Source organism: Streptomyces sp. S07_1.15 (assembly GCF_020739505.1).
Taxonomy (GTDB): domain Bacteria; phylum Actinomycetota; class Actinomycetes; order Streptomycetales; family Streptomycetaceae; genus Streptomyces; species Streptomyces xinghaiensis.
On record NZ_JAJBZK010000001.1, the window covers coordinates 3042094 to 3099050 of the forward strand.

Here is a 56957-nt window from a genome sequence, read left to right on the forward strand (position 1 = left end):
GCCTGGCCGGCCAGGTCCAGGAAGTACTGCGGCGCGATGCCGAGCACCAGCGTGACGACGACGCCCACCGCGATGGCCGTCGAGGTCAGCGCGCTGGGCACGGCGACCGTCGGGCCGCCCGCCTGCGGCTCGTTGAAGAACATCAGCACGATGACGCGGATGTAGAAGAAGGCCGCGATGGCCGAGGAGACCACACCGACCACGACCAGCGCGCCCGCGCCGCCCTCCGCCGCCGCCTTGAACACCGCGAACTTGCCCGCGAACCCGGAGGTCAGCGGGATGCCCGCGAAGGCCAGCAGGAAGATCCCGAAGACCGCCGCGACCAGCGGCGACCGCCGCCCCAGCCCGACCCACTTCGACAGGTGCGTGGCCTCGCCGCCCGCGTCGCGGACCAGCGTCACCACGGCGAAGGCGCCGACCGTGACGAAGGAGTAGGCCAGCAGGTAGAAGAGCACCGAGGAGATGCCGGACGGCGTGGTGGCCACGACGCCCGCCAGGATGAACCCGGCGTGGGCGATCGAGGAGTACGCCAGCAGCCGCTTCACATCGGTCTGGGTGACCGCGACGATCGCGCCGACCATCATCGTGACGATGACGACGCCCCACATCACCGGCCGCCAGTCCCAGCGCAGGCCGGGCAGCACCACGTACAGGATCCGCAGCAGCGCGCCGAAGGCCGCGACCTTGGTGGCCGCCGCCATGAAGCCGGTGACCGGGGTCGGGGCGCCCTGGTAGACGTCCGGGGTCCACATGTGGAACGGGACCGCGCCGACCTTGAAGAGCAGGCCCATCAGCACCAGCGCGGCACCGATCAGCAGCAGCGCGTCATTGCCCATGGTGGCGGCCACGGAGGGCTCCACCTGCTGGAGGTCGCCGGAGATCACCTGCGCGATGCCGCCGTACGTGACGGTGCCCGCGTAGCCGTACAGCAGCGCGATGCCGAAGAGCAGGAACGCCGAGGAGAAGGCGCCGAGCAGGAAGTACTTGACCGCCGCCTCCTGCGACAGCAGCCGCTGCCGGCGGGCCAGCGCGCACAGCACGTACAGCGGCAGCGAGAGGACTTCCAGGGCCACGAAGAGCGTCAGCAGGTCGTTGGCCGCCGGGAACACCAGCATGCCGGTGACCGCCAGCAGCAGCATCGGGAACACCTCGGTGGTGGTGAACCCGGCCTTCACCGCGGCCTGTTCGGCCGCCCCGCCGGGGGTGGCGGCGGCCTGCGCGGCGAAGGAGTCCACCCGCTTGCCGTGCGCCGCCGGGTCCAGCCTCCGCTCGGCGAAGATGAGGACGGAGACGAGGGCCACCAGCAGCACCGTGCCCTGGAGGAAGAGCGCCGGGCCGTCGACGGCCAGCGCGCCCATCGCCGCCACCTGCGCCTTGTCCGTGCCGTGCCCGCCGGCCGCCAGGCCGATCACGGAGGCGAGGGCGGCGGCCAGGCCGACCGCGGTCAGCCCGACCTGGGCGTAGTAGCGGGCCCGGCGCGGCAGGAACGCCTCGAACAGGATCCCGATGACCGCCGCGCCCAGCACGATCAGCACCGGGGCGATCTGGGCGTACTCGATGTCCGGCGCCTCGATCTTCAACGGCGCCTCGGCCGAGATCGTCCACAGGCTGTGGACGGATGCCATGGGGCTCACTTCGCGGCCTCCACATCAGGTGACGGGATGTCGACGTCGGGCTTCGGATCCGTTTTCCGCACGTCCGACATGGTGTGCTCGACAGCCGGGTTGACGATGTCCGTCAGCGGCTTGGGGAAGACGCCGAGGAAGATCAGCAGAGCGATCAGCGGCGTCACGACCACCAGCTCCCGCAGCCGCAGATCGGGCATCTTCAGCACGCCCTCCTTCACCGGCCCGGTCATGGTGCGCTGGTAGAGCACCAGGACGTAGATCGCGGCGAGGACGATGCCGATGGTGGCGATGATCCCGATCACCGGATACCGGCTGAAGGTGCCGACCAGGACCAGGAACTCGCTGACGAACGGGGCGAGCCCGGGCAGCGACAGCGTCGCCAGACCACCGATCAGGAAGGTGCCGGCCAGCACCGGGGCCACCTTCTGCACCCCGCCGAAGTCGGCGATGAGCCGCGAGCCGCGGCGCGAGATCAGGAAGCCGGCGACGAGCATCAGCACCGCCGTCGAGATCCCGTGGAAGACCATGTAGAGCGTCGCCCCGCTCTGGCCCTGGCTCGTCATCGCGAAGATGCCCAGGATGATGAAGCCGAAGTGGGACACCGAGGCGTAGGCGATCAGCCGCTTCATGTCCCGCTGGCCGACCGCCAGCAGCGCGCCGTAGACGATGCTGACCAGGGCCAGCACCAGCACCACCGGCGTCGCCCACGCACTGGCCTCCGGGAAGAGCCCGAGGCAGAAGCGGAGCATCGCGAAGGTGCCGACCTTGTCCATCACCGCGGTGATCAGCACGGCGACGGGGGCCGTCGACTCGCCCATGGCGTTGGGCAGCCAGGTGTGCAGCGGCCACAGCGGCGCCTTCACCGCGAAGGCGAAGAAGAAGCCCAGGAAGAGCAGCCGCTCGGTGGTGGTCGCCATGGTCAGCTCACCGGAGGCGCGGGCCTCGGTGATCTGCTGGAGCGAGAAGGTGCCCTCGCCGAGCTGGTCGGCGGTGACGGCGTAGAGCCCGACGACCGCGGCGAGCATGATCAGGCCGCCCGCCAGGTTGTAGAGCAGGAACTTGACGGCCGCGTAGGTGCGCTGCTTGGCCGCCTCCTCGTCGCTCTGGGCGTGCGCCCGGTCCCCGAAGCCCCCGATGAGGAAGTACATCGGGATGAGCATGGCCTCGAAGAAGATGTAGAAGAGGAAGACGTCGGTCGCGGCGAAGGAGATGATCACCATCGCCTCGACCATCAGGATCAGCGCGAAGAAGCCCTGCACCGGGCGCCAGCGCCGGCCGGCCCCGTCGCCGCTCTCCTCGGCCGCCGGGTCGGCGTCGCGCCAGGCCGCCAGGATGATGAACGGCATCAGCAGCGCGGTGAGCCCGATCAGGGCGGCGCCGATGCCGTCCACGCCCAGCTCGTAGCGGACGCCGAAGTCGGCGATCCAGGCCCGGGACTCGGCGAGCTGGTAGCGCTCGCCGCCCGGGTCGAAGCGGGCCAGCACGATCCCCGCCAGCACCAGGGTGCCGAGCGAGAAGAGCAGCGCCGTCCACTTGGCCGCGGTGCGCTTCGCGGCGGGCACGGCCGCGGTCGCGATCGCTCCCAGCGCCGGCAGCACGGCCGCGGCCGTCAGCAGCGGGAAGCCGTCGTTGACAACAGAAGACATGATCAGACCGCCCTCATCAGCAGGGTCGCGGCGATCAGGACCGCCGTACCGCCGAACATCGAGACCGCGTAGGAGCGGACGAAGCCGTTCTGCATCCGCCGCATCCGGCCGGAGAGTCCGCCGACCGCCGCCGCGGTGCCGTTGACGACCCCGTCCACGCCCTTGTTGTCGACGTAGACCAGACCGCGGGTCAGATACTCGCCGGGCTTCACCAGCGCGACGTGGTTGAAGTCGTCCTGGAGCAGATCGCGGCGGGCGGCCCGGGTGAGCAGCGAGCCGCGCGGCGCGGTGACGGGCACGGGCTTGCGGCCGTACTGCAGCCAGGCCACCAGCACACCGAGCAGCAGGACGACGACGGTCGCGCCGGTCACGGCCGCCGCGCTCAGCGGGGAGTGGCCGTGGTCGTGTCCGGTGACCGGCTCCAGCCAGTGCAGGAAGGAGCTGTTCCAGCTGAACAGCCCGCCCGCGAAGACCGATCCGAAGGCCAGCACGATCATGGGGATCGTCATGGACCTGGGCGACTCGTGCGGATGCGGCATCGTGTGGTCGCCGGCGGTCTCGGCGGCGGGCTCCACGTCCGGCGCGTCCGGGGAGGGCGTCGGGGCCCAGCGCTTCTCGCCGAAGAAGGTGAGCAGCATGACGCGGGTCATGTAGTACGCGGTGATCGCGGCGCCCAGCAGGGCGACGCCGCCGAGGATCCAGCCCTCGGTGCCGCCCTTGGCGAAGGCGGCTTCGATGATCTTGTCCTTGGACCAGAAGCCGGACAGGCCCGGGAAGCCGATGATCGCCAGATAGCCGAGGCCGAAGGTGACGAAGGTGACCGGCATGTACTTCCTGAGGCCCCCGTACTTCCGCATGTCCACCTCGTCGTTCATGCCGTGCATGACCGAACCGGCGCCGAGGAAGAGCCCGGCCTTGAAGAAGCCGTGGGTGACCAGGTGCATGATCGCGAAGACGTAGCCGATCGGGCCCAGTCCGGCGGCCAGCACCATGTAGCCGATCTGCGACATCGTCGAGCCGGCCAGCGCCTTCTTGATGTCGTCCTTCGCGCTACCGACGATCGCACCGAAGAGCAGCGTGACCGCGCCGACGATGGCGACGACGAGCTGGGCGTCCGGCGAGCCGTTGAAGATGGCGCCGGAGCGGACGATCAGGTAGACGCCGGCGGTGACCATGGTGGCGGCGTGGATGAGGGCCGAGACCGGGGTCGGGCCCTCCATCGCGTCGCCCAGCCAGGACTGCAGCGGCACCTGGGCCGACTTGCCGCAGGCGGCCAGCAGCAGCATCAGGCCGATGGCCGTCAGCATCCCCTCGGAGGTCTCGCCCGCCGAGGCCAGCACCGGCTCGAAGGCGAAGGTGCCGAAGGTCGTGAACATCAGCATGATCGCGATGGACAGGCCGACGTCGCCGACGCGGTTGACGATGAACGCCTTTTTCGCGGCGGTGGCCGCGCTCGGCTTGTGCTGCCAGAAGCCGATCAGCAGGTAGGACGCCAGGCCGACGCCCTCCCAGCCCGCGTACAGCAGCAGGTAGTTGTCGGCCAGGACCAGCAGCAGCATCGCCGCGAGGAACAGGTTGAGATAGCCGAAGAATCGGCGGCGCCGCTCGTCGTGCTCCATGTAGCCGATCGAGTAGATGTGGATCAGCGAACCCACACCGGTGATCAGCAGTACGAAGGTCATCGACAGCTGGTCCAGCTGGAAGGCGACATCCGCCTGGAAGCCCTCCACGGGCACCCAGCTGAACAGGCGCTGGTGCAGGGCGCGGTCCTCGCCGTCCCGGCCCAGCATGTCGGCGAAGAGCACCGCGCCGACGACGAACGAGGCCACCGCGAGCGCCGTGCCGATCCAGTGCCCGGCGCGGTCCAGCCGCCGGCCGCCGCACAGCAGCACGGCCGCGCCGAGCAGCGGCGCCGCGACGAGCAATCCGATGAGGTTCTCCACTTCTTCGACCCCTTACAGCTTCATCAGAGAGGCGTCATCGACCGAGGCCGAGTGGCGGGTACGGAAGAGCATCACGATGATCGCCAGACCGATCACGACCTCCGCGGCGGCGACGACCATCGTGAAGAAGGCGATGATCTGCCCGTCGAGGTTGCCGTGCATCCGGGAGAAGGCGACCAGCGTCAGGTTGCAGGCGTTGAGCATCAGCTCGACGCACATGAACACGACGATCGCGTTGCGCCGGAGCAGCACCCCGGCGGCGCCGATGGTGAACAACAGCGCGGCGAGATAGACGTAGTTCACCGGGTTCACTTGCCGGCCTCCTCAGAAGTGGCGTCCCGGCGCTCCAGGCGCACCTCGGAGCGCTGCTCCAGAGCGGCCAGATCGGCCAGCGCCCGGCCGGACACGTCGCGGATCTGGCCGCGGGCACGCAGCGTCGGGTTGACGGTGAGCTCCGAGGGCGTGCCGTCCGGCAGCAGCCCGGGGATGTCCACGGCGTTGTGCCGGGCGTAGACACCGGGCGCGGGCAGCGGCGGGACCTGCTTGCCCTCGCGGACCCGGCGCTCGGCCAGTTCGCGCTGGCTGGGCAGGCGCTCGGTGCGCTCGCGGTGCGTCAGGATCATCGCGCCGACGGCGGCGGTGATCAGCAGCGCGCCGGTGAGCTCGAAGGCGAAGACGTATTTGGTGAAGATGGTCTCCGCCAGCCCCTGGACGTTCCCGCCGGAGTTGGCCGTGCCGAGTCCGGCGAAGGTCTTCAGCGAGGCGTTGCCGATGCCGGCGATCAGCAGGACGCCGAAGCCGAGGCCGGTGAGGGCGGCCAGCCAGCGCTGGCCCTTCAGGGCCTCCTTCAGCGAGTCCGCCGCGGTGACACCGACGAGCATCACCACGAACAGGAACAGCATCATGATCGCGCCGGTGTAGACGACGATCTGGACGACGCCCAGGAAGTAGGCCCCGTTGGCCAGGTAGAACACCGCGAGGATGATCATGGTCCCGGCGAGGCAGAGCGCGGAGTGGATCGCCCGGCGCAGCAGGACCGTGCCGAGCGCCCCGAGGACGGCCACGGTGCCCAGGACCCAGAACTGGACGGCCTCCCCGGTGGAGGTGGAGTAGGCGGCGATCGCGTTCATCGTTCGACCACCTTCTCCGAGGCGGGCTCCCCCGGGCCGAAGTCGGACGCCGCGTCCTGCGGCATCTCGCCCTTGGAGACGGCCGGCTGCTGGACGGTCCCGGGGGCGGCCTCGGTGACGAGGCCCCGGTAGTAGTCCTGCTCGGTCATGCCCGGGAAGATGGCGTGCGGCGAGTCGACCATGCCCTCCTTCAGCCCCGCGAGCAGCTCCTCCTTGGTGTAGATGAGCGATTCGCGGGTCCGGTCGGCGAGCTCGTAGTCGTTGGTCATCGTCAGCGCCCGGGTGGGGCACGCCTCGACGCAGAGACCGCAGAGGATGCAGCGCAGATAGTTGATCTGGTAGACGCGGCCGTAGCGCTCGCCCGGCGAGTAGCGCTCCTCGTCGGTGTTGTCGGCGCCCTCGACGTAGATCGCGTCGGCGGGGCAGGCCCAGGCGCAGAGTTCGCAGCCGACGCACTTCTCCAGCCCGTCCGGGTGCCGGTTGAGCTGATGCCGGCCGTGGAACCGGGGCGCCGTCGGCTTCTTCTGCTCCGGGTACTGCTCGGTCAGCCGCTTCTTGAACATGGCCTTGAAGGTCACGCCGAAGCCGGCCACGGGGTTATCGGGCATTGTCGGCCTCCTCTCCGTTGGTCGTCGCGTCGTCGGAACCGGCGGCGACGGTCACGGGCGGCTGCTCGTGACGGGGGCGCCGGCGCGGAACCGGGGGCAGGGTCTGCCCCGGCATCGGCGGTACGGGGTAGCCGCCGGCCATCGGGTCGAACTCGCCTCCGGTGCCCTTGCCGTCCGCGCCGGGACCGTCCGGCTCGTCCTGCCGGCCGCGGAAGAGATCCGCGACGAAGGACAGCAGCAGCACGACGAGCACGGCGCCGATCACATAGAACGCGATCTCCTGGAAGTCGTAGTTCTCGTTCCGCAGGGCCCGGACGGTGGCGACCATCATCAGCCAGACCGCCGCGACCGGGATGAGGACCTTCCAGCCGAGCTTCATCAGCTGGTCGTAGCGGACCCGGGGGAGGGTGCCGCGCAGCCAGATGAAACCGAACAGCAGGAGGTTGACCTTGATGACGAACCAGAGCATCGGCCACCAGCCGTGGTTCGCGCCCTCCCAGAAGGTGCTGACCGGCCAGGGAGCGCGCCAGCCGCCGAGGAAGAGGGTGACCGCCACCGCCGAGACGGTGACCATGTTGATGTACTCGGCGAGCATGAACATCGCGAACTTGATCGACGAGTACTCGGTGTTGAAGCCGCCGACGAGGTCGCCCTCGGACTCCGGCATGTCGAACGGCGCCCGGTTGACCTCACCGACCATCGACACCATGTAGATGAGGAAGGACACCGGCAGCAGGATCGCGAACCAGCGGTCCCCCTGCGCGTCGACGATGGCCGAGGTGGACATCGAGCCGGAGTAGAGGAAGACGGCCGCGAAGGAGAGGCCCATCGCGATCTCGTAGGAGATCACCTGGGCGACCGAGCGCATACCGCCGAGCAGCGGGTACGTCGAGCCGGAGGACCAGCCGGCGAGCACGATGCCGTAGATGCCGACGGAGGCCACCGCCAGGATGTACAGCACGGCGATCGGCAGGTCGGTCAGCTGCAGCGCGGTGCGCTCGCCGAAGACCGACACCTCGTTGCCGGGCGGGCCGAAGGGGATCACCGCGATCGCCATGAAGGCGGGGACCGCCGCGACGATCGGCGCCAGGACGTAGACGAGCTTGTCGGCCCGCTTGACGATGACGTCTTCCTTCAGCATCAGCTTGGCGCCGTCGGCGAGCGACTGCAGCAGACCCCAGGGGCCGTGCCGGTTGGGGCCGATGCGGCGCTGCATCCAGGCGACGACCTTGCGCTCCCACACGATGGAGAACAGCACGGTCAGCAGCACGAACGCGAAGCAGAAAACCGCCTTGAGCGCGACGAGCCACCAGGGATCGCCGCCGAACACCGACAGGTCCTCGGCCGCGAGGTGCAGGGCCCCGCCCGGCTCGGCGGCCGCGTCCCACAGCGTGACGGAACTCATGAGCGCACCTCCTCGGCTTCGGTGCCCGCCGCGGCGGTGGCCGCGGAGAGCCGGACGACCTCACCGGGGCGGGCCCCGGTGTCGGCCAGGACGCCGCCGCCGGTGGAGTTCAGCGGCAGCCAGACGACGCGGTCGGGCATCTCCGTGATACGCAGCGGCAGTTCGGTCGAGCCGCCCGGTCCGGAGACCCGGAGCGGCTCCCCCTCGGCGATCCCGGCCTCGGCGGCCGTGGCCGCGGAGAGCCGGGCGACCGCTTCGTGCCGGGTGCCGGCCAGCGCCTCGTCACCGACCTGGAGGACGCCCTGGTCGAGCAGGAGCCGGTGACCGGCGAGGACCGCCTCGCCCGCGGACGGGCGGGTCGCGGACCGCGTGGTGCCGCCCGCCGGGCCGCCGTAGTCGGAGTCACCGGGTCCGGCCGGTACGGCACCGGCCCAGCCGCCGAGCCGGTCCATCTCCCGGCGCACGGCGAGCAGATCGGGCAGGGCGAGCCGGGCGGCGGACCGCTCGGCGGAGCGCTCGCCGTCACCGGCGCCGAGGTCCGCGAGGGTGTCCGCGAGCATGTGCAGCACGCGGCTGTCGGGGACGACGTGGCGGCGGGTCATCTGGTCGGGCTTGATGGACGCCTCGAACATGCGCGCCCGGCCCTCCCAGTTGAGGAAGGTGCCGGCCTTCTCCGCGACGGCGGCGACCGGCAGGACCACATCGGCCCGTTCGGTGACCTCCGACGGCCGCAGCTCCAGGCTGACCAGGAAGCCCACCGCGTCAAGGGCCCGCCGGGCCGCCGCCGGGTCCGGGAGGTCCGCGACCTCCACGCCGCCGACGAGCAGCGCGGCCAGTCCGCCGGTGGTCGCGGCCTCGATGATCTCGCCGGTGTCCCGGCCGAGGCGGTGCGGCAGTCCGGCGGCGGGGACGCCCCAGGCGGCCGCGGTCTCCTCACGGGCGCGCGGGTCGGTGGCCGGGCGGCCGCCGGGCAGCAGCCCGGGCAGGGCACCGGCTTCGACCGCGCCCCGCTCCCCGGCCCGGCGCGGAATCCACACCAGCCGGGCGCCGGTGGCCGTCGCGGCCCGTACGGCGGCGGAGAGCGCGCCCGGGGAGGCGGCCAGCCGTTCGCCGACGACGATGACGGCGCCCTCGGCGCGCAGCGCGTCGGCGGCGGCCTCGCCGTCCGCCTCCAGGCCGATCCGCCCGGCGAGGGCGTCCAGCCACTCCGCCTCGGTACCCGGCGCGGCCGGCAGCAGTATGCCGCCGGCCTTGGTCAGGCCCGGGGTGGCGTAGGGCGCCAGGGAGAAGGTCTTCTGACCGTGCTTGCGCATGGCCTTGCGGAGCCGCAGGAAGACCCCGGGGGCCTCCTCCTCGGACTCGAAGCCGGCCAGCAGGACGGCGGGCGCCTTCTCCAGCGCGGTGTAGGTGACACCGGTGCCGTCGAGGTCCGTGCCGCGTCCCGCGATCCGGGAGGCCAGGAAGTCGGCCTCCTCGGCGCTGTGGACGCGGGCGCGGAAGTCGATGTCGTTGGTGTCGAGGGCGATCCGTGCGAACTTGGCGTACGCGTAGGCGTCCTCGGCCGTGAGCCGGCCGCCGGTCAGCACACCGGTGCGGCCGCGGGCGGCGGCGAGCCCGCGGGCCGCCGCCTCCAGGGCCTCCGGCCAGCTCGCCGGCTCCAGTTCACCGCTCTCGGCGCTGCGCACCAGCGGAGTGGTGAGCCGCTCCGGCCGCTGGGCGTAGCGGAAGGCGAAGCGGCCCTTGTCGCACAGCCACTCCTCGTTGACCTCCGGGTCGTGGCCCGCGAGGCGCCGCATGACCTTGCCGCGCCGGTGGTCGGTGCGGGTCGCGCAGCCGCCCGCGCAGTGCTCGCAGACGCTGGGCGAGGAGATCAGGTCGAACGGGCGGGAGCGGAAGCGGTACGCGGCCGAGGTGAGTGCGCCGACCGGGCAGATCTGGATGGTGTTGCCGGAGAAGTAGGACTGGAACGGGACGTCCTCGCCGGTGCCGATCTGCTGGAGCGCGCCGCGCTCCAGCAGTTCGATCATCGGGTCGCCGGCGATCTCCTTGGAGAAGCGGGTGCAGCGGGCGCAGAGGACGCAGCGCTCGCGGTCCAGCAGCACCTGGGTGGAGATCGGGACGGGCTTGTCGTACGTCCGCTTCTGCCCGTCGAAGCGGGTGTCGGCCTGGCCGGTGCTCATCGCCTGGTTCTGCAGCGGGCACTCGCCGCCCTTGTCGCAGACGGGGCAGTCCAGCGGGTGGTTGATGAGGAGGAACTCCATCATCCCGCGCTGGCTCTTCTCGGCGACGGGTGAGGTGAGCTGAGTCTTCACCACCATCCCGTCCGTACAGGTGATCGTGCAGGAGGCCATGGGCTTGCGCTGGCCCTCGACCTCGACCAGGCACTGGCGGCAGGCACCGACCGGATCGAGAAGGGGGTGGTCGCAGAACCGCGGGATCTCGATGCCCAGTTCCTCGGCGGCGCGGATGACGAGCGTGCCCTTGGGGACGCTGGTCGTGATGCCGTCGATGGTGAGCGTGACGAGGTCCTCCGGCGGCACGGCCGCCTCACCGCTCCCGGAGGATCCGGTGGAGCCGCTGTTGGACGCTGCGGCGGTGACGGTCATGCGTTCACCTCCAGGTGAGAGGTCGAGGGGCCGTCGGCCCAGAGGGTGGAGCGGGCGGGGTCGAAGGGGCAGCCCCGGCCGGTGATGTGCTGCTCGTACTCCTCGCGGAAGTACTGGAGCGAGGAGAAGATCGGGCTGGCGGCGCCGTCCCCGAGCGCGCAGAACGCCTTGCCGTTGATGTTGTCGGCGATGTCGTTCAGCTTGTCGAGGTCGGAGATCCTGCCCTTGCCGGCCTCGATGTCCCGCATGAGCTGGACGAGCCAGTAGGTGCCCTCGCGGCAGGGGGTGCACTTGCCGCAGGACTCGTGGGCGTAGAACTCGGTCCAGCGGGTGACGGCGCGGACCACGCAGGTGGTCTCGTCGAAGCACTGGAGCGCCTTGGTGCCGAGCATGGAGCCGGCGGCGCCGACGCCCTCGTAGTCGAGGGGGACGTCAAGGTGCTCGTCGGTGAGGAGCGGGGTGGAGGAGCCGCCGGGGGTCCAGAACTTCAGCCGGTGGCCGGGGCGCATCCCGCCGCTCATGTCGAGGAGCTGGCGCAGGGTGATGCCCAGCGGGGCCTCGTACTGGCCGGGGCGGGCCACGTGCCCGGAGAGCGAGTAGAGCGTGAAGCCCGGGGACTTCTCGCTGCCCATCGAGCGGAACCACTCCTTGCCGCGGGCGAAGATGGCGGGCACGGAGGCGATGGACTCGACGTTGTTCACCACGGTGGGGCAGGCGTAGAGGCCGGCGACCGCGGGGAACGGGGGCCGCAGCCGGGGCTGGCCGCGGCGGCCCTCCAGGGAGTCCAGCAGCGCCGTCTCCTCACCGCAGATGTACGCGCCGGCGCCGGCGTGCACGGTGATGTCGAGGTTCTTGCCGCTGCCGAGGGCGTCCGGGCCGAGGATGCCCGCCGCGTACGCCTCGCGCACCGCCTCGTGGAGCCGGCGCAGGACGGGGACCGTCTCGCCGCGCAGATAGATGAAGGCATGGCTGGAGCGGATCGCGTGGCAGGCGATCACGATGCCCTCGATGAGGGAGTGCGGGTTGGCGAAGAGGAGCGGGATGTCCTTGCAGGTGCCGGGCTCCGACTCGTCGGCGTTGACGACGAGGTAGTGGGGCTTGCCGTCGCCCTGCGGGATGAACTGCCACTTCATCCCGGTGGGGAAGCCGGCGCCGCCGCGGCCGCGGAGGCCGGCCTCCTTGACGTAGGCGATGACGTCGTCGGGGTCCATGGCGAGGGCCTTGCGCAGCCCTTCGTAGCCCTCGTGGCGGCGGTAGGTCTCCAGCGTCCAGGACTCGGGGTCGTCCCAGAACGCGGAGAGCACCGGGGAGAGGAGCTTCTCGTGGCCCATCCCGTCTCCGTTCCCGTTCCCGTTCTCGTCGGTGCGGGCGGACCCGGTCATCGTTCCCCCTCCTCGGACACCGGTCCGGCCGGGTTGGCCGGGTCGGACGCGGCGGTCTTCTGCGGGGCGTCGTGGGAGCTGGGGTGGGTGTCCCGCTCCTCACCGGTGGGTGCCGCGCCGCGGGACGGCCCGGGGCGGCCGGGTTCCGGTTCGCCCTTGGCCAGCCGGAGTCCGGCCAGCGAGGCCGGGCCGGCGCCGCCGCTCTCCGCGACCGCGCCGGGCCGCTCGTCGGGGAAGCCGGCCAGGATGCGGGCGGTCGCCTTGAAGTCGCAGAGCTTGGCGCCGCGGGTGGGCGCGACCTCGCGGCCGGCCCGCAGGTCGTCGACGAGGGCCTTGGCGCTGTCCGGGGTCTGGTTGTCGAAGAACTCCCAGTTGACCATCACGACGGGCGCGTAGTCGCAGGCGGCGTTGCACTCGATGTGCTCCAGGGTGACCTTGCCGTCCTCGGTGGTCTCCTGGTTGCCGACGGCCAGGTGCTCCTTGAGCTCGTCGAAGATCTGGTCGCCGCCCATGACCGCGCAGAGCGTGTTGGTGCAGACGCCGACCTGGTAGTCGCCGGAGGACTTGCGGCGGTACATGGTGTAGAAGGTCGAGACGGCGGTGACCTCGGCCGTGGTCAGCCCGAGCATCTCGGCACAGAACTTGATGCCGGTGCGGGTGACGTACCCCTCCTCGGACTGCACGAGGTGCAGCAGCGGCAGCAGCGCGGAACGGCTGTCCGGGTAGCGGGAGATCACCTCCGCGGCGTCCGTCTCCAGCCGGGTGCGGACCTCGGCGGGGTAGTCGGGGGCGGGCATCTCGGGGATGCCGAGCGCCACCTCGCGGTTGGCTGGTGTGGTCACCGGTCCACGCCTCCCATCACGGGGTCGAGGGATGCGACGGCGACGATGACGTCGGCGACCTGGCCGCCCTCGCACATCGCCGCCACGGCCTGCAGGTTGGTGAAGGACGGGTCCCGGAAGTGGACCCGGTACGGGCGGGTGCCGCCGTCGCTGACGACGTGGACGCCCAGCTCGCCCTTCGGGGACTCCACCGCCGTGTACGCCTCGCCCGGGGGCACCCGGAAGCCCTCGGTGACCAGCTTGAAGTGGTGGATGAGGGCCTCCATGGAGGTGCCCATGATCTTCTTGATGTGGTCCAGGGAGTTGCCGAGCCCGTCCGGGCCGAGCGCGAGCTGCGCGGGCCAGGCGATCTTCTTGTCGGCGACCATCACCGGGCCCGGCTCCAGCCGGTCCAGGCACTGCTCGATGATCCGCAGGCTCTGCCGCATCTCCTCCAGCCGGATCAGGAACCGGCCGTAGGAGTCGGAGGTGTCGGCGGTCGCCACCTCGAAGTCGTAGGTCTCGTAGCCGCAGTACGGGTCGGCCTTGCGCAGGTCGTGCGGGAGGCCGGTGGAGCGGAGGACGGGGCCGGTGACGCCGAGCGACATGCAGCCGGTCAGGTCGAGGTGGCCGATGCCCTGGAGGCGCGCCTTGAAGATCGGGTTGCCGGTGGCCAGGGCGTCGTACTCCGGGAGGTTCTTCCGCATCTGCTTGATGAACTCGCGGACGGCGTCGACGGTGCCGGCCGGCAGGTCCTGGGCGAGGCCGCCGGGGCGGATGTACGCGTGGTTCATCCGCAGGCCGGTGATCAGCTCGAAGAGGTCCAGGACCAGTTCGCGGTCGCGGAAGCCGTAGATCATGATCGTGGTGGCGCCCAGCTCCATGCCGCCGGTGGCGAGGGCCACCAGGTGGGAGGAGATCCGGTTGAGCTCCATCATCATGACCCGGATGACGCTGGCCCGGTCGGGGATGTCCGCCTCGATGCCGAGCAGCTTCTCCACGCCCAGGCAGTACGCCGTCTCGTTGAAGAAGGGCGTGAGGTAGTCCATGCGGGTGACGAAGGTGGTGCCCTGCGTCCAGGTCCGGTATTCGAGGTTCTTCTCGATGCCGGTGTGCAGGTAGCCGATGCCGCAGCGGGCCTCGGTGACCGTCTCGCCGTCGATCTCCAGGATGAGCCGGAGCACGCCGTGCGTGGACGGGTGCTGCGGGCCCATGTTGACGATGATGCGCTCGTCGTCCGCCTGGGCCGCGGCCTGGGCGAGCTCGTCCCAGTCACCGCCGGTGACGGTGTAGACCTTGCCTTCGGTGGTCTCGCGTTCCTGCGCGTGCGAGGTCGTCATCGGGTCCCTCCCCGCGTGGTCGTGGCCGGCGTGCCGTGCCCCGTGGGGGCCGCGGCCGGCGGCTGCTGGTGCTTCTCGGGGGCCGGTCGCCCCCCGGGGATACGCGGCATCAGTGGTACGACCTCCGCTGGTCGGGGGCCGGGATCTGGGCGCCCTTGTACTCGACGGGGATGCCGCCGAGCGCGTAGTCCTTGCGCTGCGGGTGGCCCTGCCAGTCGTCCGGCATCATGATCCGCGTCAGCGCCGGGTGGCCGTCGAAGATCATTCCGAAGAAGTCGTAGGCCTCGCGCTCGTGCCAGTCGTTGGTCGGGTAGACCTCGACGATCGAGGGGATGTGCGGGTCGGCGTCCGGGGCGCTCACCTCCAGCCTGATCACCCGGTTGTGGGTGATGGAGCGCAGGTGGTAGACGGCGTGCAGCTCGCGGCCCTTGTCGTCCGGGTAGTGCACACCGCTGACGCCCGTGCAGATCTCGAAGCGGAGCGCCGGGTCGTCGCGGAGGGTGCGGGCCACCCGCGGCAGGTGCTCGCGGGCGATGTGGAAGGTCAGTTCGTCCCGGTCGGTGACGGTCTTCTCGATGGCGTTCTCCGGGACCAGACCCTGCTCGTCCAGCGCGCCCTCGAGTTCGTCCGCCACCTCGTCGAACCAGCCGCCGTACGGGCGGACGGCCGGGCCGGGCAGCCGTACGGTGCGGACCAGCCCGCCGTAGCCGGAGGTGTCGCCGGGGCCGTCGGCGCCGAACATGCCGCGGCGGACGCCGATGGCCTCACCGCGGTCACCGCGGTTGCCGGGCAGGTTCTGGGTGTTGAGGTCCTGGTCGGGGTTGACCCCGCTGGCCCCCGCCTCGCGGCCCGTGGGGGCGCTCTCGTTCTTCTCGCTCACCTCAGCAGGCCCTTCATCTCGATCGTCGGCAGCGCCTTGAGCGCCGCTTCCTCCGCCTCGCGGGCCGCCTGCTCGCGGTTGACGCCGAGCTTGGAACCCTGGACCTTCTCGTGGAGCTTGAGAATGGCGTCCAGCAGCATCTCGGGGCGGGGCGGGCAGCCGGGCAGATAGATGTCGACGGGGACGATGTGGTCGACGCCCTGCACGATCGCGTAGTTGTTGAACATGCCGCCGCTGGAGGCGCAGACACCCATGGAGATGACCCACTTGGGGTTGGGCATCTGGTCGTAGACCTGGCGCAGCACCGGGGCCATCTTCTGGCTCACCCGGCCGGCCACGATCATCAGGTCCGCCTGGCGCGGCGAGCCGCGGAAGACCTCCATGCCGAAGCGGGCGAGGTCGTAGCGGCCGGCGCCGGTGGTCATCATCTCGATGGCGCAGCAGGCGAGTCCGAACGTGGCCGGGAACATCGACGACTTGCGGACCCAGCCCGCGGCCTGCTCGACGGTCGTCAGCAGAAAGCCGCTCGGAAGTTTCTCTTCGATACCCATGGCTTCTCCTCCCGTCCCCTAGTCCCAGTCCAGTCCGCCGCGGCGCCAGACGTAGGCGTAGGCGACGAAGACGGTGAGCACGAAGAGGAGCATCTCGACGAGTCCGAAAATCCCGAGCATGTCGAAGGAGACGGCCCAGGGGTAAAGGAAGACGATCTCGATATCGAAAATGATGAAGAGCATCGCCGTCAGGTAGTACTTGATCGGGAACCGGCCGCCGCCGGCCGGCTGCGGCGTGGGCTCGATCCCGCATTCGTACGCCTCGAGCTTGGCCCGGTTGTAGCGCTTCGGGCCGACGATCGACGCCATGACCACGGAGAAGATCGCGAAGCCTGCACCGAGGGCGCCGAGCACGAGGATGGGTGCATAGGCGTTCACGCTGCTCGCTCCTTCCAGTCGACGGTGACTGCTGCTCCCCCGCCCTGGGCGGAGGGGCGCCCGCACCGTGCCCGCCTCACCAAGATCGTGATTATGTGAGGCAGTTCACAAGCCCAGGCCGAAGGCATCTTATGCCCGGGGGTCTGTGAGCTGCGACACGGGGGTCACCTAGGCCTTTGTGATCTCCACCACCCGGGTGTCCGACGGGAAAGCGGAACCCGGAAACGGCCGGCACCCTGCGCATTTCCGCGGCCACAGACCGCAAGGACCCCTTTGGTCGCCGCAGGTCAGAGCGGTGCTTGCATTATCAAGAACTGCCGTCCCGAAACAAATTGGTGCTGGACGGCCGGCAAGTGATAGTCACGGTCCGGCCACGGCCGCCGACGGCCGCCGGCAACCCCGGCCGCCCATCACGGCGCCAAGATCGTTGGCACGTGCACGGATTCACGTACGGGAACGGCGCCCCCCTCACGGATCACCCCGGACCGGACGCCGGGGCCCCCGGGAGGGCCCCCGTCCTCCCCGGTGACGGCCTCCGGCGGCACGCGGAGCCGTCCGGGGCGCCGGGGGCCGGAATGCGGACCGGAATACGTGACCTTTCCCACGCCGCTCCCGGTGAACGGACGCGGCAATTGGCCCGTACGCCGAGGGGTGGTAGACCCCGGCACAAAACGGACGAATCACGGAAACGTCTTGCTCATACCGGGTTTGTGAATCCGCTATCACAGGGCGGTAACAGCGGCCGACGATCGAATTCCGCTCATTGCCGTCGCGTACGCGTCAACTGTGTCCCATCCCACTCCTGTTGATCGCGGCGAAGGTCTTTGATAGCCAGGACCCCATGGCCCATACCGCTCACATACCCAGCCACCGGAAACCCCGGCGCAACGTCTCCACCAGAACGCTGCGTTCCGGAGTTACCGGTGGCGTCCTCAGCACCATCGCCGTGACGGCAGCGGCCTCCTCCGCCAACGCCGCGCCGGCCGCCCAGACGGCCGAGATGCCCACCATCAGCGCCGCGTTCGCCGAGGACGCCGCGATGTCCACCGCCGCCACCCAGCAGGCGGCCCTGAACCTGGAGATCGCGAGCGAGCGGGACGCCCTCGCCGCCACCGAGAAGAAGGCAGCGAAGCAGGCCCGCGCCGAGGCCGAACGGAAGGCCGAGGCCGAGCGCAAGGCCAAGGCCAGGGCCGCCGCGGAGCGCGCCGAGGCCGCCCGCGAAGCCGCCGCGGAGCGCTCCGACCGCTCCGAGGAGCGCACGACGCTCTCCACCGCCACCGCCTCCGCCGCGTCCACCGCCTCGTCGGCGGGCTCCTCCGCCACGGGCAGCGCCGCGACCGTGGTGAACTTCGTCAAGGCCCAGGTCGGCAAGGCGTACGTCAGCGGCGCCGTCGGCCCCTCCGCGTACGACTGCTCGGGCCTCACCACCGCCGCGTTCCGCACCGTGGGCGTCTCCCTGCCGCGGGTCTCCCAGGACCAGTCGACGGCGGGCACTCCGGTGTCGCTGAACGCCCTCCAGCCGGGCGACATCCTCTACTGGGGCGGCGCCGGCAGCGCGTACCACGTGGCCGTCTACATCGGTGACGGCAAGTACGTCGGCGCGCAGAACTCCAGCACGGGCGTCGTCGAGCGCACCCTCGACTGGGACCCGCCGACGGGCGCCGTCCGCGTCCTCTGACACGGCGTCACCTCCCCGGCAACCTCAGCCGCAACCGCCACACGCGCCCGCCGGGGCACGCAACGCACACGCCAAGGGCCGTCACCCCCGAGCGGGATGACGGCCCTTGGCGTGTCCGGCGGTGCCCGTCAGGCCCGCGGGGCCACCTTGCTCAGGCCGTTGATGACGCGGTCCATCGCGTCGCCGCCCGTCGGGTCGGTGAGGTTGGCCAGCATCTTGAGGGTGAAGCGCATCAGCAGCGGGTGCGTCAGGCCGCGTTCCGTCGCGATCTTCATGACCTTCGGGTTGCCGATCAGCTTCACGAAGGCCCGGCCCAGGGTGTAGTAGCCGCCGTAGGTGTCCTTGAGCACCTTCGGGTAGCGCTGGAGGGCCAGTTCGCGCTGGGCCGGGGTCTGCCGGGCGTGCGCCTGGACGATCACCTCGGCCGCGATCTGCCCGGACTCCATCGCGTACGCGATGCCCTCGCCGTTGAACGGGTTGACCAGCCCGCCCGCGTCACCGACCAGCAGCAGCCCGCGGTGGTAGTGCGGCTGCCGGTTGAAGGCCATCGGCAGCGCGGCGCCGCGGATCGGTGTGGTCATGTTCTCCGGCACATAGCCCCAGTCCTCGGGCATCGAGGCGCACCAGGCCTTGAGCACCTCGCGCCAGTCCAGCTCCTTGAAGGCCGAGCTGCTGTTGAGGATGCCGAGGCCGACGTTGGAGGTGCCGTCGCCCATGCCGAAGATCCAGCCGTAGCCGGGCAGCAGCCGGTCCTGCGGGCCGCGCCGGTCCCACAGCTCCAGCCAGGACTCCAGGTAGTCGTCGTCGTGGCGCGGGGAGGTGAAGTACGTCCGGACGGCCACGCCCATCGGGCGGTCCTCGCGCCGGTGCAGGCCCATCGCCACCGACAGCCGGGTGGAGTTGCCGTCGGCGGCCACCACGACCGGGGCGTGGAAGGTGACGGGCGTCTTCTCCTCGCCGAGCTTCGCCTCGACGCCGGTGATGCGGCCGGTGCGGGGATCCAGGATCGGGGCGCCGACGTTGCAGCGCTCGTGGAGCCGCGCCCCGGCCTTCTGGGCGGTGCGGGCGAGCTGCTCGTCGAAGTCGTCGCGCTTGCGGACCAGTCCGTAGTCCGGGAAGGAGGCGAGCTCCGGCCAGTCCAGCTCCAGCCGGACACCGCCGCCGATGATCCGCAGGCCCTTGTTGCGCAGCCAGCCGGCTTCCTCGGAGATGTCGATGCCCATGGCGACGAGCTGCTTGGTGGCGCGCGGCGTCAGGCCGTCGCCGCAGACCTTCTCGCGGGGGAAGGCCGTCTTCTCCAGCAGCAGGACGTCGAGCCCGGACTTCGCCAGGTGGTACGCGGTCGTGGAGCCGGCGGGGCCGGCCCCGACGACGATGACATCGGCGCTGCGCTCGTTGAGGTCGGTGTCGGTCACGTCGGCACTCCCGGCGAGAGGCGGAGCGCAGGCCCTCGTCGGGGCGGCCTGCGGGGGAACGGCTCAAGTCTATGCAGGGGGACGGACGGCGCTTGGGCGGGTCGGGTACCGGCCGCTTCCCGGCCCGCCGCAGCCCGGGAAGCCGGGCCGGGCGCCGGGGAAACGGTGACCGACCGGATAGCGTCCGGACGGGCGCGGGGGCGTCCCGGGCACGGAGGTGCCCCCGGGCACGGAGGTGACCCGGACACGGAGGTGCCCCGGGCGCGGGGGCGTCCCGGGCACGGAGGCGACCCGGACACGGAGGTGCCCCGGGCGCGGAGGCGTCCCGGGCACGGAGGTGCCCCGGGCACGGGGGCGACCCGGACACGGGGGTGACCCGGACACGGAGGCAACCCGGACACGCGGCGGCCCCGGTCCGCACGGAACCGGGGCCGGACGCACGGCGGTCGGGCCGCCCGGGATCCGTCAAGCCGGGACCGGGGCCCCGCTCGGGTCGGCGATGCGGCGCAGGGTGGCCGTCCGCTCCGCCGTGTCCGTGGAGGACATCAGGGCGGCCAGGACCGCCATGCGCGACTGTCCGGCGCGCAGGGAGCCGGTGGGCACCGCGCCGGCCTCGATCAGGTCCACGGCCCCGCCGCCCGTGTAGATGGGGGTGACGGGGCCCGCCGGGACGCGGGTGGTGAGGGCGACCAGCACCCCCCGCCCGACGGCTCGCGCCACCGCTTCCGTGAACGCCGGGGTGGCGTTGCCCGCGCCGGTGGCGACGAGCACGATGCCGCGGGCGCCGGCCTCCACGGCGGCGTCGAAGAGCAGCGGGTCGGCGTCGGCGTGGTGCATGACCATGTCGACGCGCGGCAGGGGCGCCTCGACCGGCGGCAGCGGCAGCGCCTCGGTGCGCTCGGGGCGGCGCCGTACGGTGACCCGGCCCCAGCCGACCTTGCCGACCGCGTCGCAGGAGGGGTCGTGGAAGGCGTCGGGGGCGGTGGTGTGGGTCTTGATCGTGCCGCGGGCGGCGTGGATCCGTCCCGCGAAGACGGCCAGGGTGCCCAGGTCCTCGACGGAGGAGGCGGTCAGCAGGGCGTCGTAGAGGTTGCCGGCGGCGTCGCCCTCGGCGTCCTCCAGCGGGCGCTGGGCGCCGGTGAAGACGACGGGGCGTCGGTCGGCGTGGTGCAGGTCGAGGAGGAAGGCGGACTCCTCCAGGGTGTCGGTGCCGTGGGTGACGACGACACCGTCGACGCCCGGGTCCTCCAGCACCTCGTGGACCGCGCGCAGCAGCGTGATCTGGTGCGCGGTGGTGAGCCGGGGGCTGTTGACCGTGAAGAGATCGACGACTTCGGTGGTCACGTCCTCGGGGAGATCGGCGGCGGCGAGCACGTCCTGCCCGGCCGCGTCCGCCGCGTATCCCTTGCCCTGCCAGCGGCTGGCTATCGTCCCGCCCGTGGTGACCACGACGACACGTCGCATACTGCCCCCTCGCCCGTCCGGAATGCCGGAGAAGAACACTGAAGAGCACCCGGGCCGGCGGCCCGGCGCCCCGGGACCCGGAGTCCCGTGGGCGGCCCGGGGCCCGCGCCCGGAGAAGACCCATACGGACGAGTAACCTCGTCCTACCAGCAAGAATAGCCAGTTTTGCCCAGAATAAGTTGCCAAGTCCTGTGGTCTACGCGCCTTGATTTGGCAGACAATGACGCCATGGACGCCATCGACCGCAGCATCTTGCGCGAACTCCAGAAGGACGGCCGGCTCACCAACCAGGAACTGGCCCAGCGGGTGGGCCTCTCCCCCTCCCCCTGCCTGCGCCGGGTCCGCCAGCTCGAACAGGACGGCGCGATCCGCGGCTACCGCGCCCTGCTCGACCCGGCGGCGGTGGGCCGGGGCTTCGAGGTCCTCGTCTCCGTCGAGGTCCGCCGCGACCGCGCGACGGTGGAGGCCTTCGAGGACGCCCTCCAGGACCTCCCCGACGTGGTCGAGGCCTACCGCCTCTTCGGCAGCCCGGGCTGCCTGCTGCGGATCGCGGTCGCGGACATCGAGACGTACGAGCGGCTCTGGATCGAGAAGATCACGGCCCTGCCGGGGGTGACGGAGGTCAACTCCCAGATCGTGATGAAACGCATCAAGGAGCCGCAGGGGCTGCCGATCGGGGGCGGCACCCCCTGACTTACGGACGGTCGAACGTGTCGATCACCATGCGGTGGCCGACCTCGCCAGGAGGGCTGGCGTAGATCTCCACGATGAAGTCCGGAAGTGCGCCCGGGGCAGGTTCGCCACCACTTTCCACCATTCCGGGCTCCGCCTGCCAATCCACCAGATGCACTACAACTGCGTACCGGCCCGGATCCAGGCGGATATCCACTCTCTCGTTTTGGCCAAAACTGCCGACAGCCTCAAGTCCCCCTAGCGCCAAATGCCCGTCGGAACCCGCCAGATCCCGAAAAGCCCGGAGCTGGTTTCGACAGCTTCACTGAAGTGCAGGTCGAACAAGTTCATGGTTCACCCACCACAACGGAACCGTGTTCGAGACACCGTGCACCACCTCATCGCCCGGCCGCAGTTCCTGACGTCGGTATGGGCGGTGCCCGCCGCCCGCTCCGGCGCACTGGCACCGGCGGGCACAATGCGGCATTCGACGTGTGGGGCTTGCGGCACGGAGGTCATCGGCACGGATGACGAGCTGCGTCGATCTGATTGCGGAGATCCCTTAGCTCCTCATCACTTGCGACAAAGGGCGCTGTACAGGTCCTCAACACCTCGAGTTTCTGCTCGCCACTCCACGCACCCCATTCGCTCAAAGAAGAGGCATAACGGACGACGATACGCTTCTCGTCAATCCTCGAGGACCATTTCTGCCAGTCTTCCCATCGGGCGGCTGGCCCAAGAGCCCCGATTTGTCGACTTTCCTGAATGATCGATTCAATAATGCGCCGATGCGCCTCTGCGAGCATGGGGCTGCCGAAATACGGTTCGGGGGGCTCGTCTTCCCCGAACTTCAGACGCACCAACGCTGAAGCCAAGGTCGTCAGTTCCTCAAGGGCAAACTCCACCTGCATAGGCCTTCCTCCGATCCGTCGTGGGCTCCGGACGGGTGCCGGCCCAATTCAGGCCCGGATGCCCCGGTGCAGGGCCACGATGCCGCCGGTCAGGTTGCGCCAGGCCACCTTCGACCAGCCCGCCTTCTGCAGCCGGGCCGCCAGCGCCGGCTGGTCGGGCCAGGCGCGGATCGACTCGGCCAGGTAGACGTACGCGTCGGGGTTGCTGCAGACCGTGGTGGCGATCGGCGGCAGGGCGCGCATCAGGTACTCGGTGTAGACGGTGCGCAGCGGGGCCAGGACGGGGTGGCTGAACTCGCAGATCACCACGCGGCCGCCGGGCTTCGTGACCCGCAGCAGCTCGGCGAGAGCGGTGTCGGTGTCCTGGACGTTCCGCAGGCCGAAGGAGATCGTCACGGCGTCGAAGACCCCGTCGGCGAAGGGCAGCCTCGTCGCGTCACCGGCGGTGAACGGCAGATGCGGCTGCCGCTTGCGCCCCTCGCGGAGCATGCCGAGCGAGAAGTCGCAGGGGACGACGTACGCGCCGGCGGCGGCGAAGGGCTGGGAGGAGGTGCCGGTGCCGGCGGCCAGGTCGAGCACCCGCTCACCCGGGCGGGCGTCCACGGCCCGCACCACGGCCTTGCGCCACAGCCGGGTCTGGCCCAGCGACAGCACGTCGTTCGTCAGGTCGTACTTGGGCGCCACGTCGTCGAACATGGCGGCGACTTCGTGCGGCTGCTTGTCCAGGGAGGCTCGGGTCACCGTTCCATTGTGGCCGGTGCCGGCGGGGACCGGTGCGGCGGGGGCGCACCGGTCCCCGCCACGCCCGTCACAGCTCCACGAGGCTGTGGAGGTCGATCGTCACGGGGAACGGAAGATCTGTGTCGAGCTTCCCGCTGTGGGAAGGGTGAGCCGGGGCGGGGACGTACATGCCCAGGTCGTGGTGGAGCCACAGCTCGTGCACCACCGGGAGGCCGTCGTCACCCCGCTCCACCCGCCAGTAATACGGCACCTTGGCCTCCGCGAACATCGCCGGCTTGCGCACCCGGTCCTCCTGGCGCGAACCCGGAGAGACGATCTCCACGACCAGGGCCACCTTCCCGACGGGCACGCACTCGGCCGTGAAGAAGTCCAGATCCCGCTTGTCGTAGACGGTGATGTCGGGCTTGGTGACGTTGCGCTCGTCGATGAGGACGCAACGCTCCACGTTGACGGCGAAGGGCTCCCGCCGTGCGCTCTTGAGCCGGTCGTACATCCCGTCCCGGACCCCGTCGTGCCACAGGGCCGTCATCCCACGAACCACGATGTTCCCGTCCACCAGTTGCCAGTCGAAGGGCAGCTCCAGGTCCTTCACCTGGTCGAAGGTCCAGCCTTCTTCCGGCGGGCGCATCCAGGTGTCCGGAGTGGCCTTCTGCTGCCGTTCGGCGACCATCGCTACTCCCATGGGACGCATCATGACGGGCGTGCGGATCACGGTTTACAGGTACGACCGTACCCTCACCCGAAGTGATGGCGAGGTGTTCCGCGCTGTTGACGGGCACCCGCCCGGAAAGGACTCGCGGTTCAGGCCCGGCGGTGGACCAGGCGCCCCGCGATGACCGTGGCCAGGCAGCGGGCGGGCTCCCCGCGGGGGGTGTCCGGGGTGCCGGGCTCCCCGCCGGGGGTGTCCGGGGCGGCGGACCGCGGGGCGGAGGTGCCCGGGGCCGCGAAGACCGCGAAGTCCGCGCGGGCACCCGGGGTGAGCGGCGGGGGCGCGGCGGGGCCGCCCGGCGGCAGGACGCGGAGCCCGGAGCGGGAGACGACGGTGCGGACCCGTGGGCGGGTGAAGGGGCCGGTCAGGCCGGTCGTACCGGTGGCCAGCAGTTTCTGGAGGGCGCGCCGGGCGCTCTGGCCCCAGCGGGTGTCGGTCATCTCCAGGGCGGCCACGGCCTCGCCCGTGAGCGGGGCGCTGCCCAGTTCGTCCACCTCGTACGGGTCGTCGGGGTGGTAGACCGACTCCAGCAGGGTCCGGGCGCCGGGCTCGTGGCGGCCCGGGGTGAGTTCGCCGTCCCACTCCCGGACCCGGGCCCGGCCGCCGTACTCGGCGAGCAGCTCCTCGTACGGGCCGATGGCCGCGATCCGGTCGCCGTCCACGACCAGCGCGTGCCCGGGGAGCGGCTCGCCCTCCGGCGTGCGCCGCACCACCCGTGCGCGGTGGATCGTCAGCACCGGCCCGTCCTTCCCGATCGGAGTGTTCCGGCCGCCCCGCCGGGCTCAGCCCGCGTCGACGAGCTTGAGTTCCGGGTGGGCCGTGCCGCCCTCGATGGCCGTGGAGGAGAAGTGGGAGACGACGTGGTCGTCGACCGGGTCGTTCGCCGGATCGTCGTGCACCACCAGGTGCTCGTACGTCGTCGCGCGCTGCGCCGGGACGCGGCCCGCGGCGCGGATCAGGTGGAGCAGCTCCAGCCGGTTGGAGCGGTGCTTGGCCCCCGCCGAGGACACGACGTTCTCCTCCAGCATCACCGAGCCGAGGTCGTCCGCACCGTAGTGCAGCGAGAGCTGGCCGACCTCCTTGCCGGTGGTGAGCCAGGAGCCCTGGATGTGGGCGATGTTGTCGAAGAAGAGACGGGCGATGGCGATCATCCGCAGGTACTCGAAGAGCGTGGCCTGCGTCTGCCCCTTCAGGTGGTTGTTCTCCGGCTGGTAGGTGTACGGGATGAAGGCGCGGAAGCCGCCGGTGCGGTCCTGGACGTCCCGGATCATCCGGAGGTGCTCGATCCGCTCGGCGTTGGTCTCGCCGGTGCCCATCAGCATGGTGGAGGTCGACTCGACGCCCAGCTTGTGCGCGGTCTCCATGATCTCCAGCCAGCGCTCGCCGGACTCCTTGAGCGGCGCGATGGCCTTGCGCGGCCGCGCCGGCAGCAGCTCGGCGCCCGCGCCCGCGAAGGAGTCGAGACCGGCGGCGTGGATGCGGCGGATCGCCTCCTCCGGCGTGACACCCGAGATGCGGGCCATGTGCTCGACCTCGGAGGCGCCGAGGGAGTGGATGACCAGCTGCGGGAACGCCTTCTTGATCGCGGAGAAGTGCTCCTCGTAGTACTCCACGCCGTAGTCCGGGTGGTGGCCGCCCTGGAACATGATCTGGGTGCCGCCCAGTTCGACGGTCTCGGCGCAGCGGCGCAGGATGTCGTCGAGATCGCGGGTCCAGCCCTTGGCGGTGTCCTTGGGCGCGGCGTAGAAGGCGCAGAACTTGCACGCCGTCACACAGACGTTGGTGTAGTTGATGTTGCGCTCGATGATGTACGTCGCGATGTGCTCGGTACCGGTGTAGCGGCGGCGGCGTACGGCGTCGGCCGCGGCGCCCAGGGCGTGCAGCGGCGCGTGGCGGTAGAGGTCGAGCGCTTCTTCCGGGGTGATCCGGCCGCCCTCGGCGGCACGGGCGAGTACGGCTGCGCGGTTCGTACCCGCAAGCTCGGAGTTCTCGGGCACCGGGGCGTCCCTTCCGGAAGATTCTGTGGACCGATCCAGCGTACGTCAGCGGTCCGGTGCATCCGGAGGGGCCGTCCGGGAGCGCGGGGCCGGTCGTCCCGTTGCGGCGCGGCGGGGGTGTGCGCGGACCGGCGGCCCGGTCGGTTCGGTCCGGTCAGTCGGGTTCAGTCCGCGCGGCGCAGGTCGGCGGTGGGCCTGCCGCCCTTGTCGTCGTCCGAGGCGTAGCGCAGCCGGTCCGCCGACACGGCGGTGAGGGTGACTGTCGCCGGCTCGCCCGTGCACAGAACGCCGGAGGAGCCCCTGAAGGTGTCCGTGGTCTCCTTGAGCACCAGCTTCTTCTCACCGGCGGAGACCAGCTCGCCCTTGGCGTAGCAGGCCGTGCCGAGCGCGGAGTACGTCATCCGGGCCACGGTGGCGCCCTTCTTCCCGGCCTTCAGGACGAGGGTCAGCTCGCCGTTCGGGAAGCCGCCGCTCTGGACGATCCCGCCCTGCCAGGTCCCGGTGAACTTCTCCGGCACCGTCGGCGCCGAAGGCTCCGCCTGCGCCGGGGGACTCTCCCCGGTGTCGCCGCTCGGGGCCGCGGCGTCGCCACCGCCACCGCGGTTCCCGCCGGGGAGCAGGTCAAGAAAGGCGGCCGTGGAGGTGCCGATGGCCAGCGCCGCGGCCACCGAGACCATGACGACGCAGCTCACCCGGCGACGGCCCCCGGCGCCCGGGGACGTGGTGCCCTCGGCACCGGACGGGCCCGGGGCGGACGATGCCGGGGCGGACGGGCCGCGAGAGGCGGCACCGTCCGTGGCGCGGGGCGGGCCCGTGGCGGTCACCGAGGCGGAGAAGGAGATCCCGCCGCGCCCCGGCCGGCCGGGTTGTCCCGGCTGCCCCGCCGGACCCGGGTCCGCGGCCCGGCCGCCGGTACGGGCGGCGCCGGGGCCCGCTCCGGCCTCCGGCCCCGCTCCGGCGGGCTCTCCCGCCCCGGTCCCCGGCGGGCCCGGCTCCACCGGTACGACCGTCACCAGCCCCGAGCCGCCTGCGTCCCCCGGCCACCCCCGGCCCTCCGCGCCCGGCGTGGCCTCCGGTCCGGCGCCCGGCCCCGCGCCGTCCGTCTCCAGGCCCAGCAGTTCCACGGCCCGCCGCCCGACGCCCTCCACCAGCGGCCCGGGGAGCCAGCCGCTCGGCACCGGGGCCCGGACGGCGTCGTCCCCCCGCAGCGGGCCCAGCCGGCGCGCGAGCTCCGCCGGGTCCGGCCTGCCCACCGGGTCCTTGCCGAGGCAGCAGGCGACCAGCTCCCGCACCTCGCCCTCCAGTCCTTCCAGTTCGGGCTCGTCGTGCACCACCTTGTAGAGCAGTGAGGCGGAGCTGTCGCCCGGGAAGGGGTCCGAGCCCCGTGCCGCGTAGGCGAGGACGGCTCCGAGGGAGAAGACGTCCGAGGCGCCGGTGACCTCGCGCCCCAGGATCTGTTCGGGCGACATGTAGCCGGGTGAGCCGATGAAGACGCCGCTGGCGGTGAGCGAGGCCGTCGCGTCGGTGGCCCGTGCGATGCCGAAGTCGATCAGGCGCGGGCCGTCCATGGTCAGCAGGACGTTCGACGGTTTCACATCGCGGTGGACCAGGCCCAGGCCGTGCACGGCCGTCAGCGCCTCGGCGAGACCGGCGCCCAGGACCCGCACGGTGTGCTCGGGCAGCGGGCCCACCGCGGCCACGGCCTCACTCAGCGCCGGACCGGCGACATAGCCGGTGGCCACCCACGGCACGGCTGCCTCCGGGTCGGCGTCCAGCACCGGCGCCGTCCAGGACCCGCCGACGCGCCGCGCCGACTCCACCTCCCGCCGGAAGCGTTCGCGGAACTGCCGGTCCGCGGCGAAGTGCGGATGCACCACCTTCACCGCGACCGTGCGGCCCCCGGCGCTGCGCCCCAGATAGACCCGGCCCATGCCGCCCGCGCCCAGCCGGCCCAGCAGCCGGTACGGACCGATGGCGCGCGGGTCCTGCGTGTCCAGCGGCTGCATGGCGTCCCCCTCGGCTCACCCGGCGCCGCCTCCCCGCGCGGTGCCGCGGCCAGCTTAGGACCCGGGGGTGGCCGGCGCGGCGGCTCGGTGAAGGGGTGCCGCCGCCGTCCCCTCACCTCCCGGGGCCGGGCCGGGCCCGGCTCCGGCCGCCCGGTCGCCCTCGGCGGCCTCGTCCCGGTCCCCGGCCCCCGTCCTTGGTCCGCGTCCTTAGTCCGCGTCCTCGTTCTCGTTCTCGTTCTCGTTCTCGTCATCGTCGCCGAGCAGCCGCACCCGGACGTCCGCCGGGTATCCGCTCGTCGGACCGGTGCGGCGGGCGAACTCGGCGATGCCGGCGAGCTGGCGCGGGCCGAGGCTGAAGTCGAGTGTGGTGAAGTACCGTTCCAGCACCTCCGGGCCGAAGGCCTCCCAGCGCGCGGCCTGTTCGGCGACCTTGCCGACCTCCTCCAGCGACAGGTCGCGGGAGGCGAGGAACGCCTCGTGCACCCGGCGCACCACTTCCGGCTCCCTGGCCAGGTAGTCGCGCCGCACCGCCCAGACGGCGAAGACGAAGGGCAGCCCCGTCCACTCCTTCCACAGCCGGCCGAGGTCGTGGACCTGCAGTCCGTACCGGGGGGCGTCGTGGAGGTACGCGCGGAGCGCCGGGTCGCCGATCAGCACCCCGGCCTGCGCCTCGCGCATCATCAGGCCCAGGTCGGGCGGGCAGCTGTAGTAGTCGGGCCGGATGCCGAAGCGCTCGGCCAGCAGCAGCTGGGCGAGGCGGACGGAGGTGCGGGAGGTGGAGCCGAGCGCGACCCGTTCCCCGTCGAGCTGCTCCAGCGGGACCTGGGACACGATGTGGCAGGACATCACCGGGCCGTCGCAGCCGACGGCGATGTCGGGGAGCGCGACCAGCTCGTCGGCGTGGCGCAGGAACTCCACGAGCGTGACCGGGCCCATGTCGAGGTCGCCCCGGATCAGCTGCTCGCTGAGCTTCTCGGGGGTGTCCTTGCGCAGGTCGAGGTCGAGCAGGGTGCCCGTGCGGGCGAGGCCCCAGTAGAGGGGCACGCAGTTCAGGAACTGGATGTGGCCGACCCGGGGACGGTCGCGGCTGTGGTCACGGCCGTGGTCGCGGCTGTGGTCTCCGCCGGTGGCGGCGTCCCCGGCTGTCCGGTCGGCGCGGTCCGCTGCCCGGTCCGCTCGCTCTGTGCGGTCTGCCCGGTCTGCTCGGCCGGATGCGTCTGCTCGGTCGGAATGGTCCACTCCATGAGGCTAACTCCGTCTCCCGGCAGGCCCGGGAGCGGGGCCGTACGGGGGGAGGCGGGCGGGCGCGGCGGTGCGTGCGGGTGTGCGCGGCGGACCGGCACTCCGCTCGCGCGCGTCCCGTGGGGAAGCCGGCCGGTAACGGACGAGGGGCGGGCGCGTGTCGGCCGGTTGGCCGGTACGGGCGGAGGCCCGGTGCAGGTCACAGCTGTCGCGGCGGCTCCCGGATACACCCCACGAACGAGTGATCTTCGCCTCTTTCCTGCCGCAGAGAGCCCGTGCTAGGCTCGCCGCAAGTTGCAGTTTGGTTTCCCTTGCAGTACAGAGCCTGCGGATCATGTGACTCCGCGGGCTTTTGTTTTCAGACTTCTTGCAGGTTCTGGAGCAGGGCAACCCTTTGGCCCAAGGAGGGCTTTATGGCTACCGGAACCGTCAAGTGGTTCAACGCCGAAAAGGGCTTCGGTTTCATCGCCCAGGACGGCGGCGGCCCCGATGTCTTCGTCCACTACTCCGCGATCAACGCGTCTGGCTTCCGCTCCCTGGAGGAGAACCAGACCGTGAACTTCGACGTCACCCAGGGCCCGAAGGGCCCGCAGGCGGAGAACGTCACCCCGGTCTGATCCCGCAGGGATCTCCGGGTCGGCCCATCGCGGCTGACGCGCAGTACCCAAGGAGCCCCGCTCCCCCGCTTCGGCGGGGGGCGGGGCTCCTGCCCGTCCGGGGCGGGGCCCGGGGCGGCGTCGGGGCCGGAACGGCCCGGACACCGGGTGCCGGCTCCCGAGCGGGCCGGCACCCGGTCCTCCCGCCCGGGGGCGGGCTCAGGAGCGCCGGTACAGCTCCTCGATGTCCTCCGTGAAGTCCCGCAGGATCACCTGGCGCTTCAGCTTCATGGACGGGGTCAGATGGCCCCTGTCCTCGGTGAAGTCCACCGGCAGCACCCGGAAGCGGCGGATCGACTCGGCCCGGGAGACCGAGGCGTTCGCGTCGTCGACGGCCCGCTGGATGTCGGCGAGGAGTTCCTCGTCCCGCACCAGCTCGGCGAGCGGCACGTCCTGCTTCTTCCGCATCCGCCGCCAGTGCAGCAGCCCGTCGGGCTCCAGGGTGATCAGGGCCGAGACGTACGGGCGGTCGTCACCGATGACGAGGCACTGGCCGACCAGCGGGTGGGCCCGCAGCCGGTCCTCCAGCGGTGCCGGGGCGACGTTCTTCCCGGCCGCGGTGACGATGATCTCCTTCTTCCGGCCGGTGATGCTGAGATAGCCGTCCTCGTCGAGGGCTCCCAGGTCGCCCGTGGCGAACCAGCCCCCGGCATCGGTCTCGGCGCCCCGGACGGCCGCGCCCCGCGCCGCGTCCCAGTAGCCGCTGAACACCTGGCCGCCGCGGAGCAGCACCTCGCCGTCCTCGGCGATCCGGGCCGCGGCGCCGGGCAGCGGCATGCCGACCGTGCCGAGCCGCGGCTTGAGGGGCGGGGTGACGGTGGCGGCGGCGGTGGTCTCGGTGAGCCCGTAGCCCTCGAAGATCTCGATGCCCGCGCCCGCGTAGAAGGCGGCGAGCCGGCGGCCGAGCGGGGAGCCGCCGCAGATGGCGTACCGCACCCTGCCGCCGAGCGCGGCCCGGATCCGCCGGTAGACCAGCGGGTCGTAGAGCGCGCGGGCGGCCCGCAGGCCGGGGCCCGGGCCGGGTCCGGTGCCGTGCTGTTCGGCCTCCCGCGCCTCCCCGTACCGCTGGGCGATCTTCGCGGCCCGGTCGAAGGAGGAGGCACGGCCCATCTTCTCCGCGGTGGCGCGGCCGGTGTTGTAGACCTTCTCCAGGACGTACGGGATGGCGAGGAGGAAGGTCGGCTTGAAGCCGGCCAGCGCGGTCAGCAGGTCCTCGGTCCGGATGCTGGGCTGGTGCCCGAGGCGGACCCGGGCGCGGAGGCAGCCGATGGCCACCATCCGGCCGAAGACGTGCGACAGCGGCAGGAAGAGCAGGGTGGCGGCGGGGTCCTTGCTGACCGACTTGAAGACCGGGTGGAGCAGTTCGATGGCGTTGTCGACCTCGGCGAAGAAGTTGCCGTGGGTCAGTACGCAGCCCTTGGGGCGCCCGGTGGTGCCGGAGGTGTAGATGAGGGTGGCGATGGTGTCCGGGCCGAGGCCGGCCCGGCGGGCGGCCACCTCGGAGTCGGGGACGTCCCGGCCGGCCGTCACGAGCAGTTGGACGGCGTCGGTGTCGAACTGCCAGAGGTGCTTCAGCCCCGGCACGTCGGGGCGTACGCCGCTGATCAGCCGGGTCTGGGTGACGTCCTCGACTGCGCAGGCGACGGCGCCGGAGTCCTCGATGATCCAGCGGGTCTGCTCGGCCGAGGACGTCGGGTAGATCGGGACGGTGACGAGGCCGGCCGCCCAGGCGGCGAAGTCCAGCAGCGTCCACTCGTAGCGTGTGCGGGCCATGATGGCCAGCCGCTCGCCGGGGGCGAGACCGTGGGCGATCAGGCCCTTGGCAACGGCCAGCACCTCCTGGGCGAAGGTCGCGGCGCTGACGTCGCGCCAGCTCCCGTCCTCCCGGACCCGGCTGAGGACGATCTCCCCCGGGGCCTCGACGGCGTTGTGGAACGGGATGTCGGCGAGCGAGCCCTGCTCGACGGGCGCCACGAGCGCGGGGACGGCGACCTCGCGGACGGTGCCGTCGACCACGGTCAGCGCCGGCTCCGGCGACTCGGGCGGCACCGCGCCGCGGCGGGAACGGAGGCGGGAACGGGACACGGGCGGCTCCTCTTGTCTCGGCCGCCCCGGGCGGGCGGCACCGGACGGGTCCGGGGCGCCCGCGGGCGGGGCGGAGGCCCCTGCTCCGTGGGGAGGGGAGCGGGGCGGCGGGATCAGCGGGGGCGTGCGGGGCGTGCGGTCGTACGAGGGGTGGGGGGTTGGCTCACGCGCGCGAGTCGGGAGTCGGTGTCGGCTGTCGGTTTCGGCTGTCGGTTTCGGCTGCGCGGTCGGGCGCCGGAGGGCCGGGGGCCGGGGCCGGGCGGCGGAGGCCCGGTGCCGCGGCGAGGCCTCCCGGGCTCGGGGGCAGAACCGCCCGCCGGATCAGGGCCGTTCGAGGATCGCCGTCACCCCCTGGCCGCCTGCCGCGCAGATGGAGATCAGGCCACGCCCCGGCGCGTCGCGCTCGGCGAGCAGCTTGGCGAGCGTGGCGACGATGCGTGCGCCCGTCGCGGCGAAGGGGTGGCCGGTGGCCAGTGAGGAACCGGCGACATTGAGCCGGTCCCGGTCGGCTTCGGGCAGGCCCTGCTTGCGCCAGGCCGCCAGCGTGGCCAGCACCTGGGAGGCGAACGCCTCATGGATCTCCAGCAGGTCGAAGTCGTCGAGCCCGAGCCCGGCGCGTTCCAGCATCCGCGGCACGGCGTACGCGGGTGCCATCAGCAGGCCGTCCGCGCCGCCCACGTAGTCGACGGCCGCCGTCTCGTACGCCGTGAGGTAGGCCAGCGGTTCGAGGCCGCGTTCGGCGGCCCACTCCTCGCTCGCGAGCAGGACGGTCGCGGCGCCGTCGGTGAGCGGGGTGGAGTTGCCCGCCGTCATGGTGGCGCCCCCGCCCCCCGCCCCGTCCCCGTCCGCGTCCCCGTCCGCGACGCCGAACACCGGCTTCAGGCGCGCGAGTTTCTCCGGGCTCGAGTCGGGGCGGAGGTTCTGGTCCCGTTCCAGGCCGCGGAAGGGGACGACCAGGTCGTCGAGGAAGCCGCGGTCGTAGGCGGCGGCGAGACGGCGGTGGCTGGTGGCGGCCAGTTCGTCCTGCTCCTCGCGGCCGATGCCCCACTCCCTGGCGGTGCGGGCGGCGTGCTCGCCCATCGACAGGCCGGTGCGGGGTTCGGCGTTGCGCGGGATGTCGGGGACGAGGTGGCGGGGGCGGACCCCGGCCAGCGCCCGGAGCCGCCCGCCGAGGGAACGGGCGCGGCGGGCGGCCAGCAGCAGCCGGCGCAGTTCGTCGTTGACGCCGAGCGGGGCGTCGCTGGCCGAGTCCACGCCGCCGGCGACGGCCGAGTCGATCTGCCCCAGCGCGATCTTGTTGGCGGCGGCGATGACGGCCTGGAGCCCGGTGCCGCATGCCTGCTGGACGTCGTACGCGGGGGTGCGCGGGTCGAGTTCGCTGCCGAGCACGGTTTCGCGGGCGAGGTTGAAGTCCCGGCTGTGCTTGAGGACGGCGCCCGCGGCGAACTCCCCGAGCCGTGCGCCTCCGAGGCCGAAGCGCTCGACCAGGCCGGCGAGGGCGGCGGTGAGCATCCGCTGGTTGGAGGCGGTGGCGTACGGGCCGTCGGCCCGCGCGAAGGGGATCCTGCTGCCGCCGAGGACGGCGACGCGCCGCACCTCGGTGGCGAGGAGGGTGGTGCGGGGACTCATCTCGACCAGCTCCTGACCCGGGAGTAACCTTACTGCGAAGTAAATTTACGCCACGGTGAGGAGTTGGCCAATGGCCGATCGCTATCTTCGTTTCACCGGGACCGCTCCCGGCCGGTTCCTCACCCGCCGGCTGGGCCTGCCCCGCCCCGCGCCCCTGCACCGCTGGTCACCCGAACGGCCGTCCCTGGACGGCCCGTTGCTCCGGCTGACGGTGGCCGCGCCCTGTCCCGGTCTCGCCGGGGTGCTGAACCGGACCGGACTGCCGGTGCGCACGGAGCACCGGGAGGGCGACGGAGCCGCCGGCACCGGGAACCGGGGCACCGCCCCCTACGCCGCGGTCGTCGTGGACGCCACCGGTGTGGACGGCCCGGAGGCACTGCACGAGGTGCACGCCGCACTCCACCCCGTGGTGCGCTCGGTCGCCACCGGAGGCCGGATCGTCGTCCTCGGCACCGCGCCCGACCCCGCGGACCACCACCGGGCCGCCGCACAGCAGGCTCTCGAAGGCTTCGTCCGCTCCCTGGGCAAGGAGATCGGCAAGGGCTGCACGGTGAACCTGCTGCGGCTCGACCCCGGCGCGGAGGGGACGGCCGCCCTGGGCACGGCGGCAGCGGCGGCGGAGTCGACGCTGCGCTTCCTGCTCTCGCCCAAGTCGGCGTATGTGAGCGGGCAGCCGATCACAGTGCGCGCGGACGCCGTCGGGGCGGATGGGACGAACGAAGCGGACGGGGCCGACCGGGGGGACGGGCCCGAGGGGCCGCAGCCGGCCGAGGCGGGTGGCCCATCCGGCGTCGCGTCCTCCGGCGCCGCCGCCGCGACGGACTGGACCCGGCCGCTGGCCGGCACGACCGCGCTCGTCACCGGCTGCGCCCGCGGCATCGGCGAGTCGGTCGCCGAGACCCTCGCCCGGGACGGCGCACGGGTGATCTGCCTCGACATACCCGCCGCGGAAGGGGAATTGACCGCCCTCGCCGGCCGTCTCGGCGGCACCGCCCTGCCCCTGGACATCACGGCGCCCGACGCCGCCGACCGCATCGCGGAGGCCGTGCCCGGCGGGCTCGACATCCTCGTCCACAACGCCGGCATCACCCGGGACCGCAGGCTCGCCAATATGGCGGCCGACCGCTGGGACCAGGTGATCGACGTCAATCTGGGCAGTGTTCTGCGGGTGACGGACCGTCTGCTGAAGGCCGGTGCCGTGCGCCGGGGCACCGGCCGGATCGTCGCCACCGCCTCCATCGCCGGAATCGCCGGCAACGCCGGGCAGACCAACTACGCGGCGAGCAAGGCCGGGATCATCGGCTTCACCCGCTCCCTGGCACCGCGCGCGGCCGCCGAGTACGGGGTGACGGTCAACGCCGTCGCCCCCGGCTTCATCGAGACGAAGATGACGGCGGCGGTGCCGCTGCTGATCCGGGAGGCGGGGCGGCGGATGAACTCCCTCGCACAGGGCGGCCTGCCGGTGGACGTCGCCGAGACCACGGCATGGCTGGCCCAGCCCGCCTCCGGCGGGGTCAACGGGCAGACGGTCCGGGTCTGCGGGCAGAGCCTGCTCGGGGCGTAGCGCCTCCGGCGGAGGTGAGGCGGGCCGGGGCGGCGGTGTCGCACGGGATGCCCGGGTGCGGTTCCGGGCGGCCCCGTGCGCGCCCTGCGGCCGCGGCGCCGCTGCCCGTTCTTCCCTGCCTCGCGGGGGTGTTGCCCTCCCGCCTTCCGACCACCCCGTACCGGCGGCGAACCGCCACCGCGGCAGGGTCCTCCGGAACCGGCCCGGACCGGGCGAGACCCGACCAGACCCACCAGCCACGATTCCGACGGAGCCCCCATGACCAGCCCGACCGGCCCCACCACCCGGCGCCTCACCCGCTCCCCGCGCCTCATGCCCGCCCTCGGCCGGGGTGTGCTGACCGGGATCGGCAAGCGCCCCTCGACCGGCGCTCCGCTCCCCGGCACCCGGCTCCTGCTGCCGGCCGCCCGGATCGACACCGGCCGCGTCCTCCGCTACGCGCGCGTGTGCGGCTTCCGGGAGACCGACCCGCTGCCGATCACCTATCCGCACATCCTGGGCTTCCCCCTCGCCGCCCGCCTCATGGGCGACCGGGCCTTCCCGCTGCCCCTCCTCGGCCTGGTGCACACCGGCATCGAGATCACACAGCACCGGGCGCTGCGCCCGCACGACCGTCCCGAGCTGACCGTCGGCATCCCCCGGCTCCTCCCCCACCGCCGCGGCACGGAGGCCGAGGTCGTCACGGAGGCCCGGATCGACGGCGAACCGGTCTGGACGGACCGCAGTACGTATCTGGCCCGCCACCGCACCCCGGACCCCGGCGGCGCACCCGGGGAGAGCCGCGGACCGGACGCCTCCCGCGGTGCCGGTGCGGAGGCGCTCCCGACCGTCGCCGAATGGGAGCTTCCCGCCGATCTGGGCCGCCGCCATGCCGCCGTCTCCGGCGACTACAACCCGATCCACCTCCACCCGCTGACCGCCCGGCCCCTGGGGTTCCCCCGGGCCATCGCCCACGGCATGTGGACGTTCGCCCGGTGCGTGGCCGAGACGGGCGCACCGGGCGCGGAACGTGTCACCGTGCGGGCGGAGTTCAGGGCGCCGGTGCTGCTTCCGTCGACCGTCGTCTTCGGCCGCCTCGGTTCCGCCTTCGAACTGCGCGGCGGCCGGGACGGCTCCCGGCTGCACCTCACGGGGACGGTGACCATCCCCGGCGAGGCCTGATCGGCCCGGCCCTCAGGTCCGCCCGACCCGCCCGGTCGCCCCCGCTCAGGGGTTCCGGGCGGTGGTCTTCCCGCGCGGGTGCCAGGGGCGGCCCTCCATCAGATTGGCGAGGCCCGCCCAGGCGAAGTTCATCAGCAGCGCCGCGGTCTCCTTCGCTGACGGCCGGTCCGCGCCGTCACCGGCCGCGCCGCCGGGGAGGGCGCCGGTACCGCCGTCCCCCTCACCACCGGGGTCGTTGGCCCATCCGGCCAGCGATTCGGCGGCCCCGACCAGGGCGTGCGCCAGTCCGGCCACCTCCCGGTCGGCCAGATCCGGAACGCAGTCGTCCTCCCGCGCCGCGGCGGCGATCAGATGCGTCACGAAGGTGACGATCTCCTCCCGCATGGCCGCGAATTCGCCGACGAAGGGCTCTCCGTGCGTACGGGCCTGGTTGTGCAGCACGGCCCAGCCGTCGGGGCGTTCGGCGGTGTGGGCGAAGAAGCCGCGCAGGCCGCTCCAGAGCTGCTGGTCCGGCGGCGCGTCCTGCGGCTCGACGGCCGCCCGCACGGCGTCGACCAGGGCCGCCGCCTCCCGCCGGATGCAAGCGCTGAACAGCTCTTCCTTCGAGTTGAGATACAGATAGACCAACGGCTTGGAGACACCGGCCAGTTCGGCGATCTCGTCCATCGAGGCGGCCCGGTAGCCGCGCCGGGCGAAGATCGTCACGGCCGCGTCCAGCATCTGCTGTTCCCGCACCGCCCGCGGCATCCGCTTGCCCCTGGTGCCCGTCACTGTCCGCCCTCCACCGTGCCTACCGCGAGGTAAGTTTACGGCCCGCCCCCCGGCCGCATATGCCAAACGGCTTCCCCGCCCGCGGCACACCGCCCCCGGCCCCGGCGGAGCCGCCCTGGGCACGGCGACTCCGCCGGGAATCCCCGGACCGCCCCCTACCGCACGAAGGCGTCCCGGCGTGCCGTGCCGTCCCAGCCGCCGGGCGGCCGGCCCAGGCCGTACAGGGCGGCGACCGTGGGGGCGACGTCGACGGTGCGGGCCGGGGCGTCGCTGACGGCGCCGCGCCGGACCAGCGGGGAGCCGCCGGACACGAAGAAGGGGATGGGCAGCGTGGCCGGGTGGCCGTGGTTGCCGGGGATGGGGTTGGAGATCGGCAGCGGGTCGGAGAAGCGGTGGCCAGGGCGCACATACGCCACGAGATCACCGGCCTCCGGGCCCAGCCGCAGTTCCTCCGGGGCGTGCACGGAGAGCACCCCCTCCTCGGCGAGGACGATCTCCCGCATCCGGGCCACGGCACGGCCCCGGTCGGCGTCCGGCCCGGTCCAGTAGAGGAGGTCCGCGCCGCCGTTCTGCGCGATGACGCAGCGGTCCTTCAGCAGCGGGTCCTCCGCCAGCAACGGGGCGAGGCTCACCATCGCGAACGGCAGCGACCAGTCCATGGAGTGGTCGGCGAGCACCAGCAGGACGGAGTCCTCCCAGCGGCCGGTGTCCTTCAGGTGACGGACGACCCGGCCGATCTGGTAGTCGGTGCTCACCAGGGCGGCCCTGCGGGCGAGTTCGAGCGTGCCGCCGGTGAGGTCGCTGTGCCCGACCCGGTCGACGTCCCCGAAGTTGACGAACATCAGATCGGGGTCGGCACTGTCGATCATCGAGATCACCGCGTCGGCCGTGAAGCCGTCCGGGGCGTGCTCCGTGACCGGCAGCATCGGCTCCGGCTTCCAGTGGACGTCGGCCCGGGTGTCGAAGATCCCGTGCAGATAGCGCTTGGACAGCACGGAGCCGCTGGTGCGGCCGGTGGCACGGAGCAGGTCGAAGAGGGTGACGGCCCGCAGGTCGGCGGGGCGGTCCAGGTCGCGCACGGTCCGCTCGGCGCGGTCGTACACGGCGTTCGCGGGGACACCGGAACGGTCGGGGCGCACGCCCGTCATCATCATGACGTGGTTGGGAATGGTCTCCATGACCGGCAGCGACTGGGCGCCCGGGTAGGTGGTGCCGCTGTCGCGCAGCGCGGACAGCCGGGGCATGAACAGCGGCCGGATCTCGTCGGGCCGGCAGCCGTCGACGACGATGACGTAGGTGCGCAGCCGGCCGGCGGGGCGGGCACCGGCGGCGCGGGCGGCCGAGGCGCCGGGGCCGCCGACGATCACGCCGCCGGCGCCGCCGGCGACGGTGGCGAGGAACGAGCGGCGGGACCAGCGGGAGCGGTCGGTGGGGGGCATGAGGGCTCCGGGGGGCTGGGCCCGCGGCCGGCGGCGGGGTGCCGGCCGCGGGCGGGCGAGGGGACGGGGCGGCCCCCGTTCCGTGGAAGAACGGCACCGGTCCGCGGTCCGGCCCCCGCGGTGGCGGGATGGACGGCCCGCGGCGGAGCGGCGGCGCGGGGTGGTGCGGCGCGCCGCCGCGGGGGCGTGCGCCGCATTCCAGGGCACGCGGGTGTCCTTACGGCAACTCACCGGTAACTTCTCGGTCCCAACCGGGCGCTGTGACGCATCCGACAGCCCCTGGCCCGGCCGGCGGCTGCCCGCATGCCCGGATTGCCCGTCCTGCGGCGCGTGTTGGCGCCGGCCGGGCACAACGCGGAGAGCCGCCGGGGCCGGGTGAACGCGTCACCCGGCCCGACGGCCCTCGACGGGACGCGGCTCCCCGCTACGCCCGTCCGGCGGCGGCCCCCACGGGCTCCCGTCCGGCGCCGCTGTCCCCGGTGTTCTCCCCGTCCGGCGCCGCGTCGGTGCCGTCCGGGTCGAACAGGGTGGCGCTGTCGTACGCCTCCCGGTCGAGGATCTTCTCCCGGGCCGCGACGACGATCGGCACGGCCGACTGCCCGGCCACGTTCGTCGCGGTGCGCATCATGTCCAGCACCGGGTCGATGGCCAGCAGCAGGCCCACGCCCTCCAGCGGGAGACCCAGCGTGGAGAGGGTCAGGGTCAGCATCACGGTGGCACCGGTCAGTCCGGCGGTGGCCGCCGAGCCGATGACCGAGACGAAGACGATCAGCAGATAGTCCCCGAGGCCCAGCTGCACCCCGAAGATCTCCGCGATGAAGATGGCGGCGAGGGCCGGGTAGACCGCGGCGCAGCCGTCCATCTTCGTCGTCGCGCCGAACGGGACGGCGAACGACGCGTACTCGCGCGGCACGCCCAGGCGTTCGGTGACCCGCTGGGTGACGGGCATCGTCCCGACCGAGGAACGGGAGACGAACGCCAGCTGGATCGCGGGCCAGGCGCCGCGGAAGAACTGCAGCGGGCTGACCCTGGCGACGGTCGCCAGCAGCAGCGGGTAGACGCCGAACATCACCAGCGCGCAGCCGATGTAGACGTCCGCGGTGAAGGTCGCGTACTTGCCGATCAGATCCCAGCCGTACGCGGCGATGGCGTTGCCGATCAGGCCGAGGGTGCCGAGCGGGGCGAGGCGGATGACCCACCACAGGGCCTTCTGCAGCAGGACGAGCACCGACTCGCTGAACTCCAGGACGGGGCGGGCCCGTTCGCCGATTTTCAGGGCGGCGATGCCCGCCACGGCGGCCATGAAGACGATTTGCAGCACGTTGAGCTCGGTGAACGGCGTGATGACGTCCCTCGGGACGATGCCGGTCAGGAAGTCGAGCCAGGAGCCGGCGTTCTCGGGGCGGGCGCCGTCGGCGGGGGTGAGGCCGGTGCCCTCGCCGGGGTTGGTGAGCAGGCCGATGGTGAGGCCGATGGCCACGGCGATCAGCGAGGTCGCCATGAACCAGAGCAGGGTGCGGGAGGCCAGCCGGGCGGCGTTGTTGACCTTCCGCAGATTGGTGATCGAGACGAGGATCGCGAAGAAGACGAGCGGGGCCACCGCCAGCTTCAGCAGCTGCACGAAGAGGCCGCCGGTGCGCTCCAGGGTGGCGGCCAGCCAGGCGATGTCCCAGGTGCGGGCGGCCCAGCCGAGCAGCACACCGAGGACGAGGCCGAGGAGTATCTGGGCCCAGAAGGGCACACGGGGAAGTCTCGGCGTCCGGCCGGGTGTTCGTGCCGTGCCGGACGGGCCCGGAGAGCCGGCCGGGCCCGGAGAGCCGGAGGGCTCGGGCGCATCAGGGGCGTTGGGGGAGGACGCGGTGGTCACGGACACACTCCGTCGGTAAGAGGTGGGAGGGGAGGAGGGGGACGGGCCGCACCGGCCCGGACCGCGCCCCCGCCGCCGCGGGCCACGGCGGCGCGGGCCCGTGAAGGACGGCGGCACGGACCCGGGGGGCGGGACGGACGCCGGAGACGGGACGGCCGTGGAGGGCGGCCGCCGCCCGGCCGGACGGACCCGGGGGCAGACCGCGCCGGAAACGCGCGGGCGTGCGGGAACCGGGGGACCCGGGGCGGTGGGCGGCCGTGGTCGCACCCCGCGCCCTCACTCGGGCGGTACGGGGCGGCAGCACGGCTGCTCGGTCGCGTCAGTGGCGGCGACAGGCCGCGGAGAGGCAGCGGCAGAGATCGACATGGAGGCGTGCCACGAGCGGGATGCCCGGTGTGCAGTGGCGCGCGGTCGTCGTCATGCGCACCACCGTAACACCGGACCTGGGAACCACAAAGATGAGCGGCGATATCGCTTCACATCGAAGGCGCGAAGATGATCCAGCCTGGAGATCATCCGCCTGAGCAGCAAGAACCCCGCCGGAAGCGGTCGCTTCGACGGCGGGGTGCGGGATCGCCCGGCGCTCTCTTCGGAGCGCCCTTCGGAGCGCTCTCCGCAGGAAGCCCGGACGGGCCGGGGCGGCGGGCCCGGAGCGGGCTCACGCCCCGGGCGCGGCCTCAGCCCTGGGCGCGGGCGGCGTCGTCGGCGCCGTCCTCCTGGCGCTGGTCGGCGGCCAGCCGCTGCTTGGCCCGCTCGACCTTCTCCACGACCTGCTCGGACATCGCCAGACGCTGCTTCCGCAGCAGCACCCAGCTCAGCGGCGCGGAGAGCACCAGACCGAGCAGGATGACCCAGAACACCTGGGAGTCCCCGATCCCCGCCGGGACCACACCGAGGTAGCTCAGGCCCCAGGCCGCCAGGAAACAGGCGGCGAACAGGGCGAAGCGCAGGACGGTGTAGCGGATGGCGGCGTTCTGCCCGCCACTGGCGCTGCTGCCACTGGTGCTACTGCTGCTCGTGCTGCTGCTCACGGGAGGAACCTTCTTCACGGCGGCGACCGAATGGGCCGGTATGGCTGGTATGGCTGTCCTCCCAGTGAAGCACAGCGCCCCTGCCGTCAATCCAGCGGCAGCCACATGGTGACGTCGTCCCGGTAGTCGTCCTCCGCGACCTTGATCGCGTCGGGCACCCGGCCGACCTCCTTGTAGCCGCAGGCGGCGTAGAAGCGGTCGGCGCCGGTGCCGCCCCGGCAGGTGAGCCGGAGACCGCGGATGCCCTCGGCGCCACGCGCGGCGTCCGCGACGGCGGCCATCAACTCCCGTCCCGCGCCCCGCCCCTGGAGGGAGGGGTGCACCATGACGGTGTACACCCACAGCCAGTGGCGCATGAGCCGGTGGGTGTTGAGGGTGAGGAAGGCCGTCGCCATCGGGCGGCCCCGCTCGTCGGTGCCGACGACCAGACGGCTGCGCCCCTCGACCATCGCCACCAGCTGCCTGACCAGCTCCGGCCGGATCTCCTCGGGGGTCACCGGTGGCAGGAAGCCGACGGCGCCCCCGGCGTTGGAGACGTCCGCCCACAGCGAGAGGATGCCCTCCCGGAGTTCGGGGGACACGGGGGGATCCAGAGTGAAGGTAAGCGGCACCTTGCGATACTAGCCCTTACCCGATCGCCACTCAATCGGCGCGGTGAACGCTGTGGGACGCCCGGTCGGGCCGGACCGCCGGGAGCCGCGAGCGCGAGCCGCGAACCGTGATCCGTGATCCGTGATCCGTGATCCGGGCGTCGGGCGTCGGGCGACCACGACCGCCGGCCCTCAGCCGTCCAGCACCCCGGCCGCGATCCGCAGATCCGCGACCAGCCCCGCACGCACCGCCTCGCGGTCGTCCTCCGCGCGCAGCACGGCGGACGGATGGATCGTCGCCACCAGCGGGCCCTCCCAGGCCGCACCCCCGGCCTTCCCGCCGTCGGCCCGGCCCCCGCGCCCCTCACCCTCACCGTCGCCGTCACCGCTCTCCGGCCCCGGCTCCGGCTCCGGGGCGGACCAGGTCAGCAGCCGGCCGCGTTCCTTCGTCACCCGGAACGCGGAGCCGAGAAGCGCCTTGCCCGCCGTCGCCCCCAGGGCGACGATCACCTCCGGGTCCAGCAGCTCCAGTTCGGCCGCGAGCCACGGGCGGCACGCGGTCATCTCGCGCAGGGTCGGCGGCTTGTGGATGCGCCGCTTGCCGCGCTCGGCCCGGCGCTCGAACTTGAAGTGCTTGACGGCGTTCGTGACATACGCCTCCCCCGGGTCGACGCCCGCCTCGGCCAGGGCCTCGTCCAGCACCCGGCCCGCCGGGCCGACGAACGGCTCCCCGCGCCGGTCCTCCTGGTCCCCGGGCTGTTCCCCGAGGAGGACGATGCGGGCGGAGGCGTCACCGCGGCCGAAGACGGCCTGCGTCGCGTCCCGGTGCAGCGGGCAGCCGCGGCAGCCGGCGACGGACTCGCGGAGCGCCGCCAGGTCCGTCCCGCGCGGCACGAACGGCGCGGCGTCGTACCGCTCCTCCGGGCCGCCGCCACCGCCGGCCCCACCGCTCCCCCTCGCGGTCCCGCCGCCCCGGGTCTTCTCGCTGCCCCGGGTCCTCCCGGTGCCCTCGGTGCGTCCCATACGGCGCGGGTACCCGGCCGCCGCGGGGCCAGTCCCGGCGCACGTCCGCCCCGGACACGCGACGCGTCGTACGCGCATCCGGGGCGGACGGAACGGAGAAACAGCGGAGCCGGAGAAACAGCCGAGCCGGAGAAACGGAGGAGCCGGGAAAACGGAGAAGCCGGGGAACGGAGAGCCCGGACGGCTCAGACCCGCATCGCCTGCGGCGTCTCGCGCCGGTCCGGGTCCGGGCCCGGGTACTCCTTGATGATCTCGTAGCGGGTGTTCCGCTCGACGGGTCGGAAGCCGGCGTCGCGGATCAGCTCCAGCAGGTCCTCACGGGTCAGCTTGTCGGGCGTCCCGTAGTTGTCCGCGTCGTGCGTGATCTTGTACTCGACGACCGAGCCGTCCATGTCGTCCGCCCCGTGCTGCAGCGCGAGCTGCGCCGTCTGCACGCCGTGCATCACCCAGAAGACCTTGACGTGCGGCACGTTGTCGAACAGCAGCCGGGAGACCGCGAAGGTCTTCAGCGCCTCGGCGCCGGTGGCCATGGTGGTCCGGGCCTGGAGCCGGTTGCGGACCTTGCCGTCCTTCATGTCCACGAAGTCGTGCTGGTAGCGGAGCGGGATGAAGACCTGGAAGCCGCCGGTCTCGTCCTGGAGCTCGCGCAGCCGCAGCACGTGGTCCACGCGGTGGCGCGGCTCCTCGATGTGCCCGTAGAGCATGGTGCAGGGCGTCTTGAGACCCTTGGAGTGGGCGAGACGGTGGATGCGCGACCAGTCCTCCCAGTGGGTGCGGTGGTCGACGATGTGCTGCCGCACCTCCCAGTCGAAGATCTCGGCGCCGCCGCCGGTCAGCGACTCCAGACCGGCGTCGATCAGCTCGTCGAGGATCTCCGAGGCGGACAGGCCCGAGATGGTCTCGAAGTGGTGGATCTCCGTGGCCGTGAACGCCTTCAGCGAGACGTCCGGCAGCGCCTTCTTCAGCTCCCGCAGCGAACGCGGGTAGTAGCGCCAGGGCAGCGTCGGGTGGAGTCCGTTGACGATGTGCAGCTCGGTGAGGTTCTCGCCCTCCATCGCCGAGGCGAGGCGGACGGCCTCCTCGATGCGCATCGTGTACGCGTCCTTCTCGCCCGGCTTCCGCTGGAAGGAGCAGTAGGCGCAGGACGCGGTGCACACGTTCGTCATGTTGAGGTGCCGGTTGACGTTGAAGTGCACGACGTCGCCGTTCTTGCGCGTGCGCACCTCGTGGGCCAGGCCGCCCAGCCAGGCCAGGTCGTCGCTCTCGTAGAGGGCGATGCCGTCCTCCCGGGTCAGCCGCTCCCCGGCGAGAACCTTCTGCTCCAGCTCGCGCTTGAGGCCCTCGTCCTGAGCAGATGCAGCCATGCGGCAGCCTCCCATTACCTCGTCAATCGGACTCCGTCGAGCCTACGCCCTCGCGCCCGGCGCTCACTCCCCGGGCAGTTCCCCGACCCGGTCCTCCCACTTGGTGGAGAGCACGATCGTGGTACGGGTGCGGGAGACGCCCTTGATCGCGGAGAGGCGGCGGATGATCGACTCCAGTCCGTCCACGTCCGTGGCGCGCACCTTGAGCATGTAGGAGTCGTCACCGGCGATGAACCAGCAGTCCTCGATCTCGCCCAGATCGCGCAGCCGGTGCGCCATGTCCTCGTGGTCCGTGGCGTCCGAGAGCGAGATGCCGATCAGCGCCGTGACGCCCAGGCCCAGGGACGCGGAGTCGACGGTCGCCCGGTAGCCGGTGATCACGCCCGCCCCCTCCAGGCGGTTGATCCGGTCGGTGACACTCGGCCCCGACAGCCCCACCAGCCGCCCCAGCTCCGCGTACGAGGCCCTGCCGTTCTCCCGCAGAGCCTGGATGAGCTGCCTGTCCACCGCGTCCATGACGTTGAAGCCTTCCGATGCTCAGCACTGTCGCGCGATGCGCGAAGATCGTGGATGGGAGTTGTGAATCCAAGAATCGCAGGGCGTGCGGCCTGCGAAGCACCCGGCCCATCGGGGACGGGCCTTCGGATGCGGGTTTCACTCACCCGCGCCGCCCGTCCGGGGGCCGGGACGGTCTCCGGCCGCCCCGCCGGTCCCACCGGTCCCGCCCGCCGCGCCGGCCGCTGCGGTCCCGTTCCCGGCGGCCCCGCCCAGCGCTCCGTCCCACCTGCGGTACAGCTTGTGCGGTACGCCCGCCGCGTCGAGCACCCGGCCCGCCACGAAGTCGACCAGGTCCTGGATGTCCGTCGCGCCCGCGTAGAAGGCCGGGGAGGCGGGCAGCACCACCGCTCCGGCCTCGTCCAGCGCCACCAGCTGGCGCAGCGTCGGCCCGCTCAGCGGCGTCTCCCGCACGGCCATCACCAGCGGGCGGCGCTCCTTGAGGGTGACGCTCGCCACCCGCTGCAGCAGATCCTTGGACAGCCCCAGCGCGATCCCGGCCACGGAGGCCGTGCTCGCCGGGACGACCAGCATGCCGCGCACCGGATACGAGCCCGAGGACGGCCCCGCCGCGAGATCCCCGGCCGGCCAGTACCGCACCGCCTCCAGGTCCGGCAGGGACGCCTCGAAGCGGTCGGGGGTGCCGTCGGCGCCCCGCGCGAGCCAGCGGCGCAGGTCCTCCCGCCAGTGCGCGTCCCGGAAGGAGATCCCCGTCTCGTCCAGCAGGGTCAGCCGGGACGCCCGGCTGACCACCAGGTCCACCGTCTCCCCGGCATGCAGAAGCGCCCGCAGCACCGCGGCGGCGTAGGGCGTGCCGGACGCCCCGGACACCCCCACGACCCAGGGGCGGCGCCCCGCGCGGACCGGGGGCGCGCCGGTCGTCTCGTACTGTTCTCCGTGCGGCGGCTCCACGGTTCGAGCCTATCGGGAGCCCCCGGCCGGAACAGGACAAGGTACCCCGGCCGTTCTTCTGGGCAGAAGTACACGGAGCGTGAGGGGGAACCATGAGCTACGGAAGCTACGGATCCGGCTGGCCGCCACCGGGGCGGCCCGCCCCGCGGCCCGAGCCGAGCGGCGGCCAGAAGGCGAAGGCCGCGGCCGGTCTGATGGCCGTCTGGGTGGCGCTGCTGTGGCTGCTGGAGTTCGTCGACGTGGCCACCGGCAACTCCCTCGACACCTACGGCGTCTCCCCGCGCGACACCGGCGAGCTGCGCGACGTGATTCCGGCGTCCTTCCTCCACTTCGGCTTCGACCACGTCGCGGCGAACACCGTTCCGCTGGCCCTCTTCGGCTTCCTCGCCGCGCTGCGCGGCATCGGCCGCTTCCTGGCCGTCGTCGCGGTGATCGTGGTGACCGGCGGGCTCGGGGTCTGGCTGACGGCCCCCGCCGGGTCCGTCACCGCCGGCGCCTCGATCGTCGTCTTCGGCCTCTTCGGCTACCTGGTGGTGCGGGGCTTCATCGACCGGGTGGTGACGGACGTCATCGTCGGCCTGGTGATCGCCGTGCTGTACGGCTCGATCATCTGGGGCGTGCTGCCCACCGCGGGCTCCGTGAGCTGGCAGGGCCACCTCTTCGGGCTGATCGGCGGGGTGATCGCGGCGGTGGTGTTCCGCCGCCGGGCCGGTGCGGGCGGGCGGCGGGAGACCATCGTCGGCTGACGCCCCTGGGAGCACCGGGAGCACCGGCGCGGCGCGGCGCCGCTCCCGGTGCGGGTGCCGCTCACGCGCCGAGCCGCCTCACACGACCGGCCGCCTCACACGGTCAGTCCGCGCACCACCAGGTCGAGCAGGGTGAACAGGAACAGCACCACACCGATCACGCCGTTGACCGTGAAGAACGCCCGGTTCAGCCGGGACAGGTCGTGCGGCCGCACGATCGAGTGCTCGTAGACGAACGCCACCGCCACGATCGCCAGGCCCGCCCAGAAGAACGCGCCCGCGCCCGTCAGCACCCCGTACCAGACGAGCAGTCCCGTGGTGACGACATGCGCGCCGCGCGCCCCGTGCAGCGCGGCCGGGACGCCGAAGCGGGCGGGGACGGAACGCACGCCCTCGGCGCGGTCCGCCGCCACGTCCTGGCTGCCGAAGATCAGGTCGAAGCCGCCGATCCAGACGCCGACGGCGAGCCCGAGGACCACCGCGTCCCAGGACCAGGCCCCGGTCACCGCGATCCACGCCCCGACCGGGCCGATCGCCTGGGCCAGTCCCAGGATGGCGTGCGGGAAGTCCGTGAACCGCTTGCCGTACGGATAGACCACCATCGGGACGACGGCGATCGGCGCCAGCGCCAGGCAGAGCGGGTTGAGCAGGGCCGCCGCGCCCAGGAAGACGGCGAGGGCGATCAGCGCGCCGGTCCAGGCGGAGCGCACCGACACCGCGCCCGTCACCAGCTCCCGCCCCGCGGTGCGCGGATTGCGGGCGTCTATCTCGCGGTCGATGATCCGGTTGGCGGCCATGGCGAAGGTCCGCAGCCCGACCATCGCCACGGTGACGAGGAACAGCTCCCACCAGTGGACGGTCCCGTCGTCCAGGAACATCGCGGTGAGCGAGGCGATGTAGGCGAAGGGCAGCGCGAAGACCGAGTGCTCGATCATCACCAGCCGCAGGAAGGCCCGGACCCCGCCCTTCCCGGCCCCGGCGGGCCGCGCCGGGACGGGCTCCCGCTCCGGCAGGGGGCGCCCGGAGGCCGCGGATTCCGCGCTCACAGCCCGTACTCCGCCCAGCGCCGGCTGACCAGCTCGGCGGTCTCCGGGTCCGGCAGCACCATCCGCGGCCAGCCGCCGTCGCGCGTGTAGCCCTCCTCGGGCAGCTTCGCGGTGGCGTCGATACCGGCCTTGCCGCCCCAGAACTGCTGGTAGGAGGCGTGGTCGAGATGGTCCACGGGGCCCTCGGCCACCGTGAGGTCGCGGGCGTAGTCGGTGTTGCCCAGCGCACGCCAGGCCACCTCGTGCAGATCGTGCACGTCGCAGTCGGAGTCGACCACGATGATCAGCTTGGTCAGCGACATCATGTGGGCGCCCCAGATGGCGTGCATCACCTTCTGCGCGTGCTTCGGGTACTTCTTGTCGATCGAGACGATCGCGCAGTTGTGGAAGCCGCCCGCCTCGGGGAGGTGGTAGTCCACGATGTCCGGGATGATGATCTTGAGCAGCGGCAGGAAGAACCGCTCGGTGGCCCGGCCCAGCGGACCGTCCTCCGTCGGCGGCCGGCCGACCACGATCGACTGCAGCAGCGGCCGCTTCCGCATCGTCACGCAGTCGATGGTCAGTGCGGGGAACGGTTCCTGCGGGGTGTAGAAGCCGGTGTGGTCGCCGAACGGCCCCTCCGGCAGCATCCGCCCCGGCTCCAGCCAGCCCTCCAGTACCACCTCGGCCCGCGCCGGCACCTGCAGCGGCACCGTCTTGCAGTCGGCCATCTCGATCCGCTTGCCCTGCACGAAGCCGGCGAAGAGGTACTCGTCGATGTCGCCGGGGAGCGGGGCCGTGGAGGCGTACGTGACCGCCGGCGGGCAGCCGAAGGCGATGGCGACCGGCAGCCGCTCACCGCGCCGGGCGGCCGTCTGGTAGTGGTTGCGGCTGTCCTTGTGGATCTGCCAGTGCATGCCGATGGTGCGCCGGTCGTGCCGCTGGAGCCGGTAGAGGCCGAGGTTGCGGATCCCGGTCTCCGGGTCCTTGGTGTGGGTGAGGCCGAGGTTGAAGAAGGAGCCGCCGTCCTCCGGCCAGGTGAACAGCGCGGGCAGTTGGTCGAGATCGACGTCGTCGCCGGTGAGGACGGTCTCCTGGACCGGGGCGTCCTTGACCTTCTTCGGCGGTACGTGCGTCATGCCGGCGAGCTTCCCGAACGCCTCGCGCATCCCGGTGAAGCCCTGCGGCAGCTCGGGCCTGAGCAGCCCGCCGATCTTGTCGCTGATGTCGCCGTAGGAGGCCAGGCCGAGGGCCTTGAGCAGCCGGCGGTCGGTGCCGAAGACGTTCATCGCCAGCGGCATCGAGGAGCCCTTGACGTTCTCGAAGAGCAGTGCGGGACCGCCGGCCTTGTTGACCCGGTCGGTGATCTCCCCCACTTCCAGGTAGGGATCGACCTCGGCCTTGACGCGCTTGAGGTCACCGTCGCGCTCCAGCGCCCGCAGCAGCGAGCGCAGATCGTCGTAAGCCATGCGGACCAGTATCCGTCACCCCGTACGCTGGAGTTGTCACCGGGGCTGTCCCGGATCCGCCACCGTACTTCAGGGGGCCTGCTCCGACATGTTGAGGTATCTGCCGTTTCTCCTGGTCCTGGCGTTGTGGATCTACGCGTTCATCGACTGCCTCAACACGCCTGAGGACCAGGTCCGCAAGCTGCCGAAGCCGGTGTGGGTGCTGATCGTGGTGCTCTTCGGCTATGTGCTGTTCGGCTCGCTCGCGTGGCTGCTGGCCGGCCGGCCGCGGCGTACCGCGGGGGCGGGCGGCGGCTGGGGCGGGCGCGGAGTGCGCGGCGGCGGCGGCCAGTGGATCGCGCCCGACGACAACCCCGACTTCCTCCGCTCGCTCGACGACGAGCACAAGGACCGCAAGAAGGACGGGAACGGCCCGGACGACGGCCCGGCGGCCTGACCCGGCCCGGGAACACCCGCGGGCTCGGCCCCGGCCCCGGCCCGCCCGCCCGCCCGTACGGCACGACGAGAAGGCGCCCCCCGTTGATCGGAGGGCGCCTTCTCGTTGCGCTGTCGCGGCGGGGTCGCGCGGGGGACCGCCCCGCTCACACCCCGGCGTAGGAGTGCTTGCCGGTCACGAAGATGTTGACGCCGTAGTAGTTGAAGAGGAAGCAGGCGAAGGCGGCCAGCGCGATGTACGCGGCCTTGCGGCCCTTCCAGCCGGCCGTGGCGCGGGCGTGCAGATAGCCGGCGTAGGCGACCCAGGTGATGAAGGACCAGACCTCCTTGGGGTCCCAGCCCCAGTAGCGGCCCCAGGCGGCCTCGGCCCAGATGGCGCCCGCGATGATCGTGAAGGTCCAGAGCGGGAAGACCAGCGCGTTGACGCGGTACGCGAACTTGTCCAGGGTGGCGGCCGCGGGGAGCCGGCTCAGCACCGAGTCGGCGAAGGCGCCGGGCTGCTTGCCCTCCGGGGCCGCCAGCTTGGCCTCGTAGCGGTCGCGGAAGAGGAAGAGCACGGTGGCGACGGCACCGAGGTAGAACACCCCGCCGGAGATGATCGCGCAGGAGACGTGGATCCACAGCCAGTACGAGTCCAGGGCCGGGACGAGCTGGTCGCTCTCCGTGTAGAGCACGGAGACGGCGAGGCCGAGGTCGAGCAGCACGGTCGTGACCAGCGGCAGGCCGAGCCAGCGCACCGGCTTCTTCGCGAGGAGCAGAGCGAGGTAGGAGCCGACCACGACCATCGAGAAGGTCGTGGAGAACTCGTACATGTTGCCCCAGGGGGCGCGCTCCACGGACAGGGCGCGGGTCAGCACCCCGCCGGCGTGCAGCAGGAACGCGAGGGTGGTGAGCGATACGGCGATCCGGCCGTAGAGGTCGCCGCCCTCGTCACCGCCCGCCGCGCCCGGCCCGTCGGGTACGTCCCGGCTGCCGGCCGCGCCCCGGGTCACGACCCGGGGGCGCTCCAGCACGGTGGTGCCGCCCCGGCCGGTGACCTGGACGGCGGGCGCGGACGCGGCCCCGGAGGCGGCTCCGGCCTGCCCGGCGGGCCTCTCGGTCAGCGCGGCGGCCGTGCGGCCGACCTTGCTGCGGCCGCCCAGCACCCACTCCGCCATATGGGCGCCGAAGGCCAGGACGTAGACGGCCATCGCGGAGTAGATCAGCACATTGCTGATGGTGGCCAGGTTCTCATTGGCTGCGGCTGCGAGGTTCACGCGCGCGCTCCTTCGGCGGGACCAGCGGGATCGGGGTTCTCACGGTCGTCGCCGGCTGGTTCTCCGGCGGCTGTCTCTTCGGCCGGCTTCCCGGCGGCTGTGTCTGCGTCCGGCTCGGGTACCGGCGGGGCCGTCTCCCGGAGGGCCACGGCCAGATCGGCCAGTTCCTCCGGCAGCCGGGCGGACTCGCTGCGGCCCAGCGCGGCCATCTCCACGACCGTGCCGGAGCCGTCCGCGGCCGGCCGCGCCCGGACCCACATCCGGCGCCGCTGGATGAAGAGGGAGGCCGCGAGTCCCAGCAGCGCCGCGACGGCGCCGCCCAGGGCCCAGCCCTTGCCGGGCTGGCTGGAGATCTGGAAGCTGGCCCACTCCTCGACGCGGTCGAAGGTCAGCGAGCCCTGGCCGTCCGGCAGTTGCACGGTCTCGCCGGGCCGCAGGAACTTCCGGTAGAGGTCGCCGTTCTCCTTGAACTGCTTCATCTTGCGGGTGTCGAGCTGGTAGACGTTCTGCGGGATGCCCGCGTCGACGCCGAGGCTGCCCATGAAGGCGTTGATCGACAGCACCGGGTAGTCCAGCGCCGGGAAGGTGGAGTGCGGGCCCCGCACCTCGTCCAGGGCGAAGGTCGGCAGGAAGCGGCCCTGGAAGCCGAGCTGGGTCTTCTCGCCGTCCTTGTCGCGGGCGTCGGGCACCTTGATCACGCCGACGGAGGTGTTGTTGGTGTCCTGCGGCAGGAACGGCACCGGCCCCCGGTAGGCGACGTCGCCCTGGCCGTCCTTGACGGTGACGACGGGCGCGTAGCCGTAGCCGATCAGATAGACCTTGGTGCCGTCGACCTCCAGCGGATGGTTGACCTCGATGCTCCCCTTCTTCTCCGCGCCGTCCGCGCCCTCCCAGTGGGTGACGTCGGCGCGGAAGGTGCGCGGGGTGCCGTTCTGCGGGCCGCCGCGCTCAAAGGTGGCCTCGAAGTCGTCCAGCCGGAAGCCGAACGGGGTGAGCTCGTCGGTGTCGTAGAGGCTCGCGGCGCGGAAGTCGTCGTACTGGGGAAGGGTGTTGGTGAAGCCGTCGCCCTTGACGATCAGCTTGCCGCCCTCGGCCTTCCACAGGCTGCCCGCCGCGAAGGCGATGAGCATCACGATCAGCGCGATGTGGAAGACGAGGTTCCCCGCCTCCCGCAGATAGCCCTTCTCCGCGGCGGCGGTGTCCCCGCCGCGCCACGCGCGGAAGCGCCGCCGGCGCAGCGTCCGGTGGGCGGCGTCCAGCACCTCCTCCGGCGCGGCGGCGGTCCGCCAGGTCGTATACGCGGGGAGCCGCGTGAGGCGGCTCGGGCCGGCCGGCGGGCGGCCGCGGAGCTGGCCGGCGAACTGCCAGGTGCGCGGCACGATGCAGCCGATGAGGGAGATGAACAGCAGGATGTAGATCGCCGAGAACCACACCGAGCTGTAGACGTGGAACAGGCCCAGCTTGTCGTAGAGCGGCGCCAGCGTCTCGTTCTCGGCCCGGAACTCCTCGACGGCCATCGGATCGACGCCGGTCTGCGGGATCAGCGAGCCGGGGATCGCGCCCAGCGACAGCAGGAAGAGCAGCAGCAGCGCCACCCGCATCGAGGTGAGCTGCCGCCAGAACCAGCGGGCCCAGCCGATGACGCCCAGACCGGGCAGCGGGGCGCTCTCGTCGGGGGCGGTGGACAGCTGGGAGCCCGCCGCGCCGAGCCCGGAGGACGCGGAGCCGTCCGGCCCGGCCGCCGGGTCGTCGCCGTTCCCGGCCCTGGTGCCGGCTTCGGCGTTCTTCGTCGTCTCGGCCATGGATCAGATTCCCGGGGTGAAGGTGGAGGACCAGACCTGGAGGCCGCCGATCAGACGGTCCCAGACGCCCGTGACGAGCAGCAGGCCGACGGCGATCATCATCAGGCCGCCCGCCCGCATCACCCACACATAGTGCAGCTTGACCCAGGAGAAGGCGCCGAGCGCCCGCCGGAACGCGACCGCGGCCAGCAGAAACGGCACCCCCAGACCCAGGCAGTACGCGACGGTGAGCAGCGCGCCGCGGGCGGCGCTGGCCTCGTTGAAGGCGAGGGTGTTGACGGCGGCGAGGGTCGGGCCGATGCACGGCGTCCAGCCGATGCCGAAGAGCACCCCCAGCAGGGGCGCCCCGGCCAGGCCCATCGCGGGTCTGCGGTGAAAGCGGAACTCGCGCTGGGTGAAGCCGCCGAGCACGCCCATGAAGGCGAGGCCCATCACGATGGTGAGGGCGCCGAGGACCTTGGTGATCGTCTCCCGGTACTCCTCCAGCGTGAAGCCGAAGTTCCCGAAGAGGGCGCCGTAGGAGACGAAGACGGCGGTGAAGCCGAGGATGAACAGCGAGGCACCGGCCGCCATCCGCCCCTTGCGGGCCTCGGCCAGATCAGTGCCGCTGACGCCGGTGACGTAGCTGAGGTAGCCCGGCACCAGGGGCAGCACGCAGGGGGAGAAGAAGGAGACCAGCCCGGCGAGCACGGCGATCGGCAGGGCGAGCAACAGCGCCCCGCTGAGCACGGTCTCGTTGAACGTCTCCGCGGCAATGAACGTCTCCGCGGTGAAGGTCTCCGCGGCGTGGAGCGTCGTCACGGAATCACTTCTCCGCGATCAGCGGTTCGATCATCTCGCGCAGCTCGTCCTCGCCCAGCGGCTTGAGCGCACGGGCGGCGATCTTCCCCTCCCGGTCGACGACCAGCGTGGACGGGATGGCCTTGGGGTTGAGGCTGCCCTTGGGGAAGCGGAGCATGAGCTTGCCGACCGGGTCGTAGAGACTCGGATACGGCACCTCGAACTCCTCCTCGAACTTTCTCGCCGGGGTGATGTTCGGGTCGCGGGTGTTGATGCCGAGGAAGCGGACGCCCTCGTCCTTCGTGTCGTTCGCGACCTTCACCAGATGCGGCATCTCGGCCCGGCAGGGGGCGCACCAGGAGCCCCAGACGTTGACGACCACGACCTCGCCCCGGTAGTCGGCGAGCGCGGCCCGCCCGCCGTCCACCGTCTCACCGGACAGGTCGGGGGCCTTCTGCCGGTCGCCCTTCGCCGCGCGGTCGATGCCGCCGTCGCCCGCGACGAAGCCCGTGTTGCCCGAGCCCTTGGACGTCTCTCCGCCCCCGCAGGCCGTCAGCAGCAGCATTCCGGCCGCGGCGGCGGCTGCGAGGGCGGCGGTGCGGCGGCGGGACGTGCGGCCTCGGGGGGTGTGGCAGGCACTCATGTGAAAAGTTTCGCATGACCGATTGGCCGATCTTCCGCACCCCCCTGCCCGCACCCCGCCCGCCCGGGAACCGCCTGTGGCCGGGGCCCCCGGGGTCCCTCTCAGGCGCCGAAGCCCTTGGCGCCCTTGACCGGTTTGGCGCCCGCGAGCAGATGCGCCGGGACGAGGTCCCGGGCCGGCTCGGTGTAGCCGACCGAGACGATCCGGTCACCCTGGAAGGTGAACGTGGTCAGGCTCGCCAGGGTGCACTGCCGCTTGCGCGGGTCGTGCCACAGCCGCCGCTTCTCGACATAGCTGCGCACCGTCCAGATCGGCAGCTGGTGGCTGACGGCCAGCGCCTCGTGTCCCCGCGCGGCGTCGCGGGCGGCGTGCAGCGCCGCCATCATCCGGACGACCTGCTCGACGTACGGCTCGCCCCAGGAGGGCCGGAACGGGTTGGTCAGGTGCCGCCAGTTGGCGGGCCGGCGCAGCGCGCCGTCCCCGACGCCGAAGGTCTTGCCCTCGAAGACGTTGGCCGCCTCGATCAGCCGTTCGTCGGTGGCGACGGTCAGCGCGTGCGCCTTGGCGACGGGTCCGGCGGTCTCCCGGGCCCGCTCCAGCGGGGAGGAGACGACATGGGTGAGGTCGCGGCCGGCGAGGTGTTCGGCCACCCGTTCGGCCATCTTCCGGCCGAGCTCGGAGAGGTGGTAGCCGGCCCGGCGCCCGTAGAGCACGCCGTCCGGGTTGTGCACCTCGCCGTGGCGCATCAGATGGACGACGGTGATCTCGTCGCCGCCCGCCGGGCCGCCGGAGCCACTGCCGCCGCCCGGGCCACTGCCACCGCCCGGGCCACTGCCACCGCCGGAGCCGCTGCCGCCACCGGCTGTGCTGCCGCCACCGGCGCTGCCGTTGCTGGCTGCCATCCCGTTCCGCTCCCCTTCCGCTCTCCCGTTCCGTTCCCGTCCGCCCGGACCGGCCATCACGCATCCGCCCCCGGAGCCGCCGCCGCGGCGGCACGGGCCGCGGCCGGCAGCGCGGCCGCGATGCGCTCCACCGCGGCCCCGTCGTGCGCCGTGGAGACGAACCACGACTCGAAGGCCGACGGCGGCAGGTACACCCCGTGCGCGAGCATCGCGTGGAAGAAGGCGGTGAACCGGTGGACGGCCTGGGTCTTCGCCGTCGCGTAGTCCGTCACGGCCTCGTCGGTGAAGAAGACGGAGAACATGCTGCCCGCGGTCTGCAGCCGGTGCGCGACGCCCTCCTTGGCCAGCGCCTCCGTCACCAGCGTCCGCACCTCGGCGGAGACCGCGTCGAGCGTCTCGTACGCGGCGTCGTCCAGCAGCCGCAGCTGCGCGACGCCGGCTGCGGTGGCGACCGGGTTTCCGGAGAGGGTGCCCGCCTGGTAGACGGGGCCCGCCGGGGCGAGCGCAGCCATGACGTCGGCCCGGCCGCCGAAGGCCGCCGCCGGGAAGCCGCCGCCCATGACCTTGCCGAAGGTCATCAGGTCCGGCCGCACCCCGTCGAGGCCGTACCAGCCGGCCCGCGAGACCCGGAAGCCGGTCATGACCTCGTCGGAGACGTACAGCGCGCCGTTCTCCCGGCAGAGGTCGGCCAGCCCCTGGTTGAAGCCGGGCCGCGGCGGGACGACGCCCATGTTGCCGGGGGACGCCTCGGTGATCACGCAGGCGATCTGCTCCGGGTGGGCGGCGAACGCGGCCCGCACGGCGTCCAGGTCGTTGTACGGCAGCACGATCGTGTCGCCCGCCTGCGCGCCCGTCACCCCGGGGGTGTCCGGCAGCCCGAAGGTCGCCACCCCGGAGCCGGCCGAGGCCAGCAGGGCGTCCACGTGCCCGTGGTAGCAGCCGGCGAACTTGACCACCTTGGCGCGGCCGGTGAAGCCGCGGGCCAGCCGGATCGCGGACATCGTCGCCTCGGTCCCGGAGGACACCAGCCGCACCTGCTCCACGGGCGCCACCCGGGCCACGATCTCCTCGGCGAGCTCGACCTCGCCCGCCCCGGGCGTGCCGAAGGACGTACCGCGCGCCACCGCCGCCCGTACGGCCTCCTGAACCCCGGGGTGCGCGTGGCCCAGGATCATCGGACCCCAGGAGCACACCAGATCGACGTACTCGCGGCCGTCGGCGTCGGTGAGGTACGGACCCGCACCGGACACCATGAACCGGGGCGTACCGCCCACGGCACCGAAGGCGCGGACCGGGGAATTCACACCACCGGGTGTCACGGCGGCCGCGCGGTCGAAGAGCGCCTGGGAGACGGGAGCTTCATACGGAAAAGACACGTTGATCCTGACCTGCGGGTGCGTAGGTGGGGGACGGCGGCGGCCGCGCCCGGCTGACAAAGGTGCGGGACTTTCCTCCGACACTGAGACGAGACCTTCAGCCGTCCGTACGTCTGCGAGACTGGGGCATGCAGGAGTAAGTCACACAAGCCATGGTCTCAGAGCCCCGCAGGATCGTGTGCGGCCGGGCGTTTCGGCCGCCGGTCGCTGGGGATGTCTCTGAGACGATGATCGGGTTGCGCGGCCTGTGCCGCGACTTATCGGGTGGAGACTATGCATCGCGGTGGCGGACTGGGCGAGGGGACGGACGACCTGGACCCCGAGCGCGCCCGCGCCTCCCGTGCGGCCCGCCGGGGGAGGGGCCGGCACCGGGGCGAGCGTGATCCCGAGGCACCGAGGGGGAGCAGGAGTGGCCGCGTGGGGGTGACCTACAAGTACTTCGGGGCGCCCGACGGGGCGACCGCCGCCCGCGTCCCGGTCTCCATGCGCCCGGAGGAACTCGGCGGTGACGAGCTCGGCATGGGCGGCATGTTCACCAAGATCAAGCCGGAGACGATGGCCGCGATGGTCCTCACCGGCATCGAGGGCGTACCGCTGCACAAGGTCCCGCCGCTGGAACTGGTCGTCCTCCACCCCGACTACGCCGTGGTCAAGCTGCCGGTGACGGCCGTCGACCCGCTGCGCGGGGTCGGCGAGGAAGCGGTGGGCGCGGCGGCCTTCATC

At 72.3% G+C, this 56957-nt stretch carries 52 protein-coding genes (2 of these 52 only partly in view); 8 read left to right on the plus strand and 44 right to left on the minus strand.

Features of this window, described 5'->3' with window-relative positions:
• The 14 genes from nuoN to LIX60_RS13075 form a co-directional block, all read right to left on the minus strand.
• Window positions 1-1634 carry the 5' portion of an NADH-quinone oxidoreductase subunit NuoN gene (nuoN, locus tag LIX60_RS13010; protein ID WP_227958565.1) on the minus strand. Its footprint begins 19 nt before the window's first position, so 1634 of the gene's 1653 nt are visible here — the first part of the coding sequence; its start codon is at window positions 1632-1634; its stop codon lies beyond the left edge, outside the window.
• Window positions 1631-3274 carry an NADH-quinone oxidoreductase subunit M gene (locus LIX60_RS13015; protein WP_227958566.1) on the minus strand — a complete coding sequence of 548 codons (1644 nt, stop codon included), beginning with the start codon at window positions 3272-3274 and terminating at the stop codon, window positions 1631-1633. Before LIX60_RS13015 ends, nuoN begins: the two co-directional genes overlap by 4 nt.
• Before the next feature lie 2 nt (window positions 3275-3276).
• The gene (nuoL, locus tag LIX60_RS13020; RefSeq protein ID WP_227958567.1) at window positions 3277-5217 is read right to left on the minus strand and encodes an NADH-quinone oxidoreductase subunit L; all 1941 of its coding nucleotides are present in this window, start codon (window positions 5215-5217) and stop codon (window positions 3277-3279) included.
• A 12-nt stretch (window positions 5218-5229) separates the two neighbouring features.
• A complete protein-coding gene (gene nuoK, locus LIX60_RS13025) occupies window positions 5230-5529 on the minus strand; it encodes an NADH-quinone oxidoreductase subunit NuoK (protein WP_019707766.1) in 300 nt (99 codons plus the stop codon).
• Entirely contained in the window at window positions 5526-6347 is an 822-nt protein-coding gene (locus tag LIX60_RS13030; RefSeq protein ID WP_227958568.1) for an NADH-quinone oxidoreductase subunit J, read from the minus strand. The genes nuoK and LIX60_RS13030 overlap by 4 nt, the downstream gene beginning before the upstream one ends.
• A complete protein-coding gene (nuoI, locus tag LIX60_RS13035; RefSeq protein WP_039820562.1) occupies window positions 6344-6955 on the minus strand; it encodes an NADH-quinone oxidoreductase subunit NuoI in 612 nt (203 codons plus the stop codon). The genes LIX60_RS13030 and nuoI overlap by 4 nt, the downstream gene beginning before the upstream one ends.
• Window positions 6945-8360, minus strand: coding sequence for an NADH-quinone oxidoreductase subunit NuoH (gene nuoH, locus LIX60_RS13040; RefSeq protein WP_227958569.1), 1416 nt, complete (start codon window positions 8358-8360; stop codon window positions 6945-6947). Before nuoH ends, nuoI begins: the two co-directional genes overlap by 11 nt.
• A complete protein-coding gene (locus tag LIX60_RS13045) occupies window positions 8357-10966 on the minus strand; it encodes an NADH-quinone oxidoreductase subunit G (RefSeq protein WP_227958570.1) in 2610 nt (869 codons plus the stop codon). The genes nuoH and LIX60_RS13045 overlap by 4 nt, the downstream gene beginning before the upstream one ends.
• Window positions 10963-12348, minus strand: coding sequence for an NADH-quinone oxidoreductase subunit NuoF (nuoF, locus tag LIX60_RS13050; protein WP_227958571.1), 1386 nt, complete (start codon window positions 12346-12348; stop codon window positions 10963-10965). The genes LIX60_RS13045 and nuoF overlap by 4 nt, the downstream gene beginning before the upstream one ends.
• Window positions 12345-13145 (minus strand): NADH-quinone oxidoreductase subunit NuoE, encoded by an 801-nt coding sequence (gene nuoE / locus LIX60_RS13055; RefSeq protein WP_227962750.1) that lies wholly within the window; start codon window positions 13143-13145, stop codon window positions 12345-12347. The genes nuoF and nuoE overlap by 4 nt, the downstream gene beginning before the upstream one ends.
• 41 nt (window positions 13146-13186) lie before the next feature.
• Complete coding sequence (locus LIX60_RS13060) at window positions 13187-14509, minus strand: NADH-quinone oxidoreductase subunit D (RefSeq protein WP_019707759.1); 1323 nt, start codon at window positions 14507-14509, stop codon at window positions 13187-13189.
• Window positions 14510-14618: 109 nt separating this feature from the next.
• Window positions 14619-15389 (minus strand): NADH-quinone oxidoreductase subunit C, encoded by a 771-nt coding sequence (locus LIX60_RS13065; RefSeq protein WP_227958572.1) that lies wholly within the window; start codon window positions 15387-15389, stop codon window positions 14619-14621.
• Window positions 15386-15940, minus strand: a complete 555-nt coding sequence (locus LIX60_RS13070; protein ID WP_019707757.1) for an NADH-quinone oxidoreductase subunit B family protein — start codon at window positions 15938-15940, stop codon at window positions 15386-15388. The genes LIX60_RS13065 and LIX60_RS13070 overlap by 4 nt, the downstream gene beginning before the upstream one ends.
• Before the next feature lie 18 nt (window positions 15941-15958).
• The gene (locus LIX60_RS13075; protein ID WP_019707756.1) at window positions 15959-16318 is read right to left on the minus strand and encodes an NADH-quinone oxidoreductase subunit A; all 360 of its coding nucleotides are present in this window, start codon (window positions 16316-16318) and stop codon (window positions 15959-15961) included.
• An 841-nt stretch (window positions 16319-17159) separates the two neighbouring features.
• On the opposite strand from LIX60_RS13075, the gene LIX60_RS13080 reads away from it, so the two are divergent.
• Window positions 17160-17996 carry a C40 family peptidase gene (locus tag LIX60_RS13080; RefSeq protein WP_227958573.1) on the plus strand — a complete coding sequence of 279 codons (837 nt, stop codon included), beginning with the start codon at window positions 17160-17162 and terminating at the stop codon, window positions 17994-17996.
• A 128-nt stretch (window positions 17997-18124) separates the two neighbouring features.
• Here LIX60_RS13080 and LIX60_RS13085 read toward each other — a convergent pair whose 3' ends face one another.
• Both LIX60_RS13085 and LIX60_RS13090 read right to left on the minus strand, forming a co-directional pair.
• Complete coding sequence (locus tag LIX60_RS13085; protein WP_227958574.1) at window positions 18125-19411, minus strand: geranylgeranyl reductase family protein; 1287 nt, start codon at window positions 19409-19411, stop codon at window positions 18125-18127.
• 465 nt (window positions 19412-19876) lie between these two features.
• A complete protein-coding gene (locus LIX60_RS13090; RefSeq protein ID WP_095757011.1) occupies window positions 19877-20875 on the minus strand; it encodes an asparaginase in 999 nt (332 codons plus the stop codon).
• Window positions 20876-21103: 228 nt separating this feature from the next.
• On the opposite strand from LIX60_RS13090, the gene LIX60_RS13095 reads away from it, so the two are divergent.
• Window positions 21104-21568 (plus strand): Lrp/AsnC family transcriptional regulator, encoded by a 465-nt coding sequence (locus tag LIX60_RS13095; RefSeq protein WP_227958575.1) that lies wholly within the window; start codon window positions 21104-21106, stop codon window positions 21566-21568.
• 1 nt (window position 21569) lies between these two features.
• On the opposite strand, the gene LIX60_RS31455 is transcribed toward LIX60_RS13095, so the two are convergent.
• The 9 genes from LIX60_RS31455 to LIX60_RS13135 form a co-directional block, all read right to left on the minus strand.
• Window positions 21570-21692 carry a hypothetical protein gene (locus tag LIX60_RS31455; protein WP_265584848.1) on the minus strand — a complete coding sequence of 41 codons (123 nt, stop codon included), beginning with the start codon at window positions 21690-21692 and terminating at the stop codon, window positions 21570-21572.
• Window positions 21693-22062: 370 nt separating this feature from the next.
• Entirely contained in the window at window positions 22063-22458 is a 396-nt protein-coding gene (locus LIX60_RS13100; protein ID WP_227958576.1) for a hypothetical protein, read from the minus strand.
• A 48-nt stretch (window positions 22459-22506) separates the two neighbouring features.
• Window positions 22507-23199 (minus strand): demethylmenaquinone methyltransferase, encoded by a 693-nt coding sequence (locus LIX60_RS13105; protein ID WP_227958577.1) that lies wholly within the window; start codon window positions 23197-23199, stop codon window positions 22507-22509.
• A gap of 67 nt (window positions 23200-23266) precedes the next feature.
• Window positions 23267-23881 carry a Uma2 family endonuclease gene (locus LIX60_RS13110; RefSeq protein WP_227958578.1) on the minus strand — a complete coding sequence of 205 codons (615 nt, stop codon included), beginning with the start codon at window positions 23879-23881 and terminating at the stop codon, window positions 23267-23269.
• Window positions 23882-24000: 119 nt separating this feature from the next.
• Window positions 24001-24645, minus strand: a complete 645-nt coding sequence (locus LIX60_RS13115; protein ID WP_227958579.1) for a hypothetical protein — start codon at window positions 24643-24645, stop codon at window positions 24001-24003.
• Between the two features lie 45 nt (window positions 24646-24690).
• Window positions 24691-25905 carry a cyclic dehypoxanthinyl futalosine synthase gene (gene mqnC / locus LIX60_RS13120; RefSeq protein WP_227958580.1) on the minus strand — a complete coding sequence of 405 codons (1215 nt, stop codon included), beginning with the start codon at window positions 25903-25905 and terminating at the stop codon, window positions 24691-24693.
• A gap of 164 nt (window positions 25906-26069) precedes the next feature.
• Window positions 26070-27911, minus strand: a complete 1842-nt coding sequence (locus tag LIX60_RS13125; protein ID WP_227958581.1) for a serine/threonine-protein kinase — start codon at window positions 27909-27911, stop codon at window positions 26070-26072.
• A gap of 207 nt (window positions 27912-28118) precedes the next feature.
• A complete protein-coding gene (locus LIX60_RS13130) occupies window positions 28119-28964 on the minus strand; it encodes a menaquinone biosynthesis protein (protein WP_265585384.1) in 846 nt (281 codons plus the stop codon).
• Complete coding sequence (locus LIX60_RS13135; protein WP_227962986.1) at window positions 28961-29155, minus strand: hypothetical protein; 195 nt, start codon at window positions 29153-29155, stop codon at window positions 28961-28963. Before LIX60_RS13135 ends, LIX60_RS13130 begins: the two co-directional genes overlap by 4 nt.
• A gap of 411 nt (window positions 29156-29566) precedes the next feature.
• Between LIX60_RS13135 and LIX60_RS13140 the strand changes: the two genes are divergently transcribed.
• The gene (locus tag LIX60_RS13140) at window positions 29567-29770 is read left to right on the plus strand and encodes a cold-shock protein (RefSeq protein WP_019707740.1); all 204 of its coding nucleotides are present in this window, start codon (window positions 29567-29569) and stop codon (window positions 29768-29770) included.
• Between the two features lie 198 nt (window positions 29771-29968).
• On the opposite strand, the gene LIX60_RS13145 is transcribed toward LIX60_RS13140, so the two are convergent.
• Window positions 29969-31858 carry a long-chain fatty acid--CoA ligase gene (locus tag LIX60_RS13145; protein ID WP_374117975.1) on the minus strand — a complete coding sequence of 630 codons (1890 nt, stop codon included), beginning with the start codon at window positions 31856-31858 and terminating at the stop codon, window positions 29969-29971.
• Between the two features lie 357 nt (window positions 31859-32215).
• Entirely contained in the window at window positions 32216-33523 is a 1308-nt protein-coding gene (locus LIX60_RS13150) for an acetyl-CoA C-acetyltransferase (protein WP_227958582.1), read from the minus strand.
• Between the two features lie 70 nt (window positions 33524-33593).
• Here LIX60_RS13150 and LIX60_RS13155 point away from each other — a divergent pair, with 70 nt between their 5' ends.
• Window positions 33594-35087, plus strand: coding sequence for a 3-oxoacyl-ACP reductase (locus LIX60_RS13155; protein WP_227958583.1), 1494 nt, complete (start codon window positions 33594-33596; stop codon window positions 35085-35087).
• A gap of 258 nt (window positions 35088-35345) precedes the next feature.
• Window positions 35346-36248, plus strand: a complete 903-nt coding sequence (locus LIX60_RS13160) for a MaoC/PaaZ C-terminal domain-containing protein (RefSeq protein ID WP_227958584.1) — start codon at window positions 35346-35348, stop codon at window positions 36246-36248.
• 45 nt (window positions 36249-36293) lie between these two features.
• Here LIX60_RS13160 and LIX60_RS13165 read toward each other — a convergent pair whose 3' ends face one another.
• The 9 genes from LIX60_RS13165 to LIX60_RS13205 form a co-directional block, all read right to left on the minus strand.
• Entirely contained in the window at window positions 36294-36995 is a 702-nt protein-coding gene (locus LIX60_RS13165; protein ID WP_227962753.1) for a TetR/AcrR family transcriptional regulator, read from the minus strand.
• A 179-nt stretch (window positions 36996-37174) separates the two neighbouring features.
• Window positions 37175-38458, minus strand: coding sequence for an alkaline phosphatase family protein (locus tag LIX60_RS13170; RefSeq protein WP_227958585.1), 1284 nt, complete (start codon window positions 38456-38458; stop codon window positions 37175-37177).
• Window positions 38459-38882: 424 nt separating this feature from the next.
• Entirely contained in the window at window positions 38883-40199 is a 1317-nt protein-coding gene (locus tag LIX60_RS13175; RefSeq protein ID WP_374117848.1) for a dicarboxylate/amino acid:cation symporter, read from the minus strand.
• A gap of 803 nt (window positions 40200-41002) precedes the next feature.
• Window positions 41003-41356, minus strand: a complete 354-nt coding sequence (locus tag LIX60_RS13180) for a DUF4229 domain-containing protein (protein ID WP_374117849.1) — start codon at window positions 41354-41356, stop codon at window positions 41003-41005.
• 86 nt (window positions 41357-41442) lie between these two features.
• Window positions 41443-41967, minus strand: a complete 525-nt coding sequence (locus LIX60_RS13185; RefSeq protein WP_039820545.1) for a GNAT family N-acetyltransferase — start codon at window positions 41965-41967, stop codon at window positions 41443-41445.
• Between the two features lie 171 nt (window positions 41968-42138).
• Window positions 42139-42969, minus strand: coding sequence for a UdgX family uracil-DNA binding protein (locus tag LIX60_RS13190; RefSeq protein ID WP_227958587.1), 831 nt, complete (start codon window positions 42967-42969; stop codon window positions 42139-42141).
• Between the two features lie 185 nt (window positions 42970-43154).
• Window positions 43155-44333 carry an aminofutalosine synthase MqnE gene (gene mqnE, locus LIX60_RS13195; RefSeq protein ID WP_043470173.1) on the minus strand — a complete coding sequence of 393 codons (1179 nt, stop codon included), beginning with the start codon at window positions 44331-44333 and terminating at the stop codon, window positions 43155-43157.
• A gap of 63 nt (window positions 44334-44396) precedes the next feature.
• Window positions 44397-44849, minus strand: a complete 453-nt coding sequence (locus tag LIX60_RS13200) for an Lrp/AsnC family transcriptional regulator (RefSeq protein WP_019707731.1) — start codon at window positions 44847-44849, stop codon at window positions 44397-44399.
• 138 nt (window positions 44850-44987) lie between these two features.
• A complete protein-coding gene (locus LIX60_RS13205) occupies window positions 44988-45800 on the minus strand; it encodes a UbiX family flavin prenyltransferase (RefSeq protein WP_227958588.1) in 813 nt (270 codons plus the stop codon).
• 194 nt (window positions 45801-45994) lie between these two features.
• Between LIX60_RS13205 and LIX60_RS13210 the strand changes: the two genes are divergently transcribed.
• A complete protein-coding gene (locus LIX60_RS13210; RefSeq protein WP_227962755.1) occupies window positions 45995-46546 on the plus strand; it encodes a rhomboid family intramembrane serine protease in 552 nt (183 codons plus the stop codon).
• A 95-nt stretch (window positions 46547-46641) separates the two neighbouring features.
• On the opposite strand, the gene mqnP is transcribed toward LIX60_RS13210, so the two are convergent.
• Both mqnP and LIX60_RS13220 read right to left on the minus strand, forming a co-directional pair.
• Complete coding sequence (gene mqnP / locus LIX60_RS13215; protein WP_374117850.1) at window positions 46642-47592, minus strand: menaquinone biosynthesis prenyltransferase MqnP; 951 nt, start codon at window positions 47590-47592, stop codon at window positions 46642-46644.
• A complete protein-coding gene (locus tag LIX60_RS13220) occupies window positions 47589-49040 on the minus strand; it encodes a menaquinone biosynthesis decarboxylase (RefSeq protein ID WP_227958589.1) in 1452 nt (483 codons plus the stop codon). Before LIX60_RS13220 ends, mqnP begins: the two co-directional genes overlap by 4 nt.
• An 88-nt stretch (window positions 49041-49128) precedes the next feature.
• Between LIX60_RS13220 and LIX60_RS13225 the strand changes: the two genes are divergently transcribed.
• Window positions 49129-49476, plus strand: coding sequence for a PLDc N-terminal domain-containing protein (locus LIX60_RS13225; RefSeq protein WP_227958590.1), 348 nt, complete (start codon window positions 49129-49131; stop codon window positions 49474-49476).
• 145 nt (window positions 49477-49621) lie between these two features.
• Here the strand turns inward: LIX60_RS13225 and ccsB are convergent, their stop codons facing one another.
• The 6 genes from ccsB to hemL form a co-directional block, all read right to left on the minus strand.
• Window positions 49622-50731 carry a c-type cytochrome biogenesis protein CcsB gene (gene ccsB / locus LIX60_RS13230; RefSeq protein WP_227958591.1) on the minus strand — a complete coding sequence of 370 codons (1110 nt, stop codon included), beginning with the start codon at window positions 50729-50731 and terminating at the stop codon, window positions 49622-49624.
• Complete coding sequence (locus tag LIX60_RS13235; RefSeq protein WP_227958592.1) at window positions 50728-52533, minus strand: cytochrome c biogenesis protein ResB; 1806 nt, start codon at window positions 52531-52533, stop codon at window positions 50728-50730. Before LIX60_RS13235 ends, ccsB begins: the two co-directional genes overlap by 4 nt.
• A gap of 3 nt (window positions 52534-52536) precedes the next feature.
• Window positions 52537-53289, minus strand: coding sequence for a cytochrome c biogenesis CcdA family protein (locus LIX60_RS13240; RefSeq protein ID WP_227962757.1), 753 nt, complete (start codon window positions 53287-53289; stop codon window positions 52537-52539).
• A gap of 49 nt (window positions 53290-53338) precedes the next feature.
• Window positions 53339-53956 carry a TlpA disulfide reductase family protein gene (locus LIX60_RS13245; protein ID WP_227958593.1) on the minus strand — a complete coding sequence of 206 codons (618 nt, stop codon included), beginning with the start codon at window positions 53954-53956 and terminating at the stop codon, window positions 53339-53341.
• A 101-nt stretch (window positions 53957-54057) separates the two neighbouring features.
• A complete protein-coding gene (locus tag LIX60_RS13250; protein ID WP_227962758.1) occupies window positions 54058-54702 on the minus strand; it encodes a histidine phosphatase family protein in 645 nt (214 codons plus the stop codon).
• A 212-nt stretch (window positions 54703-54914) separates the two neighbouring features.
• On the minus strand, window positions 54915-56234 hold the full coding sequence (hemL, locus tag LIX60_RS13255) for a glutamate-1-semialdehyde 2,1-aminomutase (protein WP_227958594.1): 1320 nt from the start codon (window positions 56232-56234) through the stop codon (window positions 54915-54917).
• 273 nt (window positions 56235-56507) lie between these two features.
• Here hemL and LIX60_RS13260 point away from each other — a divergent pair, with 273 nt between their 5' ends.
• A protein-coding gene (locus LIX60_RS13260; RefSeq protein WP_185831215.1) for a hypothetical protein crosses the window boundary here: on the plus strand, window positions 56508-56957 show its 5' portion. It continues 132 nt past the right edge of the window; only the first 450 of its 582 coding nucleotides appear in the window; the start codon lies at window positions 56508-56510; the stop codon falls past the right edge of the window.

What these genes read in the sequence shown, in the direction of transcription:
- LIX60_RS13210 (WP_227962755.1), top strand. Translation starts at nt 45,995, where the DNA reads ATGGCCGTCTGGGTGGCGCTGCTGTGGCTGCTGGAGTTCGTCGACGTG.
- LIX60_RS13155 (WP_227958583.1), top strand. Translation starts at nt 33,594, where the DNA reads ATGGCCGATCGCTATCTTCGTTTCACCGGGACCGCTCCCGGCCGGTTC.
- LIX60_RS13245 (WP_227958593.1), bottom strand. Translation starts at nt 53,956, where the DNA reads ATGAGTGCCTGCCACACCCCCCGAGGCCGCACGTCCCGCCGCCGCACC.
- LIX60_RS13080 (WP_227958573.1), top strand. Translation starts at nt 17,160, where the DNA reads ATGGCCCATACCGCTCACATACCCAGCCACCGGAAACCCCGGCGCAAC.
- LIX60_RS13100 (WP_227958576.1), bottom strand. Translation starts at nt 22,458, where the DNA reads ATGCAGGTGGAGTTTGCCCTTGAGGAACTGACGACCTTGGCTTCAGCG.
- LIX60_RS13045 (WP_227958570.1), bottom strand. Translation starts at nt 10,966, where the DNA reads ATGACCGTCACCGCCGCAGCGTCCAACAGCGGCTCCACCGGATCCTCC.
- LIX60_RS13090 (WP_095757011.1), bottom strand. Translation starts at nt 20,875, where the DNA reads ATGCGACGTGTCGTCGTGGTCACCACGGGCGGGACGATAGCCAGCCGC.
- LIX60_RS13070 (WP_019707757.1), bottom strand. Translation starts at nt 15,940, where the DNA reads ATGGGTATCGAAGAGAAACTTCCGAGCGGCTTTCTGCTGACGACCGTC.
- nuoE (WP_227962750.1), bottom strand. Translation starts at nt 13,145, where the DNA reads ATGCCCGCCCCCGACTACCCCGCCGAGGTCCGCACCCGGCTGGAGACG.
- LIX60_RS13200 (WP_019707731.1), bottom strand. Translation starts at nt 44,849, where the DNA reads ATGGACGCGGTGGACAGGCAGCTCATCCAGGCTCTGCGGGAGAACGGC.
- LIX60_RS13150 (WP_227958582.1), bottom strand. Translation starts at nt 33,523, where the DNA reads ATGAGTCCCCGCACCACCCTCCTCGCCACCGAGGTGCGGCGCGTCGCC.
- LIX60_RS13190 (WP_227958587.1), bottom strand. Translation starts at nt 42,969, where the DNA reads ATGGGACGCACCGAGGGCACCGGGAGGACCCGGGGCAGCGAGAAGACC.
- LIX60_RS13235 (WP_227958592.1), bottom strand. Translation starts at nt 52,533, where the DNA reads ATGGCCGAGACGACGAAGAACGCCGAAGCCGGCACCAGGGCCGGGAAC.
- LIX60_RS13140 (WP_019707740.1), top strand. Translation starts at nt 29,567, where the DNA reads ATGGCTACCGGAACCGTCAAGTGGTTCAACGCCGAAAAGGGCTTCGGT.
- nuoI (WP_039820562.1), bottom strand. Translation starts at nt 6,955, where the DNA reads ATGCCCGATAACCCCGTGGCCGGCTTCGGCGTGACCTTCAAGGCCATG.
- LIX60_RS13225 (WP_227958590.1), top strand. Translation starts at nt 49,129, where the DNA reads ATGTTGAGGTATCTGCCGTTTCTCCTGGTCCTGGCGTTGTGGATCTAC.
- LIX60_RS13110 (WP_227958578.1), bottom strand. Translation starts at nt 23,881, where the DNA reads ATGGGAGTAGCGATGGTCGCCGAACGGCAGCAGAAGGCCACTCCGGAC.
- LIX60_RS13095 (WP_227958575.1), top strand. Translation starts at nt 21,104, where the DNA reads ATGGACGCCATCGACCGCAGCATCTTGCGCGAACTCCAGAAGGACGGC.
- LIX60_RS13125 (WP_227958581.1), bottom strand. Translation starts at nt 27,911, where the DNA reads ATGCAGCCGCTGGACACGCAGGACCCGCGCGCCATCGGTCCGTACCGG.
- LIX60_RS13250 (WP_227962758.1), bottom strand. Translation starts at nt 54,702, where the DNA reads ATGCGCCACGGCGAGGTGCACAACCCGGACGGCGTGCTCTACGGGCGC.
- LIX60_RS13015 (WP_227958566.1), bottom strand. Translation starts at nt 3,274, where the DNA reads ATGTCTTCTGTTGTCAACGACGGCTTCCCGCTGCTGACGGCCGCGGCC.
- LIX60_RS13060 (WP_019707759.1), bottom strand. Translation starts at nt 14,509, where the DNA reads ATGACGACCTCGCACGCGCAGGAACGCGAGACCACCGAAGGCAAGGTC.
- LIX60_RS13135 (WP_227962986.1), bottom strand. Translation starts at nt 29,155, where the DNA reads ATGGAGTGGACCATTCCGACCGAGCAGACGCATCCGGCCGAGCAGACC.
- LIX60_RS31455 (WP_265584848.1), bottom strand. Translation starts at nt 21,692, where the DNA reads ATGGTGGAAAGTGGTGGCGAACCTGCCCCGGGCGCACTTCCGGACTTC.
- LIX60_RS13030 (WP_227958568.1), bottom strand. Translation starts at nt 6,347, where the DNA reads ATGAACGCGATCGCCGCCTACTCCACCTCCACCGGGGAGGCCGTCCAG.
- nuoH (WP_227958569.1), bottom strand. Translation starts at nt 8,360, where the DNA reads ATGAGTTCCGTCACGCTGTGGGACGCGGCCGCCGAGCCGGGCGGGGCC.
- mqnE (WP_043470173.1), bottom strand. Translation starts at nt 44,333, where the DNA reads ATGGCTGCATCTGCTCAGGACGAGGGCCTCAAGCGCGAGCTGGAGCAG.
- LIX60_RS13220 (WP_227958589.1), bottom strand. Translation starts at nt 49,040, where the DNA reads ATGGCTTACGACGATCTGCGCTCGCTGCTGCGGGCGCTGGAGCGCGAC.
- LIX60_RS13165 (WP_227962753.1), bottom strand. Translation starts at nt 36,995, where the DNA reads ATGCCGCGGGCGGTGCGGGAACAGCAGATGCTGGACGCGGCCGTGACG.
- LIX60_RS13160 (WP_227958584.1), top strand. Translation starts at nt 35,346, where the DNA reads ATGACCAGCCCGACCGGCCCCACCACCCGGCGCCTCACCCGCTCCCCG.
- nuoF (WP_227958571.1), bottom strand. Translation starts at nt 12,348, where the DNA reads ATGACCGGGTCCGCCCGCACCGACGAGAACGGGAACGGGAACGGAGAC.
- LIX60_RS13170 (WP_227958585.1), bottom strand. Translation starts at nt 38,458, where the DNA reads ATGCCCCCCACCGACCGCTCCCGCTGGTCCCGCCGCTCGTTCCTCGCC.